50 protein-coding genes (1 of these 50 only partly in view) are annotated in these 55,796 nt (G+C 70.9%); 23 read left to right on the top strand and 27 right to left on the bottom strand.

What is annotated here, in order from left to right; genetic code table 11:
* Positions 1-19 precede the first annotated feature (19 nt).
* Positions 20-1,174 carry a peptidylprolyl isomerase gene (locus KBY90_RS04495; RefSeq protein ID WP_254967276.1) on the top strand — a complete coding sequence of 385 codons (1,155 nt, stop codon included), beginning with the start codon at positions 20-22 and terminating at the stop codon, positions 1,172-1,174.
* 25 nt (positions 1,175-1,199) lie between these two features.
* Entirely contained in the window at positions 1,200-2,267 is a 1,068-nt protein-coding gene (gene thiL / locus KBY90_RS04490; protein ID WP_254967275.1) for a thiamine-phosphate kinase, read from the top strand.
* On the opposite strand, the gene KBY90_RS04485 is transcribed toward thiL, so the two are convergent.
* A complete protein-coding gene (locus tag KBY90_RS04485) occupies positions 2,213-3,235 on the bottom strand; it encodes a type I glyceraldehyde-3-phosphate dehydrogenase (RefSeq protein WP_254967274.1) in 1,023 nt (340 codons plus the stop codon). The genes thiL and KBY90_RS04485 overlap by 55 nt on opposite strands.
* 266 nt (positions 3,236-3,501) lie before the next feature.
* Between KBY90_RS04485 and murC the strand changes: the two genes are divergently transcribed.
* Genes murC through KBY90_RS04470 form a run of 3 tightly spaced genes read left to right on the top strand, consistent with a single transcriptional unit; the run spans position 3,502 to position 6,243 of the window.
* Positions 3,502-4,938: a UDP-N-acetylmuramate--L-alanine ligase gene (murC, locus tag KBY90_RS04480; RefSeq protein WP_254967273.1), complete on the top strand. Its 1,437-nt coding sequence runs from the start codon at positions 3,502-3,504 to the stop codon at positions 4,936-4,938.
* A 7-nt stretch (positions 4,939-4,945) separates the two neighbouring features.
* Positions 4,946-5,863 (top strand): UDP-N-acetylmuramate dehydrogenase, encoded by a 918-nt coding sequence (gene murB / locus KBY90_RS04475; protein WP_254967272.1) that lies wholly within the window; start codon positions 4,946-4,948, stop codon positions 5,861-5,863.
* Between the two features lie 44 nt (positions 5,864-5,907).
* Entirely contained in the window at positions 5,908-6,243 is a 336-nt protein-coding gene (locus tag KBY90_RS04470; protein ID WP_254967271.1) for a YbaB/EbfC family nucleoid-associated protein, read from the top strand.
* A 24-nt stretch (positions 6,244-6,267) separates the two neighbouring features.
* Here the strand turns inward: KBY90_RS04470 and rsgA are convergent, their stop codons facing one another.
* From rsgA to grpE, 4 genes are read right to left on the bottom strand one after another with little or no spacing between them, the layout of a single operon-like run.
* A complete protein-coding gene (gene rsgA, locus KBY90_RS04465) occupies positions 6,268-7,347 on the bottom strand; it encodes a ribosome small subunit-dependent GTPase A (RefSeq protein WP_254967270.1) in 1,080 nt (359 codons plus the stop codon).
* Positions 7,337-7,606 carry a sulfurtransferase TusA family protein gene (locus tag KBY90_RS04460; RefSeq protein ID WP_254967269.1) on the bottom strand — a complete coding sequence of 90 codons (270 nt, stop codon included), beginning with the start codon at positions 7,604-7,606 and terminating at the stop codon, positions 7,337-7,339. The genes rsgA and KBY90_RS04460 overlap by 11 nt, the downstream gene beginning before the upstream one ends.
* 26 nt (positions 7,607-7,632) lie before the next feature.
* A complete protein-coding gene (gene dnaJ, locus KBY90_RS04455) occupies positions 7,633-8,757 on the bottom strand; it encodes a molecular chaperone DnaJ (RefSeq protein ID WP_254967268.1) in 1,125 nt (374 codons plus the stop codon).
* Between the two features lie 3 nt (positions 8,758-8,760).
* Positions 8,761-9,507: a nucleotide exchange factor GrpE gene (gene grpE / locus KBY90_RS04450; RefSeq protein WP_254967267.1), complete on the bottom strand. Its 747-nt coding sequence runs from the start codon at positions 9,505-9,507 to the stop codon at positions 8,761-8,763.
* Between the two features lie 86 nt (positions 9,508-9,593).
* Between grpE and KBY90_RS04445 the strand changes: the two genes are divergently transcribed.
* The 3 genes from KBY90_RS04445 to KBY90_RS04435 are packed head-to-tail and all read left to right on the top strand — an operon-like array spanning position 9,594 to position 13,783.
* Entirely contained in the window at positions 9,594-11,378 is a 1,785-nt protein-coding gene (locus KBY90_RS04445; protein ID WP_254967266.1) for a GspE/PulE family protein, read from the top strand.
* 22 nt (positions 11,379-11,400) lie between these two features.
* Positions 11,401-12,480 carry a type IV pilus twitching motility protein PilT gene (locus KBY90_RS04440; protein WP_254967265.1) on the top strand — a complete coding sequence of 360 codons (1,080 nt, stop codon included), beginning with the start codon at positions 11,401-11,403 and terminating at the stop codon, positions 12,478-12,480.
* 43 nt (positions 12,481-12,523) lie between these two features.
* Positions 12,524-13,783 carry a type II secretion system F family protein gene (locus KBY90_RS04435; protein WP_254967264.1) on the top strand — a complete coding sequence of 420 codons (1,260 nt, stop codon included), beginning with the start codon at positions 12,524-12,526 and terminating at the stop codon, positions 13,781-13,783.
* Here KBY90_RS04435 and KBY90_RS04430 read toward each other — a convergent pair.
* The gene (locus KBY90_RS04430) at positions 13,728-15,050 is read right to left on the bottom strand and encodes an NAD(P)/FAD-dependent oxidoreductase (protein ID WP_254967263.1); all 1,323 of its coding nucleotides are present in this window, start codon (positions 15,048-15,050) and stop codon (positions 13,728-13,730) included. The genes KBY90_RS04435 and KBY90_RS04430 overlap by 56 nt on opposite strands.
* Positions 15,051-15,069: 19 nt before the next feature.
* On the opposite strand from KBY90_RS04430, the gene dusA reads away from it, so the two are divergent.
* A complete protein-coding gene (gene dusA, locus KBY90_RS04425) occupies positions 15,070-16,125 on the top strand; it encodes a tRNA dihydrouridine(20/20a) synthase DusA (protein WP_254967262.1) in 1,056 nt (351 codons plus the stop codon).
* On the opposite strand, the gene KBY90_RS04420 is transcribed toward dusA, so the two are convergent.
* From KBY90_RS04420 to KBY90_RS04390, 7 genes are all read right to left on the bottom strand, one after another.
* Positions 16,104-16,625, bottom strand: a complete 522-nt coding sequence (locus KBY90_RS04420; RefSeq protein WP_254967261.1) for an RNA-binding protein — start codon at positions 16,623-16,625, stop codon at positions 16,104-16,106. The genes dusA and KBY90_RS04420 overlap by 22 nt on opposite strands.
* A gap of 63 nt (positions 16,626-16,688) precedes the next feature.
* Positions 16,689-18,101, bottom strand: coding sequence for an argininosuccinate lyase (gene argH, locus KBY90_RS04415; protein ID WP_254967260.1), 1,413 nt, complete (start codon positions 18,099-18,101; stop codon positions 16,689-16,691).
* Between the two features lie 31 nt (positions 18,102-18,132).
* On the bottom strand, positions 18,133-19,554 hold the full coding sequence (locus KBY90_RS04410; protein ID WP_254967371.1) for a PP2C family protein-serine/threonine phosphatase: 1,422 nt from the start codon (positions 19,552-19,554) through the stop codon (positions 18,133-18,135).
* Between the two features lie 50 nt (positions 19,555-19,604).
* Entirely contained in the window at positions 19,605-21,137 is a 1,533-nt protein-coding gene (gene ftsY / locus KBY90_RS04405; protein ID WP_254967259.1) for a signal recognition particle-docking protein FtsY, read from the bottom strand.
* On the bottom strand, positions 21,137-21,787 hold the full coding sequence (gene nusB, locus KBY90_RS04400) for a transcription antitermination factor NusB (protein WP_254967258.1): 651 nt from the start codon (positions 21,785-21,787) through the stop codon (positions 21,137-21,139). The genes ftsY and nusB overlap by 1 nt, the downstream gene beginning before the upstream one ends.
* Positions 21,787-22,515, bottom strand: a complete 729-nt coding sequence (locus tag KBY90_RS04395) for a DUF502 domain-containing protein (protein ID WP_254967257.1) — start codon at positions 22,513-22,515, stop codon at positions 21,787-21,789. Before KBY90_RS04395 ends, nusB begins: the two co-directional genes overlap by 1 nt.
* Before the next feature lie 126 nt (positions 22,516-22,641).
* Positions 22,642-23,316: an HpsJ family protein gene (locus tag KBY90_RS04390; protein ID WP_254967256.1), complete on the bottom strand. Its 675-nt coding sequence runs from the start codon at positions 23,314-23,316 to the stop codon at positions 22,642-22,644.
* A gap of 35 nt (positions 23,317-23,351) precedes the next feature.
* Between KBY90_RS04390 and queG the strand changes: the two genes are divergently transcribed.
* The 3 genes from queG (at position 23,352) to KBY90_RS04375 (ending at position 27,840) form a co-directional block, all read left to right on the top strand.
* Positions 23,352-24,311 (top strand): tRNA epoxyqueuosine(34) reductase QueG, encoded by a 960-nt coding sequence (queG, locus tag KBY90_RS04385; RefSeq protein ID WP_254967255.1) that lies wholly within the window; start codon positions 23,352-23,354, stop codon positions 24,309-24,311.
* A gap of 24 nt (positions 24,312-24,335) precedes the next feature.
* Positions 24,336-25,217 carry a tetratricopeptide repeat protein gene (locus tag KBY90_RS04380; RefSeq protein WP_254967254.1) on the top strand — a complete coding sequence of 294 codons (882 nt, stop codon included), beginning with the start codon at positions 24,336-24,338 and terminating at the stop codon, positions 25,215-25,217.
* Positions 25,218-25,314: 97 nt separating this feature from the next.
* Complete coding sequence (locus tag KBY90_RS04375; RefSeq protein WP_254967253.1) at positions 25,315-27,840, top strand: DNA topoisomerase (ATP-hydrolyzing) subunit A; 2,526 nt, start codon at positions 25,315-25,317, stop codon at positions 27,838-27,840.
* Here KBY90_RS04375 and purF read toward each other — a convergent pair.
* From purF to KBY90_RS04340, 7 genes are all read right to left on the bottom strand, one after another.
* On the bottom strand, positions 27,837-29,264 hold the full coding sequence (gene purF / locus KBY90_RS04370) for an amidophosphoribosyltransferase (protein WP_396122540.1): 1,428 nt from the start codon (positions 29,262-29,264) through the stop codon (positions 27,837-27,839). The two genes, KBY90_RS04375 and purF, sit on opposite strands and share 4 nt — an antisense overlap.
* Before the next feature lie 219 nt (positions 29,265-29,483).
* The gene (purL, locus tag KBY90_RS04365) at positions 29,484-31,868 is read right to left on the bottom strand and encodes a phosphoribosylformylglycinamidine synthase subunit PurL (protein ID WP_396122539.1); all 2,385 of its coding nucleotides are present in this window, start codon (positions 31,866-31,868) and stop codon (positions 29,484-29,486) included.
* Positions 31,869-31,933: 65 nt separating this feature from the next.
* Positions 31,934-32,758 carry an RNA methyltransferase gene (locus KBY90_RS04360; protein ID WP_254967250.1) on the bottom strand — a complete coding sequence of 275 codons (825 nt, stop codon included), beginning with the start codon at positions 32,756-32,758 and terminating at the stop codon, positions 31,934-31,936.
* Positions 32,759-32,763: 5 nt separating this feature from the next.
* On the bottom strand, positions 32,764-33,912 hold the full coding sequence (gene dnaN, locus KBY90_RS04355) for a DNA polymerase III subunit beta (protein ID WP_254967249.1): 1,149 nt from the start codon (positions 33,910-33,912) through the stop codon (positions 32,764-32,766).
* Between the two features lie 487 nt (positions 33,913-34,399).
* Positions 34,400-35,458, bottom strand: coding sequence for a threonine synthase (gene thrC / locus KBY90_RS04350; protein WP_254967370.1), 1,059 nt, complete (start codon positions 35,456-35,458; stop codon positions 34,400-34,402).
* 85 nt (positions 35,459-35,543) lie between these two features.
* Complete coding sequence (locus KBY90_RS04345) at positions 35,544-36,122, bottom strand: alpha/beta hydrolase (RefSeq protein WP_254967248.1); 579 nt, start codon at positions 36,120-36,122, stop codon at positions 35,544-35,546.
* Positions 36,123-36,142: 20 nt separating this feature from the next.
* A complete protein-coding gene (locus tag KBY90_RS04340) occupies positions 36,143-38,239 on the bottom strand; it encodes an AarF/ABC1/UbiB kinase family protein (RefSeq protein ID WP_254967247.1) in 2,097 nt (698 codons plus the stop codon).
* Positions 38,240-38,398: 159 nt separating this feature from the next.
* Here KBY90_RS04340 and recN point away from each other — a divergent pair, with 159 nt between their 5' ends.
* Positions 38,399-40,087 carry a DNA repair protein RecN gene (recN, locus tag KBY90_RS04335; RefSeq protein ID WP_254967246.1) on the top strand — a complete coding sequence of 563 codons (1,689 nt, stop codon included), beginning with the start codon at positions 38,399-38,401 and terminating at the stop codon, positions 40,085-40,087.
* Here recN and KBY90_RS04330 read toward each other — a convergent pair.
* A complete protein-coding gene (locus KBY90_RS04330; RefSeq protein ID WP_254967245.1) occupies positions 40,075-40,851 on the bottom strand; it encodes a polysaccharide deacetylase family protein in 777 nt (258 codons plus the stop codon). The genes recN and KBY90_RS04330 overlap by 13 nt on opposite strands.
* 92 nt (positions 40,852-40,943) lie before the next feature.
* Here KBY90_RS04330 and KBY90_RS04325 point away from each other — a divergent pair, with 92 nt between their 5' ends.
* On the top strand, positions 40,944-41,903 hold the full coding sequence (locus KBY90_RS04325; protein ID WP_254967244.1) for an oxidoreductase: 960 nt from the start codon (positions 40,944-40,946) through the stop codon (positions 41,901-41,903).
* Positions 41,904-41,953: 50 nt separating this feature from the next.
* Positions 41,954-42,538, top strand: a complete 585-nt coding sequence (locus tag KBY90_RS04320) for a hypothetical protein (protein WP_254967243.1) — start codon at positions 41,954-41,956, stop codon at positions 42,536-42,538.
* Positions 42,539-42,571: 33 nt separating this feature from the next.
* Here KBY90_RS04320 and KBY90_RS04315 read toward each other — a convergent pair whose 3' ends face one another.
* A complete protein-coding gene (locus KBY90_RS04315) occupies positions 42,572-42,766 on the bottom strand; it encodes a hypothetical protein (RefSeq protein ID WP_254967242.1) in 195 nt (64 codons plus the stop codon).
* Between the two features lie 35 nt (positions 42,767-42,801).
* Here KBY90_RS04315 and KBY90_RS04310 point away from each other — a divergent pair, with 35 nt between their 5' ends.
* Together KBY90_RS04310 and KBY90_RS04305 are read left to right on the top strand one after the other, a co-directional pair.
* Entirely contained in the window at positions 42,802-43,668 is an 867-nt protein-coding gene (locus KBY90_RS04310; protein ID WP_254967241.1) for a hypothetical protein, read from the top strand.
* Positions 43,669-43,720: 52 nt separating this feature from the next.
* On the top strand, positions 43,721-44,524 hold the full coding sequence (locus KBY90_RS04305) for an ABC transporter ATP-binding protein (protein ID WP_254967240.1): 804 nt from the start codon (positions 43,721-43,723) through the stop codon (positions 44,522-44,524).
* Between the two features lie 10 nt (positions 44,525-44,534).
* Here KBY90_RS04305 and KBY90_RS04300 read toward each other — a convergent pair whose 3' ends face one another.
* Together KBY90_RS04300 and KBY90_RS04295 are read right to left on the bottom strand one after the other, a co-directional pair.
* Positions 44,535-45,320, bottom strand: a complete 786-nt coding sequence (locus tag KBY90_RS04300) for a hypothetical protein (RefSeq protein WP_254967239.1) — start codon at positions 45,318-45,320, stop codon at positions 44,535-44,537.
* Between the two features lie 75 nt (positions 45,321-45,395).
* Positions 45,396-45,881, bottom strand: a complete 486-nt coding sequence (locus KBY90_RS04295; RefSeq protein WP_254967238.1) for a lysozyme inhibitor LprI family protein — start codon at positions 45,879-45,881, stop codon at positions 45,396-45,398.
* Between the two features lie 131 nt (positions 45,882-46,012).
* On the opposite strand from KBY90_RS04295, the gene psbA reads away from it, so the two are divergent.
* Together psbA and KBY90_RS04285 are read left to right on the top strand one after the other, a co-directional pair.
* Positions 46,013-47,092, top strand: coding sequence for a photosystem II q(b) protein (gene psbA / locus KBY90_RS04290; RefSeq protein WP_254967237.1), 1,080 nt, complete (start codon positions 46,013-46,015; stop codon positions 47,090-47,092).
* A 135-nt stretch (positions 47,093-47,227) separates the two neighbouring features.
* A complete protein-coding gene (locus tag KBY90_RS04285) occupies positions 47,228-47,884 on the top strand; it encodes a DUF3365 domain-containing protein (protein WP_254967236.1) in 657 nt (218 codons plus the stop codon).
* Here the strand turns inward: KBY90_RS04285 and KBY90_RS04280 are convergent.
* On the bottom strand, positions 47,869-48,510 hold the full coding sequence (locus tag KBY90_RS04280) for a methyltransferase domain-containing protein (protein ID WP_254967235.1): 642 nt from the start codon (positions 48,508-48,510) through the stop codon (positions 47,869-47,871). The two genes, KBY90_RS04285 and KBY90_RS04280, sit on opposite strands and share 16 nt — an antisense overlap.
* A 73-nt stretch (positions 48,511-48,583) precedes the next feature.
* Between KBY90_RS04280 and KBY90_RS04275 the strand changes: the two genes are divergently transcribed.
* On the top strand, positions 48,584-49,207 hold the full coding sequence (locus tag KBY90_RS04275; RefSeq protein WP_254967234.1) for a rhodanese-like domain-containing protein: 624 nt from the start codon (positions 48,584-48,586) through the stop codon (positions 49,205-49,207).
* Here KBY90_RS04275 and KBY90_RS15150 read toward each other — a convergent pair whose 3' ends face one another.
* Both KBY90_RS15150 and KBY90_RS04265 read right to left on the bottom strand, forming a co-directional pair.
* Positions 49,208-49,642 carry a DUF1830 domain-containing protein gene (locus KBY90_RS15150; RefSeq protein WP_396122525.1) on the bottom strand — a complete coding sequence of 145 codons (435 nt, stop codon included), beginning with the start codon at positions 49,640-49,642 and terminating at the stop codon, positions 49,208-49,210.
* Positions 49,643-49,772: 130 nt separating this feature from the next.
* A complete protein-coding gene (locus KBY90_RS04265; protein WP_254967369.1) occupies positions 49,773-50,657 on the bottom strand; it encodes a GNAT family N-acetyltransferase in 885 nt (294 codons plus the stop codon).
* A gap of 190 nt (positions 50,658-50,847) precedes the next feature.
* On the opposite strand from KBY90_RS04265, the gene uvrA reads away from it, so the two are divergent.
* The 3 genes from uvrA to KBY90_RS04250 form a co-directional block, all read left to right on the top strand.
* The gene (uvrA, locus tag KBY90_RS04260; protein WP_254967368.1) at positions 50,848-53,781 is read left to right on the top strand and encodes an excinuclease ABC subunit UvrA; all 2,934 of its coding nucleotides are present in this window, start codon (positions 50,848-50,850) and stop codon (positions 53,779-53,781) included.
* A 224-nt stretch (positions 53,782-54,005) separates the two neighbouring features.
* Complete coding sequence (locus tag KBY90_RS04255; RefSeq protein WP_254967233.1) at positions 54,006-54,383, top strand: hypothetical protein; 378 nt, start codon at positions 54,006-54,008, stop codon at positions 54,381-54,383.
* A 289-nt stretch (positions 54,384-54,672) separates the two neighbouring features.
* Positions 54,673-55,796, top strand: partial view of an HAD family hydrolase gene (locus KBY90_RS04250; RefSeq protein ID WP_254967232.1) — the 5' portion only. 1,045 nt of this gene lie beyond the right edge of the window; 1,124 of the gene's 2,169 nt are visible here — the first part of the coding sequence; its start codon is at positions 54,673-54,675; its stop codon lies beyond the right edge, outside the window.

Here is a 55,796-nt window from a genome sequence, read left to right as displayed (position 1 = left end):
CCAGAGAGGATCCATGGCCATGGCCCAGGGCCCATTCCGCCTCGCTCCATCCCGCCTGGCGCCCTTCCCACAGGTGCTCTGGCCCAAGGTGTTCTGGCCCGCCGGGTCCGTGGTGCGGATCTGCCGGGGGGCCCTGGCGCTGCTGCTCAGCCTGCTGCTGCTGGCCCCCGCCGCCAGCGCGGCGCTCCCCGAGGGCAACGCCGTGAAGGACCCGGCCGCGATCCTGCGCAACGCCCTGCCGGTGGACGCTCCGCGGCTGCAGGATCTGCAGCACCGCCTCGAGGACACCAGCGACGACCTGCGGGCCAAGCGCTGGACGGCCCTGGCCAACACGGTGCGGCGCAGCCAGTCGCTGCTGAGCAGCACCCGCAACGGCATCCTCGCTGACTTCCAGCCGGCCGACCAGGAACGGGCCGCAGGCCTGCTGGACAACCTGGAAAGCCAGCTGCAGGAGATGGCCGCCGCCGCCGGCAGCCAGCAGCGGGACGGGTTCCTGGACGCCCGCCGCAGCGCCCTCGCCAGCCTCGGCGAAGCCGAGGCCCTGCTGGTGGGCGACTTCCCCTTCGCCATTCCGGCCGAGTTTGACGGCCTGCCCCGCCTGCTGGGCCGCGCCACCGTGCGGATCTCCACCACCAAGGGCGACCTCACCGCCGTGGCGGACGGCTACAACGCCCCGCTGACTGCCGGAGCGTTCGTGGACCTGGTGCAGAGGGGCTTCTACGACGGCCTTCCCTTCGTCCGGGCCGAGGATTTCTACGTGCTCCAGACGGGCGACCCCAAGGGACCCGACCAGGGTTACGTGGATCCCCGGACCGGCCAGGAACGCACGGTGCCCCTGGAGATCCGGGTGCCCGGAGAGGCGGCGCCCTTCTACAACCAGACGTTCGAGGATCTGGGGCGTTACAAGGCCACCCCCATGCTGCCCTTCGCCACCTTCGGCACCCTGGGCTGGGCCCACTCCGACGAGCGGCTCGATGACGGTTCGTCGCAGTTCTTCTTCTTTCTCTACGAGCCGGAACTGACACCGGCGGGCCTGAATCTGGTGGATGGCCGCTACGCCGCCTTCGGCTACGTGGTGGATGGATTCGACGTGCTCGGAGAGCTCGGTGTCGATGACGCCATCGTCAAGGCGACGGTGATCGACGGAGCCGACAATCTCAAGCCCCACGGCTGAATGACCATGGAGATCACCCCGGCTGATGACACCGGCTGAGGGGCCCAGCCTCGCCGACCTGGGCGAGTGGGAGCTGATCGAACGGCTGGCCGCCTTCGCGCCGCCCGGACAGTTCAGCGATGACGCCGCCCTGGTGGATCTGCCCGGCCCACTGGTGGTGAACACCGATGTGCTGGTGGAGCAGGTGCACTTCAGTGACGCCAGCACCAGCGGCTTCGACGTGGGCTGGCGGGCGGCGGCCGCCAACCTGTCCGACCTGGCGGCGATGGGCTGCAGCAGCGTCTGCGGCCTCACCGTGGGCCTGGTGGCCCCGGGCAGCACGCCCTGGTCGTGGGTGGAGGCGGTCTACACCGGGCTGCGGGCCTGCCTCGATTCCCATGGCGGGCAGCTGCTCGGCGGAGACTGCAGCAGTGGCACGCTGCGGCTGCTGGCGGTCACCGCCCTGGGTGGCCTGGCGCGCACGACCGGCGGCGACCCGGCTCCGATCCGCCGCGGCGACGGCAAGCCCGGCGACCGGCTGGTGAGCACCGGCCCCCATGGCCTCAGCCGCCTCGGCCTGGCAGTGCTGCTGGGAGCGCTTCCCGAAGGCCTGGCCAGGGGTCTCGAACCGTCGCTGCTGGAGCGGGCGATCGCAGCCCACCAACGCCCTCGTCCTCGCCTCGATGCGGTGGCGGCACTGCACGCCAGCCGGCCCCGGAACAGCCTGTGGCGGGTGGGCGGCACCGACAGCAGCGATGGCCTGGCGGCCGCTGCCGAGGCGATCGCCCGGTCCAGCGGCTGCAGGGCCCTGCTGGACCGGCGGCGGCTGCCGCTCGATCCGGGCATGGCGGCGCTGCCTGAGGCACTCGACTGGTGCCTGGGAGGAGGAGAGGACTTCGAGCTGATCCTGGCCCTGGAAGCGGCCTGGGCAGAAGCCCTGGTGGCCCGGCTTCCCGGAGCTCAGATCATCGGCGAGCTGGCTGAACGCTCACAGGAGGGCCGCGCGATCGGCTGGCTGGGAGATGCGGAAGCCTTTCCAGCCAGCGCCGCAGGCTTCACTCACTTCCAGTTGCGAGCCACCACCTCGGCGAGATCGACGACGCGCTGGCTGTAGCCCCACTCGTTGTCGTACCAGGACACCACCTTCACCATGTTCTCGCCCATCACCAGGGTGAGATCGGAATCGACGATGGTGCTCTCGTCGGTGCCGGCGTGATCGCTGGAGACGAGCGGCAGATCGGAATACTTGATGATGCCCTTCATCGGCCCCTCGGCGGCGGCCTTGAGGGCGGCGTTCACCTCCTCGGCGCTGGTGCCCCGGCTCACCTCCAGCACCATGTCCACCACCGAGACGTTGGGGGTGGGAACGCGCAGGGCGATGCCGTTGAGCTTGCCCTTCACGGCCGGATAGACGAGCGCCACGGCCTTGGCGGCGCCGGTGCTGGTGGGCACGATGTTGATGGCGGCGGCGCGGGCTCGGCGCAGGTCGCGGTGGGAGGCATCGAGGATGCGCTGATCACCGGTGTAGCTGTGGGTGGTGGTCATCGTGCCCTTGACGATCCCGAAGGTCTGGTCGAGAACCTTGACCAGGGGCGCCATGCAGTTCGTGGTGCAGCTGGCGTTGGAGATGATCGACCAGTCCTCGTGGCGGTACTCGTGATCGTTCACGCCCACCACGAAGGTGCCGACACCGTCGCCCTTGCCCGGGGCCGTGATCAGCACCTTGGAGGCTCCGGCTTCGAGATGCTTGCCGGCACCGGCCTGGTCCACGAACACACCAGTGCTCTCGATCACCAGATCAACGCCCCATTCCTTCCAAGGAAGGTTGAGAGGATTGCGATCGGAGAAGCATTTGATGTGCTTGCCATTCACGACGATGGCATCGTCGGTGTAGGACACCTGCGCATCACGGATGCGGCCCAGCATCGAGTCGTACTGGAGCAGGTGGGAATTGGTCCTGGGATCGGAGGTGTCGTTCAGCCCCACCACCTCGATGCCGGTGTTGGCGCCCCGGCTCAGCCAGCAGCGCATGAAGTTGCGTCCGATCCGGCCGAATCCATTGATCGCAACTTTCAGAGTCATGGCAGGGGAGCGGCGGCAACCGCCGGCAGCAGGGAGATTTGGGTGCAGATCATACAGAAATAGGCCTCTCCAACCCCCACCGGCGGGCCTGCTCCTCCGCGCAGGCTGGCCCGGAGAGCGGCGAGGCGTAGCAAGTCGTCATGGCACACGGCAGGGGGAAGCCCTAAGTTCCTGCTGCGGCGGCCGCCCCCCAGCTGGGATCCACCGTGGTGGCGTCCTCGGTTCTGGCGTCATCGGAGTCCAGACCACCGGACCGGAGCCCACTCTTGATCCCCTCGCTCAGCCGCCACCAGCCCCTCCACTTCATCGGTGTCGGCGGGATCGGCATGTCGGCTCTGGCGGGAATCCTGGCGGAGCGGGGCCATCCGGTGAGCGGCTCCGATCACCGCGACGGGCCGGTTCTGGACAGGCTGCGCCGCCTGGGTGTGCGCGTGTTCCTGCAGCAGAGCGCGGCAACGGTGGCGGCGATCCGCAGCGGCACCTCCCACACCCCCCAGGTGGTGATCAGCTCGGCCGTGCCGGACAGCAATCCGGAGCTGATGGAGGCCCGCCGGGTGGGGCTGCCGATCTGGCACCGCTCCGACATCCTGGCGGCCCTGATCAACGCCCAGCCGTCGATCGCCGTGGCCGGCACCCACGGCAAGACCACCACCAGCACCCTGGTGGCCACCCTGCTGGCCTGCACCGACCGCGACCCCACCGCGGTGATCGGTGGCGTGGTGCCGGCCTTCGGCAGCAACGGACGCCATGGCACGGGCCGGTTGCTGGTGGCCGAGGCCGATGAATCCGACGGCTCGCTGGTGAAATTCCGGCCGGAGCTCGGTGTGCTCACCAACCTGGAGCTCGACCACACCGATCACTACAGCGATCTCGACGCCCTGATCGGCACCATGCAGCGCTTCGCCCGCGGCAGCCGCCGGCTGCTGGCCAACCGCGACTGTCCGATCCTGCGCGAGCACTTCGAGGCGGACCACTGGTGGTCCACCGAAACCTGCGAAGGGGTGGACTTCGCCGCCATCGCCATCGAGGAGCGGGGCGACGGCACCCTGCTCGCCTTCCATGAACAGGGCACGCTCCTGGGCCATCTGGAGCTGCCCCTGCCCGGCCGCCACAACCTCAGCAATGCCGCCGCTGCCCTGGCCGCCTGCCGGCTGGAAGGGGTGGAGTTCGGCGAACTGGCCGAGGCCGTCGCCAACCTCCGTCCTCCGGGACGGCGCTTCGATTTCCGCGGGGTCTGGAATGGTCGCCTGGTGGTGGACGACTACGCCCATCACCCCAGCGAGGTGGCCACCACCCTGGACACGGCGCGGCTGATGGTGAGCAGCGGGCGCAGCCCCCTGCCCCAGGCTCCGCGAAGGCTGCTGGCCGTGTTCCAGCCCCACCGCTACAGCCGCACGGCCCAGTTCCTCGAGGAGTTCGCCGCGGCCCTCACACGGGCCGACGCCGTGCAGCTCGCCCCCCTCTACGCCGCCGGTGAGGAGCCGATCGAGGGGGTGAGCAGCCAGTCGCTGGCCGAAGCGGTGCAGCGCCTGGCGCCATCCCTGCCGGTGACCGTGGCCGGCAGCATGGAGGAACTGGCTCGGAACATCAGCCGCTGCAGCGCCGCCGGCGATCTGGTGCTGGCCATGGGCGCCGGTGATGTGAACAGTCTCTGGGACCGGCTCAGCCAGCTGCCCAGCGATCTGCACGAACTCGTGGCCTAGGGCAGGCATGGCGCCGTCCATCAGCCCACCACTGAGCCTGCGTGAAGCGACGGGCCTGAGACCGGCGGTCGGTCTGCGGGAGTACACCACCTGGAAAGTGGGCGGACCGGCGCAGTGGTTCGCCGAACCGGCCGGCGCCGAGGAGCTGGACACACTGCTGGGCTGGAGCCACCAGGCCGGTGTGCCCCTGCACTGCATCGGTGCCGGCTCCAACCTGCTGATCGCCGACGCCGGCCTAGAGGGGCTCTGCCTCTGCCTGCGCCGCCTGCAGGGCAGCCGGCTCGATCCTCTGGAGGGCTGGGTGGAGGCGGAGGCCGGCGAGCCCATCCCCACCCTGGCCCGCAAGGCGGCCCGCGCCGGTCTCAGCGGCCTGGAGTGGGCCGTGGGCATCCCCGGCACCGTGGGTGGCGCGGCTGTGATGAATGCCGGCGCCCAGGGAGGCTGCACCGCGGAATGGCTGGAGTCGCTGGTGGTGATGGATCCGGCCCGGCCCGGAGCACCGTTCACGCTCATGGCCAGCGAGCTCGACTTCGGCTATCGGCAGAGCCGGCTGCAGCAGGAGTCCCTGGTGGTGCTCTCGGCGCGGTTTCGTCTCTCGGCCGGCCACGACCCGGCCGCGGTCAGCGCGCGCACCAGCGCCAACCTGCACAGCCGCACCAGCACCCAGCCCTACCAGCAGCCAAGCTGCGGCAGCGTGTTCCGCAACCCCGAGCCCCGCAAGGCCGGCCGGCTGATCGAGGAGCTGGGGCTCAAGGGGCTGAGCATCGGCGGCGCCCAGGTCTCGCCCGTGCATGCCAACTTCATCGTCAACACCGGCGACGCCAGTGCCCACGACATCGACGCCCTGATCACCGAGGTGCAGCGGCGGGTGGAGATCGCCCACGGCTTGAGACTCCACCCCGAGGTGAAGCGCCTGGGGTTCTGAGCCGTCCGGCCAGCGCTTAGCCTGCCGCAAACGCTCCCCCAGCCATGGCCGGCTTCGGACTTCCCAACTTCGGTCAGCTCACCGAAGCCTTCAAGAAGGCCCAGGAACTGCAGCAGAACGCCCAGAAACTGCAGGAGGAGCTGGATGCCATGGAGCTGGAGGGTCGCAGCGCCGACGGGCGTGCCAGCGTCTGGCTGTCGGGCAACCAGCAGCCCCTGAAGGTGCAGCTGGCCCCCGAGCTTGTGGCCGAGGGTGCGGGGGTCTGCGAAGCGGCTGTGCTGGAGGCCCTGCAGGCGGCCTATGACCTCTCCACCGGCACCATGAAGGGCCGCATGGAGGAACTCACCGGCGGGCTCAACCTGAACCTGCCCGGCGCCTGAAGCCCCTAGGCCGGCCATGCCGGCCTAGGGGGAAGAGGCGTCGTCGTCCCCGTGGTCGCGACGGGTCTCCAGCCCCGTCCGCTGACGGGTGCGGCGCCGGGAGGGTTGCCGCAGACGCGGGTCGATGCGGGGCTCGAGGCGATCCCCCCGCCGCCGGATGCCCGGCTGCTGGCTGCGGCCGGTGCCGGGCGGCTGCCGTTCCAGGCGGGCCTGGATCTGGTCCAGGCACTGGTTGTAGAGCGACTGACGCTCCCAGGGGTCAGACGCGGCACAACCCGGTTCCCCCTGGTGCAGGCAGTCGGCGAAGCGGCAGCGGCCCTGGCTCAGGCGCCGGCGCAGTTCAGGGAACAGGGGCGCCAGCGCCAGCGGATCCTCCGGCAGCTCGGGACGGTTGAACCCGGGCGTGTCCGCCACCAGGGCCCCGGGGGCGAGGGCGAACAGCTCCACGTGGCGGGTGGTGTGCCGCCCCCGCTGCAGCCGCCCCGACACGGCGCCGATGCGCAGGGCCAGACGGGGATCGAGGCGGTTGAGCAGACTGCTCTTGCCCACCCCGGACGGTCCGCAGAGCACCGAGATGCCGGGACGGGAGAGCAGACGGCGCAGCGGCTCCAGCCCCTGGCCGGTGTGCCCGGACACCGCCACCGCCCCGTAGCCCCAGCCCCGCAGCCGCACGCACCAGGCCTCCACCTCCCCAGGCGGCAGCAGATCGGCCTTGGAGAGCACCAGTTCCACAGGCCGGCCGGTGGCCTCGGCGGTGATCAGGAAGCGGGTGAGCTGGAGCGGGTCGGGCTCGGGTTCCGCCAGGGCCACCACCACCACCACCTGCGACACATTCGCGACCGCGGGTCTCGGCAGCAGACACTCGCGCTCCTCCACCTCCGCCACGGCGCCCCGGCCGGCGGCCCAGTCGATGCCGGCCAGCCGCACGCGATCCCCCACACAGATCGTCTGACCGCCCTTGGCCAGGCGGGTGCGGCGGGTGCAGAGCAGTCGGCCGCGGTCTCCGGGACCGGGACGCTCCAGCTCGACCCAGCAGTAGTTGGCCTGCAGGGCCACCACCAGACCGCTCCGGGGGGGAGGCTGGCAGGCGGGATCAGCCGTCATGGCGCCTGACGAGCAGGCGCACCCCGGCAGGATCAGCACCTTCCCGGGCCGGGGGGTCCGGCATCCTCTGCACGCGATGGCCGGCCTGGCGCAGGCCTTCGCTCACCGTCTGCTCCGGTTCGCCGGCGTCGAGATCCAGCTGCAGCCACTCACCCGGGCCGAGGGCTTCGAGGGCCAGCCGGGAGCGGATGAAATTGAGCGGACAGGGGGTGCCGCGCAGATCCAGGCAGGTGGCGGGGGTGGGGGGAGTCGATGCCATGGCAGCCGGGCAGAAGCCGGGGCGGATCAGTCGCGGTGGCCGAAGAGACCGCCGAACAGGCCGCTCTTGTGGGGATGCTTGTCTCCCTTGCGGGTGTGGTGGCCGGCCAGCTCCTCCAGCAGCTCGCGCTCATGGTCCGTGATCCGGGTGGGCAGCTGCACCTTCACCGTGAACTGGTGATTGCCCCGGGCCACCGGATTGCCGAGCCTGGGGATTCCCTTGCCCTGCAGGCTCAGCACGGCCCCCGGCTGGGTGCCCGCTGGAATCGTCAGCTGCTCGTGCCCGTCCACGGTCTCCACCTCGATCGTGTCGCCGAGGATCGCCTGCAGGTAGTTGAGGGTCACCTCCGACTGGACGTTGATGCCATCCCGGCGCAGGTGGGGGTGGGGCTGCACGCTGAGGAACACGTACAGATCGCCGGCCGGGCCTCCTCGCTGGCCGGCGTTGCCCTCGCTGGCCACCCGCAGCCGGGTGCCGGAATCGACGCCGGCGGGGATGTTGATGCGCAGCTTCTTGCGCACCTGCTGCAAGCCCTGGCCGCCGCAGGCGCCGCAGGGATCGGCGATCACCTCGCCGCTGCCCTCGCAGGTGGGGCAGGGGGCCACCTGGGTGAAGCTGCCGAAGGGGGTGCGGGTGGCGCGGCGCACCTGGCCGGCACCCCCGCAGGTGGGGCAGCCGGTGGGGCCGCTGCCGGCCTTGGCGCCACTGCCCTTGCAGGTGGAGCAGGTTTCCAGGTGGCGGATCTGCACCTCCTTCTCGATGCCTGAGACGGCCTCCTGAAACGTGATCGTCAGATCCAGGCGCAGGTCGTCGCCCTGGCGCGGGCCGCGGCGGCGGGGAGCGCCACCTGGTGCGCCGCCGAAGCCGCTGAAGAACGTCTCGAACAGGTCGGCGAAGCCGCCCATGTCACCCATGTCGGGCATGCCCGCGGCCCCCCCCAGGCCGGCTTCCCCGAACTGGTCGTAGCGGGCCCGGGTCTGGGGATCGCTGAGCACCTCGTAGGCGCGGCCGATCTCCTTGAAACGGTCCTCGGCACCGGGATCCTTGTTGATGTCCGGGTGGTACTGGCGCGCCAGGCGCCGGTAGGCCCGCTTGAGGGTGTCGGCATCGGCGTCACGGCTGACCCCCAGCAGGTCGTAGTAATCGGCCATGGGTCAGGCGTCGGAGGACGCGGCCCGGAGCTCGGCATCGGCCGGGACATCGGCGGCAGCCGGTGCGGACTCGGGCCCCGGGCCCATGGACACCTTCACCAGGGCATGGCGCAGCACCCGGCCCGAGAGCTGGTAGCCGCGCTGCAGCTCGGCGATGACCACATCCTCGGGATGCTCCTGGCTCTCCTCCCGCAGCACCGCCTCATGCAGGGTGGGATCGAAGGGTTCGCCCTCCACCCGCATCGGCGACACCCCCAGCTGCTTGAACACCTCGACCAGCTGCTTGTAGAGGCCCTGGTAGCTGCGGTGGAGGTTCTGGGCCTCCTCGTGCTGGGGATTGAGCTGCTGCCGGGCCCGCTCGAAGTTGTCCACCACGGGCAGGATCTCGCTGAGCGTGCTGCAGGTGATCTTCAGGCGCAGGTCCTCGTGGTCGCGGCTCTGACGCTTGCGGAAGTTGTCGAAATCAGCCGCCAGCCGCATGTACTGACTGTTGAGGTTGTCGTAGTCCGCCTTCAGGGCTGCCAGCTCGGCCTCCAGCCGGGCGGCGCGCTGGCCGGGATCGAGGTCGCCCCCGGCCTGGGCCTCTCCGCCGGCAGCGCCGGCATGGCCCTGGGTGGCTTCCGTCTCGGGAGGATGGCCGGGCTGGGAAGGCTCCGGGGCAGCAGAAGCCCCGGATGCATCCTCCGGAAGTGGGTGCTGCAGATCAGCTCCGGCGCCGGACTCGGGCCCCACCCCAGATTCTCCACTCATGGCTGACAAGCGCAGGCTTTGGTTCTAGACATGTTGGAACTCCAGGGTCGCCCCCCACAAGCGGGGGAAGCCCGCACCTTCGCCGCATGACCCTGACTCCGACACGGCCCGTCCCGGAAGCCGTCAACGCCGTGCAGCAGCGGCTGGAGATCGAACTGCTGCGCGGTGAACCGGTGCTCAGCGCCGAGCAGCTGCACCCTGAACTGCTCAGCAACACCGTTCTGCAGCTGGAACGCTGGCTGCAGCTGGGGGCCTGCCCCGCCGGGGAACCCGAAGCCGGACAGCTGCCGGTGGCGGTGCCGAGTCACTGGAGCGAGGAGCAGCGCGAGACGCTCTCGGCCGAGCTCAGCCGCAAGGGCTACCTGCCCCGCTTCCGGCTCGCCCTCACCCCCGACATCCAGGAGGCCCTGGGCCGCACCCTCGACATTCCCGCCGAGACCGTGCCGCTGCACTCGCTCACCGACGAGCTCGGTCTGCGCAGCGATGGCGAGGATCTCGAGGAGATCTCCGATCTGGAGGATCTTGAGGAAAGCCTGCAGAAGACCGCTGCCGACGCCAACGCCTCGCCGATCATCAATCTGGTGAACCGGCTGCTGCTGGAAGCACTCACGGTCGAGGCCAGTGACATCCACATCGAGCCGCAGGAGCATTCCCTTGAAGTGCGCTTCCGGCTGGATGGCGTGCTGCAGAAACGCTTCGAGGATCTGCCCAGGAACCTCACCCCGGCGGTCACATCCCGCATCAAGATCATGGCCGACCTGGACATCGCCGAGCGGCGCATGCCCCAGGACGGCCGCATCCGGCGCCGCTTCCGCGGCCGGCGCATGGACTTCCGGGTGAGCACCCTGCCCAGCCGCAACGGCGAGAAGGTGGTGATGCGGCTGCTGGACAGCGGTGCCACCGAACTGGGCCTGGACAAGCTGATCACCGATTCCCATGCCCGGCAGGCCCTGCGCGAGCTGGGCTCGAAGCCCTACGGCATGGTGCTGGTGACCGGGCCCACCGGCTCGGGCAAATCGACCACCCTCTATGCCCTGCTGGCGGAACGCAACGATCCCGGCATCAACATCACCACCGTCGAGGACCCGATCGAATACACCCTGCCCGGCATCACCCAGACCCAGGTGAACCGGGAGAAGGGTCTCGACTTCGCCAAGGCGCTGCGGGCGTTCATGCGCCAGGACCCGGATGTGCTGCTGGTGGGCGAGACCCGCGACCTGGAGACCGCCAAGACGGCCATGGAGGCGGCCCTCACCGGTCACCTGGTCATGACCACCCTGCACTGCAATGACGCCGCCAGCGCCATCGCCCGGCTGGACGAGATGGGGGTGGAGCCGTTCCTGGTGAGCGCCTCGCTGCTGGGGGTGATCTCCCAGCGGCTTGTGCGGAAGGTGTGCGAGGCCTGCCGCGTCGCCTACCACCCCAGCCCCGAGGAGCTGAGCCGCTTCGGGCTGATGGCCAGCCAGGAATCCGACGTCACCTTCTACCGGGCGAACACCACCCATGTGGGCGCGGAGGGGTGCTGTCCGGTCTGCAACGGCACGGGGTACAAGGGCCGGGTCGGTGTGTTCGAGATCCTGCGCAGCAACGATGAGCTCTCCGCCGCCATCGCCAAGCGTCAGAGCACGGACGTGATCCGCAGAATGGCGCTGGAAACGGGCATGAAGACCCTCCTGGGCTACGGGCTGCAGCTGGTGCGGGAAGGCCGCACCACCCTGGCCGAGGTGGAACGGATCCTGCTCACCGACTCCAGCCTGGAGAGCGAACGGCGGGCCCGGGCTCTCCATGCCCTCACCTGCAGGAGCTGCGGCGCCGGCCTGCGGGAGGAGTGGCTTGAATGTCCCTACTGCCTCACGAGCACGCAGCTCTGATCACCCCTTCCGGAGATTTCCCATGGCCGTGATGATCGAGGATCTGATGAGTCAGCTGGTTGCCGACGGCGGCAGCGACCTGCACATCAGCGCCGGTCTGCCTCCCTACGGGCGCTTCAACGGCCAGTTGCGGCCGATCCAGGACGAGCGGCTCGACAGCGACGCCTGCAACAAGCTGATCTTCTCCATGCTCAACAACTCCCAGCGCAAGCAGCTGGAGCAGGAGTGGGAGCTGGACTGTTCCTACGGCCTGCGGGGGGTGGCCCGCTTCCGGGTGAACGTGTTCCGGCAGCGCGGCACCTACGCGGCCAGCCTGCGGGCCCTGGGCAGTGAGATCCCCAGCATGCAGGCCCTCGGTCTGCCGCCGGTCGTGGAGGAAGTCAGCCGGCTGCCCAAGGGGCTGGTGCTGGTGACCGGTCCCACCGGCTCGGGCAAGACCACCACCCTGGCGGCCATCCTCGATCACATCAACAAGACCCGCGCCGAGCACATCATCACGATCGAGGATCCGATCGAGTTCACCTACCGCTCGGAGCGAAGCGTCGTGCACCAGCGGCAGGTGCATGACGACACCCGCAGCTTCGCCAATGCCCTGCGGGCGGCTCTGCGCGAGGATCCCGACGTGATCCTGGTGGGGGAACTGCGCGACCTGGAGACGATCCAGCTGGCGATCACCGCCGCCGAAACCGGCCACCTGGTCTTCGGCACCCTGCACACCAGCTCCGCCGCCCAGACGGTGGACCGCATGGTGGACGTGTTCCCGGCGGGGCAGCAGACCCAGATCCGCGTGCAGCTCAGCACCAGCCTGGCCGCGGTGTTCGCCCAGACCCTCTGCGTGCGCCACAATCCGGCTCCCGGCCAGCTGGGCCGGGTGATGGCCCAGGAGATCATGATCAACACCCCGGCCATCGCCAACCTGATCCGCGAGGGCAAGACCGCCCAGCTCTATTCCCAGATCCAGACGGGCGGACAGATGGCGATGCAGACCCTTGAGAAGGCGCTGGCCGATCTGGTGGTCGCCAACCAGGTGACCATGGACGAGGCCCTCGCCAAGACCACCAAACCGGAGGAACTCAAGCGGCTGATCAACCAGCTGGGCTGATCCCGGCTGATCCATCTGCGTCGCTCTCCGCCCTTCCCCGACCATGCCCACCTTCACCGCCAGCTACACCAACAGCCGCGGCAAGACGCAGGCCATCGACGTGGACGCCGGCGATCTGCTGCAGGCCAAGCGCCGCCTGCGCCAGCGCGGCATCCTGGTTAACGACATCAAGGTCAAGCCGCGCAGCTCCGCCAGCAGCCAGCGGGCCCAGGAAGAACTCAAGCGCAAGATGCGCTTCTCCGGCCTGCAGAGCCTGTTCGAGCGGCGGCCAGGCATCCGGCATCGGGCCGTGTTCGCCAGCAAGATGGGCGCGCTGGTGAGCACGGGTGTGCCCATCATCCGCAGCATCGACCTGATGGCCTCCCAGCAGAAGCTGCCGGTGTTCAAGCGGGCGCTGGAATCGGTGAGCCTTGAACTGAACCAGGGCAACAGCCTCGGCTCGGCGATGCGGGCCTGGCCGCACGTGTTCGATCGCCTCACGATCGCCATGGTGGAGGCCGGCGAGGCCGGCGGGGTGCTGGACGAGGCGCTGCGGCGCCTGGGCCAGCTGCTGGAGCAGAACGCCAAGCTGCAGAACAAGGTGAAGGGGGCCCTGGCCTACCCGATCGCGGTGCTGGTGATTGCGATTGCCGTGTTCTTCGGGATGATGCTGTTCATCATTCCCATTTTCGCCGATCTCTACTCCCAGCTCGGTGCGGAACTGCCGGCCTTCACCCTGTTCTTCGTCAACATCAGCAATCTCCTGCGATCCAGTGCCGCGATCTTCGTGGCCGCCGGCATCGCGCTGGCGATCTTCATCCTGGTACGGTTCTACCGAACCCACTACGGCAGGCGGCGCATCGACGCCCTGATGCTGAAGCTGCCTCTGTTCGGCGATCTGATCCAGAAGACGGCCACGGCCCGGTTCTGCCGCACCTTCAGCTCCCTCACCCGGGCAGGCGTGCCGATCCTGCTCTCGCTCGATGTGGTGCGGGAGATCACCGGCAACTCGATCATTGCCGACACCATTGCCAACAGCCGTGATGATGTGATGCAGGGCATCCCCCTGAGCGTGGCCCTGGGGCGCACCAAGGCCTTTCCGGAGCTGGCGCTCAGCATGCTCGCCATCCGTGAGGAGACCGGTGAAATGGACACCATGCTTTCCAAGGTGGCCGACTTCTACGAAGATGAGGTGGAGAATGCCACCAAGGCCCTGACCTCGCTGCTTGAACCCATGATGATCATTTTTGTGGGGGGCATCGTCGGCGTCATCCTGGTTGCGATGTATCTGCCGATGTTCTCGATCTTCGACCAGATCCGCTGATTGTCGGTCCTCCGGCAGATTCGCTGATCGCCTGACCGGCGATCCAGCCGGAGGTCCAGCAGTGCTGGAAGTTGAAGCCTCCGGTGATGCCATCCACATCCAGCAGTTCCCCCACGAGATACAGGCCGCTGCAGATGCGGCTCTCCATCGTCGCCAGGTTCACCTCCCCGAGCGAAACACCACCGGCGGTGACGAACTCCTCGCCGAAGGGACCGCGGCCGCTGACCGTGTAGCGGGAGTCGCGCAGGGCGGCGATCAACCCGCCCTGCTGCTGCCGCGTGAGTTCGGCCCAGCGCCGCTCCGGCTCCACGCCCGCCCCGGCGACCAGATGCTGCCAGAGACGGCGGCTGAGGTCCGGCCAGGGCCGGGCGTTGCCCAGCTGGCGGCGGGGCTGGGCGCTGCGGGCCTGCTGGAAGAGTTCCTCGAGATCGGCCTGGCTGCGACCGCCACTCCAGTCGACCCGCAGCCGGGCGCGGTAACGGCACCCATGCAGCTGGCGGGCGGCGAAGGCGGTGAGCCGCAGGGTGGCCGGACCGCTCAGGCCCCAATGGGTGATCAGCACCGGCCCCCGCTGGCGCTGGATTCCGCCATCGGGCAGCTCCAGAGTGAGGCCCACCGGATCCATCGCCACTCCGGCCAGGGCCAGCAGGGGCTCACCGGCCAGGGCCAGGGTGAACAACGACGGCACCGGCGGCACCAGGCTGTGGCCCAGGGATGCCGCCACGCGGCGCCCGCTGGGGTGGCTGCCGGTGGCCAGCACCAGTCGACGAGCGCTGACCGCACCTGACTGGCCGCTCAGCTGCTGGCCCCGCAGCTGCAGGGCAAAACCGTCCGCAGCCAGGACCGCGCTCTGCAGGGCCAGACCCGTGTGCAGCGTCACCCCGGCCGTGGCGGCTGCCCGGCGCAGCGTGTCCACCACCGAGCTGGAGCGGTTGGAGCGGGGGAACAGGCGGCCGTCGGCTTCCTCCACCAGCTCCAGGCCGTGCTCGTGGAACCAGGCCAGCGCATCCCCCGCCGCGAAGCGGGAGAAGGGACCTCGCAGGGCGCGGCTGCCGCGGGGATAGTGGGCCACCAGTTCGCGGGGGTCCCAGCAGGCGTGGGTGACATTGCAGCGGCCGCCGCCGCTGATGCGCACCTTGTGCAGGGGTTCCGGCGTGGCCTCGAGCAGGTGCACCCCGCCCACGCCGGCCTCCGCGGCGCTGATGGCGGCCATGAAACCGGCCGGGCCACCACCGGCCACCAGCACGGACAACCGTTCAGGAACCATGGCTGGGCAGCATGGGGCGATGGAGCAAACGATCGGCCACAGCCGGCAGGTGACCAGCTACCGCTTCAGTGTGGCGCCGATGATGGACTGCACCGATCGGCACTTCCGGGTGCTGATGCGGCAGATCACCCGCCACAGCCTGCTCTACACGGAGATGGTGGTGGCCCGGGCCCTCCACCATGCCCGCCTGGAGCCGGGGGCGGAGCGTCCCGGCGGCCGGCTGGAGCGGCTGCTGGGCTTCGACCCCTGCGAGCAGCCCCTTGCCCTGCAGCTGGGCGGGGACGATCCAGCGCTGCTGGCCGAAGCCGCCCGGCTGGCGGCGGACTGGGGCTACGACGAGATCAACCTCAATGTGGGCTGTCCCAGCGAGAAGGTGCAGCAGGGGCGGTTCGGCGCCTGCCTGATGGCCGATCCACAGCAGGTGGCCCGCTGCGTGGAGGCCATGGCCAGCGCGACGCGCCTGCCGGTGACCGTCAAGCACCGCATCGGCATCGACGACCGCGACTCCTACGCCGAGCTCCTGGCCTTCGTGGACGCCGTGGCGGCCGCCGGAGCGCAGCGCTTCAGCGTGCATGCGCGCAAGGCCTGGCTGCAGGGCCTGGACCCGAAGCAGAACCGCACCATCCCGCCGCTGCGCCACGACTGGGTGCACCGCCTGAAGGGCGACCGGCCGCAGCTGACGATCGAGATCAACGGCGGCCTCCAGACCGTGGAGGACTGCCTCCACCATCTGCGTCAGGTGGATGGGGCGATGGTGGGACGGGCGGCCTACGACCACCCCATGCGCTGGGCCGGGGTGGATCAGCGCATCCACAGGGATCCCGGCGGCGGCGAGCCGGCCACCCCCGCGACGGTGGTGCGGGGCCTGATCCCCTATGCCGAGCGCTGGTGCAGCCGCGGGGAGCGGCTGTGGCCGATCGCCCGCCATCTGGTGAAGCTGGTGCAGGGCGTGCCCGGTGCGCGGCCTTGGCGCCAGCAGCTCACCGCGGCCGCCGGGTCACGCCAGGCCGGGCCCGAGGTGCTGGAGGGTGCCGCCCGCCAGCTGGAGGACGCTCAGTCCTCGGCGCCGGGGTAGCCGCCCTCGCTGTCCCGGAAACCACCGTCGAAGCCACCGCCGGCACCGCCGCTGCGGCGGCGGCGGGTGCGGCCGGCCTCGAAACCGGCTTCGGGAGCGCTGCCGCCATAGCTGCGGTCTTCCCAACCCCGGGCGCCCGAGCCGCGGGGGCCACCGGCACCATGACCGCCGCCACCGGGGACGCTGTCATAGCCACCGCCACCGCCGTAACCGCCACCACCGCCGCCGTAACCACCGGGGGAGCGGCGAGGGGCGCTGCCACGGGGTTCGGCCCGGTTGATGCGCAGCGGACGGCCCATCAGCTCAGCACCCTGAAGCGCCTCGATGGCACGGGCTTCCATCTCCGGATCGGCCATCTCCACGAAGGCGAAGCCACGCTTGCGGCCGGTGTCCCGCTCAAGGGGCAGCGAACAGTTGACCACGTCCCCGAAGGGAGAAAAGAGCTCCACCACATCCTCCTGCTCAGCGCGGAAGGGCAGATTGCCGACAAAGATGCTCACGTCCAGGGGGTCAGGCGGGGGAAAGGAACCCAGGCCCATCAATCGCCCAGCCTAGGGGCAGATTCAGGCGTGGCTCACGGCCGCCGGACCCAGCCGCTGCCGCACCGCCGTCAGCTGCGCCCGCACCTGCTCGAAGCCGGTGCCGCCCTCGCTGCGGCGGGCCGCCACCACCTGACGCGGCTCGATGGCGGCGAAGATGTCGGCCTCGAAGGCGGGATGCAGCTGCTGCCAGCGCTCCAGGGGCAGCTGGCGGAGCAGGATTCCCTCGCTGAGGCAGGTCTTCACCAGGCCGCCCACCAACTGGTAGGCCTCGCGGAAGGGCACCCCCCGGGTCACCAGGTAGTCGGCCACGTCGGTGGCGTTGGCGAAGTCGGAGCCCACCGCCACCTCCAGCCGCTGGGGCCGGAACTCCAGCCCCTCCTCGAACAGGATCGCCATCGCCTCCAGGCAATCCAGCACCGTGCTCACCCCGTCGAACAGGGCTTCCTTGTCTTCCTGAAAGTCCTTGTTGTAGGCCAGCGGCAGGCCCTTGATCATCGTCAGCAGGCCCATCAGGTGGCCGAACACCCGGCCGCTCTTGCCCCGCACCAGTTCGGGCACATCGGGGTTCTTCTTCTGGGGCATCAGGCTGCTGCCGGTGGCGCAGCGATCACTGAGGGCGACGAAGCCGAACTCCTCACTCGCCCAGAGAATCACCTCCTCACTGAGGCGGCTGAGGTGGGCCAGCACCAGGGAGCCCGCCGCCATGAACTCGACGGCGAAGTCGCGGTCGCTGACCGCATCGAGACTGTTGGCGTAGATCGCCTCGAAGCCCAGCTCGGCAGCGGTGGCGCGGCGATCGATCGGCACCGGCGTGCCGGCCAGGGCCGCCGCCCCCAGGGGGCAGATGTTGACCCGTCGGCGCACATCGGCCAGGCGCTGGCGGTCGCGCTCGGCCATCTCGATGTAGGCCAGCAGGTGGTGGGCCAGGCAGAGGGGCTGGGCCCGCTGCAGGTGGGTGTAGCCGGGGATCAGGGTGTCGGCATGGCGCTCGGCCTGCTCCAGCAGGGCCCGCTGGAAGCGCAGCAGGGCGCCATCGATGACGTCGATCCGGCGCCGCAGCCACAGGCGGATGTCGGTGCCCACCTGGTCGTTGCGGGAGCGGCCGGTGTGCAGCTTCTTGCCCAGGGGGCCCAGCAGTTCGATCAGCCGCCGCTCCACGGCGAAGTGCACGTCCTCGGCCTCCAGGCCGGGGTTGAAGCGGCCCTCGGCCGCCTCGGCGCGCACCTGCTCCAGGCCATCGATGAGCTGCTCGGCCTCGGCCGCACTGATCACGCCACAGCCGCCCAGCATGCGGGCGTGGGCGATCGAGCCGTCCAGGTCCTCCTGCAGCAGGGCGATGTCGAACCCGATCGAGGCGTTGAAGCGCTCGATCGCCGGATGCAGGCCCTGCTCGAAGCGATTGCTCCAGGCGGATGCGGAGGAATCGACGGCCATGGAGGGGCGCAGCGACAGAGCGGACCGGGGCTCAGCTTGCCACTCGGCCGCCGGGCCCGCCCTGGGGCAGGGAGGGCAGCATCACCTCCTCCTGCACCTTGAACACCAGCATGGAGGCGTCGTCCTCCAGCTCCCGCTCCGGCCCCACGAAGCGATCGAGGCGCGCGAACAGCTGATCGAGGATGGCCTGGGCCCCGCTGCCGGAGCGGCTGGCCACCTGGAGGCTGCGGCACAGCCGGTCCTCCTCGTAGCGCTCACCGCTGAATCCCCGGGCCTCGGTGACGCCATCGGTGTAGAAGAGCACCACGTCCCCGGGTTCGAGGACGATCGACTCCATGCCGTAATCGGTCTCGCTCTGCAGGCCGATCAGCAGCCCAGGGGCATCCAGGCGTTGAACCCGGTTGAGGCGCCGCCGCCAGAGCAGGGGTGGATTGTGGGCGGCGTTGCTGTAGCGGAGCAGCCGGGTGAGCGGATCGAAGTCGGCGTAGAAGAGCGTCACGAACCGGTGCGACTGGGAGAGGTCCTCCTGGGCCAGCTGGTTGAGATCGTGGAGGATGCGGTCCGGGGCATGGCCGCTGAGGGCACCGGCCCGCAGCATCCCCCGCAGCAGGGTCATCAGCAGCCCCGCGGGCACCCCCTTGCCCATCACATCGCCCACCGCCACCGCCCAGCGGCCGCGCTCCCGGCGACGCCCCTGCAGGCGGGGCCGGGTGGGGATGAAGTCGTAGTAATCGCCCCCCACCTCGAAGGCCGGGCGGCAGCGTGCCGCCAGGTCCACGCCCTCGATCACCGGACAGCGGTCCGGCACCAGCTGGGCCTGGATCTCGGCGCCGATGCTCAGCTGCCGGTCCACGCGCTCGTGGCGGCGCATGTCCTGCTGCAGCACCTCGTTCTCCAGGGCGAGGGCGGTGAGATCGGCCACCAGCTGCACGTGGCGCCGGTGCACCTCGCTCCAGCAGAAGTCCTCCCGCTCGCTGAACACATACAGCCGCCCGCGCTGGCGCCCCCGGGCCACCACGGAGGTGGCGAACACCTCTGCCCGGCCCAGCAGCCGCGACACGCGCTGATCCAGCCGGGCGGCCTGCTCCACACCGGTGCCGTCGTCGTCACGGTCGCCGCCCGGCAGCTCGCTGTCGGGCACAGCGGTGAGCCGGCGCACGAGCTCGGCGGCGCGCTGCAGCGGCGAGGCATGCACCTGATCGCGCCAGAGGCGACCGTCCTCGCGGAAGGGCACCAGCAGCGCGCCATCGGCCTCCACCAGTCGCGCCGCCACCAGCGGCACCAGCTCCAGCAGCCGGCTGAGGTTGGTGAAGCTGCGCAGCACGAAACCGAGCGAAGCCAGCAGCTCCTGGTTGCGGCGCTGCTCGCGGCTGAGGCTGTCGAGCAGCTGCCGCAGGGAGGCGCCGGGGGAGAGCGGCGGTTCCTGGGGCACAGCTGGCGGCGTCTGGCTCACCGCGCTGCCGCGGGGGAGTCGCAAGATAGCCGTGACGGGCACGCTTGACCTCAGCCCGCCAGCAGGGCCTCAACGAATTCGAAGCTGTTGAAGGGTCGCAGGTCGCGGATGCCCTCGCCGGCGCCGATGAAGCGGATCGGCAGATCCGCCTCGGAGGCCACCGCCAGGGCGACCCCGCCGCGGGCGCTGCCGTCGAGCTTGGTGATCACCACCCCGGTGAGGCCGGCGGCGCTGGCGAAGGCCATCGCCTGCCGCAGGCCGTTCTGGCCCTGGCTGGCATCGAGCACCAGCAGGGATTCCACGGCCGCGTCGGGGGCCAGCCTGTCGACGATGCGGCGCACCTTGGCGAGCTCCTCCATCAGGTTGTGCTTGGTCTGCAGGCGGCCGGCCGTGTCCACGAGCACCAGCTCCGTGCCCTTGGCCTGGGCGGCACCGATGGCGTCGTAGACGACCGCCGCCGGGTCGGCATTGGCGGTGGGGTTGGCGATCACCGGCACGTGGCTGCGTTCCCCCCAGACCTCCACCTGCTGCACGGCGGCGGCACGGAAGGTGTCGGCGGCGGCGATCAGGCAGCTGTAGCCGCTGCGCACGGCCAGGTTGGCGAGCTTGCCCAGGGTGGTGGTCTTGCCCACGCCGTTCACCCCCACCATCAGCCAGACGTTGAGGCGGTCGCGCCGGGGAGCGAGCAGGGGCACGCCGCTGGCCTCGATCGGGCCGTCGAGAATGGCGCGCAGCTGGTCCTTGAGGAAACGCACGCCCTCGGCGGGGTCCACCACCTCCTGGTTGAGGCGCTGGCGCAGGGCATCGAGCACCCGATCGGTGGCGATGACGCCCACATCCGCCCGCAGCAGAGCCGTCTCAAGGTCCTCCAGCAGCTCGGGGGTGAGGGGATCGTCGCCGAGGCGCTCGAGCAGCTGGGTGACGAAACCGCGGCGGGTCTTCTCCAGCCCCTGCCGCAGCCTCCCCAGCCAGTCGATCTCCTCCAGGGACACCTGATCGACCCGCCGGCCCTGGGCGGCCAGCACCTCCGCCGACCAGGTGAAGGCGTCGTCGAAGTCGCCCAGCCGGGGCTCGGCCGCATCGGCGTCCACCGGCTGGACCGCGGCATCGGCCGGGGGCGCGGGTTCAGCGGCCGCCGGGGCGGTGAGCGCCTGCTGGCGCTCGGCCCGGCGGGCGGCCGCCTGCTCCAGCAGGGAGGCGCCTGCCGCAGGGGGTGGGGTGGCCGCCGGAGCCTCCTGGCCGGCGGTGGGGGTGGGGGGTGCCGGTTCGGGCTCGGCCTCGGGTTCGGGCTGGGGCTCGGGCTGCAGCGGCGCGGCCTGCTGCTGCGCCTGATGCTCGGCCTTGAGCCGGGCGTAGGCCTGGCGGGCCCAGGCCAGGGCGTCCTCGGAAGGCTGGCTGGCCGCGCTGTCGGCAGCGGCCACGGGCGCTGCAGGAGCCGCCTCGGGTGGTGGCGACTCGACTGCTGGCGCCGGTGCCGGCTCCGGTGCTGGCGGCTCGGGGGCGGTTGCGGGTTCCTGCGCTGCAGCCGGCTCGGCGGGAGCGGACTGGGGGAGGACGGTGCGTCTGAACCAGTCGAAGACCATCAGGCTCGGCTCCCGGCAGCGGTGGTGAACCGGCGCAGGACGCCGTTGATCATGCGCCGGCCCTGTTCGTCGCTGTAGCGGTTGGCCAGCTCCACGGCCTCGCTGCAGGCCACGGCGGCAGGGGTGCCGAACGCGTCCAGGTCCACCACCGCCAGGCGCAGGATGTCACGGTCGATGCGGGGCAGCCGGCCCAGGCGCCAGCCCTCCATCACGGCGTCGAGCCGCCGGTCGATGCCGTCACGGTCGCGCAGCACCGCCCGGGTGCGCTCGACGGCCCCGCGCCGCACCTCCTCCTGGTCGGCCAGCAGCAGCAGGCGGGGAAGCTCGAGACTGGCGGAGAGGCGGTTGAGCGCCTGCTCAGCGGCCGCCAGGCCCTGCTGGAGGTGCTGGCGCACCCGCGGCAGCTGGTCGGCGCCCTGCTCCTGGAGCTCACTGTCGAGCAGCTGCTGCTGGGCGGTCTGCAGATCGGCGGCGGAGCTGTCCAGGGCTTCGCGCACGTGCTGGGTGAGGGTGAGCAGCGCCTGCTGGAGCAGGTCTTCGAAAGGGGGCTCAGGCGCAGCCGGGCCGCGGTCGCCGCCCGTGGAGCCGCGGTCATTGGTCTGACCCAGCATCAGCAGGGCCAGTTCACGGGAGAGACTGCGGCTGGGCATCAGGACATCTGCGGGGCCCGGAGCTGGGCCAGAAGGCTGGAGAAACTGCGGTTGGAGGGGGCTTCGCGCTCGTCGGGGCTGACGATGCCCGCGGAGATGATGGTGCGGAAGGCATCCTCCACCGTCAGGTCGAGGTCCTTCACGGAACGCTCCGGCACCACCGTGTACCAGCCGGTGGTGGGATTCGGTGCGGTGGGAATGAACACGCTCAGCATCGGTTCGCTGAAGCCGCTCTGCAGGCTGGTGCCGAGGGGACCGGTGACGAAACCGAGGGCATAGAGGCCCTCGCGCGGGTACTCCACCAGCACGACCCGGCGAAAGCGGCTGGCATTGCCCTGCAGGAAGGTTTCCAGCAGCTGCTTGAGGGTCTTGTAGACCGACCCGGCCAGGGGAATGCGCAGCAGGGTGCCCTCACCGAATTCGAGCAACCATCGCCCGACGATGTTGCGGGCCATCAGGCCGATCAGCAGGATCCCCAGCAGCGGCACCAGCAGACCCACACCCAGATTGATCAGCTCCTGGAGGAGCGGATTGAGGGTGTTGAAGGGATTGAACTGCTTGGGAATCGTGGTGAGGAACGCCAGCACGAAGCGGCTGACCGTAGTGGCCAGCCAGATGGTGGTGGCCAGGGGGATGACCACCAGCAGACCGGCGATCAGGTCGTTCTTGAGGTCCTGCTGGAGCCGGTCCGCCAGCGGCTGGTCAGGTCTGGGACTGGATTGAACCAAGGCAAAACCCCGCGTTCCGGCCGTCTGCTGAGACAGGCAACTTAGCCAGGCGTGGGGCCCGCCCGTCCTGCCGGGCAGAGGGAGGGGCAGCTGGGTGAGAGATGCCGACGCCGCTCACTCAGCTGCTCACACCAGGGCCACAACGGCCACCAGCACGAAGGCGACCGCAAGGGCGACGGCACGGCCGGTGACGCCGAAACGGCGCTGCTGCAACCCCAGATTGCGGGCGAAGCGGGCCTGGGCCACCTGCTTCTCGGCCTGCTCCAGCTGAGGCCTGATCTGGCTGTCGATGAACTCGCGGGCCCGCTTCTTCTTCTCCGCGTCGGTGGCCTGGGGAGGAATGCGGCCCTCCTTCTCGGCCTCGGCGATCAGCTGGTCCACGAAGGCCGGATCCTCCACCTGCTGCTTCTGCATCTCCAGCTGCATCGCCTGCTGGGCGATCGCGGCCTCCTGCTGCTGCGCTTCCTGGGCCAGGGCGGCCTCGCTGTTCAGGGACAGCGGCACGGCCACCACCATCGCGATCGCCAGCAGGGCGGCGAGCACACCCGCCAGCCAGCGCAGGGGGGTACGGGAGGAGGGGCCCTCGAGCCGCTGGGCCACCAGCATCAGCAGCAGACCCACCAGGGCCATGGGACCCTCGCCCACGAGCCGGTCCAGGAACACCTGGCGGAAGGGTTCCAGATCCCAGTTCCAGTTCACCAGCAACGGGGTGAGCTGAAGCCCCATCAGCACCACGAGGGTGAGACCCAGCCAACGCAGGAGCTGGGCGATGCGGCCCGATGAGGCGGTACTCGGAGTCAAGCGCTACAGACTGGAGAAGTTGCGCAAGTGTACGGGTGACGGCCGGCTCTGCCACGGCGCTGGCGGCTCAGCTGCGGGAACGGGCCCGGGCCCTGGGCTTCGATCCGGTGGGGATCGCCGCCGTCCCCGGAGGTGAACGGATGCAGCTGCGCACGGCCGCCCTGGAGCGCTGGCTGCGGGCAGGGCATCAGGCCGGGATGGGCTGGATGGCCGATCCGCGCCGGCGGGCAGTGGAGAGCCTGCTGCCCGGGGTGCGCAGCCTGCTGGCGGTGGGACTGAACCATCACGTGGCCGCGGCCAGGGCCCCGGGCGCCCTGAAGGTGGCGCGTTACGGCTGGGGCCGCGATTACCACCGGGTGATCGAGGGGCGTCTGCGGCAGCTGGGCCGCTGGCTGGAGCAGGAGGTGGAGGGGGTGCGCTGGCGCGCCTGCGTGGACAGCGCCCCACTGATGGACAAGGCCTGGGCCGAGGAGGCCGGGCTGGGCTGGATCGGCAAGCACGGCAACCTGATCCACCGGCGGCGGGGATCCTGGCTGCTGCTGGGACATCTGCTCACCACCCTGGAACTGCCGCCGGATGCGCCGGCCCAGTCCCTCTGCGGCAGCTGCAGCCGCTGCATCCCCGCCTGCCCCACCGGCGCCATCCGCGAACCCTTCGTGGTGGACAGCCGCCGCTGCATCGCCTACCACACGATCGAGAACCGGGATCCGCAGCTGCCCGAACCCATCGGCGCCGCCCTGCACGGCTGGGTCGCCGGCTGCGACCTCTGCCAGGAGGCCTGCCCCTGGAACCACCAGCCCCTGGAGAGCAGCCTGGAGGCGGATCTGCAGCCACGGCCCTGGTGGCTGAATCTGCAGGCCGGAGAAGCCCTCGGCTGGAGCGACGCCGAATGGGACAGCCGGATGCGGGCCTCGGCCCTGCGACGCATCCGCCCGTGGATGTGGCGGCGCAACATCCGTGCGGCGCTGGCGGGACAACCTCAAGCCGATCCCTAGGCTGAGTGGAATTGCCTGTTGCCGATGCCGTCGCACTGGCGGCGCACCCTGCTGCGCATCCTCCCGCTGCTGGCGCTCGGGATGGGCCTTGGCGGCATTCAACCGGCACGGGCCCTGGTGCCCTACGTGTACGTCCCCCAGCGCCAGGAACTGGAAGGTGCGGCGCTGGGCATCGCCCAGGCGGCGGCCCGGCTGCTGCAGCTGGGTCAGGCGGAGGATGCGGCGCGACTGGCGGCGCTCACCGTGCAGATGCTGCCGGCCGACCCCCGCGGCTGGGTGCTGCTGGCCGAGGCCCAGCTGCGCAGCGAGCAGACCGCCGCGGCGGTGCTGTCGCTGGATCGCGCCCGGGAACTCGATCCCGAGAACGCCGGCATCTGGTTCGCCCAGGGATCCCTGGCCCTGCGTGACGGTCGGCCCGCTGAAGCCCTGCAACTGCTGCGCCAGGGCCTGCGGCGCGATCCCCGCAATGCCAGCGCCTTCTTCGACGTGGGCAACGCCCACATCCTGCTGGACCAGCCCACCGAGGCCTACACCGCCTTCGAGCGGGCCGCCGAGCTGCGGCGCGACTTCTGGGAAGCGATCAACAACCAGGCGCTGGTGCTGTTCGAGCAGGGCAAGGCGGACCGGGCGATCGAGCGCTGGCGCCGGGTGCTGCAGATCCGTCCCGAGGCGGCGGAACCCAATCTGGCCCTGGCCTCAGCCCTGTTCGAGCGGGGCCCGCAAGGCCGGCAGGAGGCGCTGGAGCGGGCCGCCCGGGCCCTGGACTCCGAACCGAACTACGTGCTCGAGAGCTATCAGAAGGAGCAGCTGTGGGGTCCGAGGCTGCGCAGCACCACCCGGCGCCTGCTGGAGATTCCCGAGCTGCGCGCCGATGTGGACCGGGCCCAGGCCAACGCCAGCTTCTGAACCCATCCACCCAGGCTCAGGCCGGGACGGCCCCTGTCCGGACCGGAGGGCATCGGTAGGCTGAGCGCCACATTGCGCCCTCAGACCGCAGCACCGGATGGCCGAGGAGCGACCAGGAGAGCAACCCGAACAACCGCGGGTTCAGCCGATCGCCCTGCACCAGGAGATGCAGCGCTCCTACCTCGAGTACGCCATGAGCGTGATCGTGGGGCGGGCCCTGCCGGATGTGCGCGACGGCCTCAAGCCGGTGCAGCGGCGCATCCTGTTCGCGATGCACGAGCTGGGGCTCACCCCGGACCGGCCCTACCGCAAGTGCGCCCGCGTCGTGGGCGACGTGCTCGGCAAGTACCACCCCCACGGCGATCAGGCGGTGTACGACGCCCTGGTGCGCCTGGTGCAGACCTTCGCCAGCCGCCACCCGCTGCTGGATGGCCACGGCAACTTCGGCTCGGTCGACGACGACCCGCCGGCGGCCATGCGCTACACGGAAACGCGGCTGGCCCCGATCGCCAACGAGGCGCTGCTGGATGAGATCGGCGACGACACCGTCGATTTCGCCCCCAACTTCGACGGTTCCCAGCAGGAGCCGACGGTGCTGCCGGCCCAGCTGCCCTTCCTGCTGCTCAACGGCTGCACGGGCATCGCCGTGGGCATGGCCACCAGCATCCCGCCCCACAACCTGCGCGAGGTGGTGGATGCCCTGATCGCCCTGATCCGCAAACCCGCTCTCTCCGACGAGAAGTTGCTGGAGCTGGTGCCAGGGCCCGACTTCCCCACGGGGGGCGAGGTGCTCACCGGCAGCGGCGTGCGCGACACCTATCTCACGGGCCGCGGCAGCATCCCGATGCGGGGCGTGGCCCACACCGAGGAGGTGCAGCCGGGCAAGGGCCGCCACCGCCGCAGCGCCGTGGTGATCACCGAGCTGCCCTACCAGCTCAGCAAGGCGGGCTGGATCGAGAAGCTGGCCGAGCAGGTGAACGACGGCAAGATCGGCGGCATCGCCGACATCCGCGACGAATCCGACCGCGAGGGCATGCGCATCGTGGTGGAGCTGCGGCGCGACGCCAAGGCGGAAACGGTGCTGGGCGAACTGCAGCGGCGCACCGCCCTGCAGAGCAACTTCGGCGCCATCCTGCTCACCCTGGTGAACGGGCAGCCGCTGCAGCTGAGCCTGCGCCAGCTGCTGCAGGAGTTCCTCGACTACCGCGAACACACCCTGATCCGGCGCACCCGCCACGCCCTCAGGAAGGCGGAGGACCGGCTCGAGGTGGTGGAAGGCCTCAACAGGGCACTGGGCGATGTGCGCCGCGTGATCGAGATGATCCAGGAGGCCCGCGATGCGGCCAGCGCCCGCGCCAGTCTGCAGGTGCACCTGGATCTGAGCGAGCGCCAGGCCGATGCCGTGCTGGCGATGCCGCTGCGCCGCCTCACCGGCCTGGAGCAGGAAAGCCTGCGCCAGGAGGCGGAGGATCTTCGCCAGGAGCGCAGCCGCCTGCGCCATCTGCTCGACGATCGCGGTGCCCTGCTGGACGCCATGGTGGCCGAGTTCAAGGCCCTGAAGAAGCGCTACGCCACGCCACGCCGCACCCGGCTGGTGGAAGGCGGAGATGCCCTGGTTGCGCAGCGGGCGGCGGCCGTGCGTCCCAGTGCCGGCCTGCAGCGCCAGCAGGCCGTTGCCGCCCTGGCCGCCGACAGCCGGCTGCTGGTGCAGGCCGATGGCCAGGTGAAGATCGTGGCCCCCCAGCAGCTGGGGCGCCTGCACCTCGATGAGCCCGTCGAGCGGGGCGACCATCCCGCCCCCGCGCGGCTGATCCTGCCGGTGAGCGGCCAGCCGGCCCTGCTGGCCTTCACCGATGCCGGCCGGGTGGCCCTGCTGCGCTGGGAATTCGCCGGCCAGCAGCCCGGCCGCCTGGAGCGCTTCCTGCCCGACGGCATGGCCGGCGAGCAGGTGGTGCAGCTGCTGCCCCTGCCCGGCGGCGAGGCGGCGGCGGGGGCGAGCATCGGCCTGCTGAGCAGCGATGGCCGCTTCAAGCGACTGCCGCTGGAGGACTTTCAGGAGCTCTCAGGCCGGGCCGCCTCGGTGCTCAGGCTCAAGGAGGGCGTGAGCCTGCGGCGGGTGGTGCTCTGCCGCGATGGCCAGGAGCTGGTGGTGGGCAGCAGCACGGGGCGGCTGCTGAGGCTGACGGTGAACGACACCAACCTGCCGCTGCTGGGCCGGGCCGCCCAGGGACCGGTGCTGCTGCGGCTGCTGCCGGGCGAGAGCGTGGTGGGCGCGGCGGGCGCGGCGGGCGCCGGGAGCACGGTGCTGCTGGCCAGCCGACTGGGTTGGATCAAGCGACTGGCGGTGGACGGGTTGCGCCTGTGCCAGCGCGGGGATCTGGGGCAGATCGGCCTGCGCTTCAGCCAGCGCCAGGATCAGTTGATCGACCTCTGCGGCGGCGACACGCCCCTGGTGGGGGCGCTGCTCGACAGCGGCCGCAATGCCCGCTTGCAGCCGCAGGATCTGGAGGTCGAGGATGCCACCGGCAGCGGCGTGAGCCTGGGCCTGGCGGAGCAGGAGGAGCTGTCGGACCTGGTGCCACTGGTCGGACAACAGGGGGTCGGACAGGGAGCGGCCAGCTAGGGCGCGGCGGCGGCCACCAGCCTGCGGCGGGCGGCCAGTCCGGCGGGCTCCAGCATCAGCTTGCTGGAGCGCACCGATTCGTCCATCTCGATCGGATAGGCACCGTCGAAGCAGGCGGTGCAGAAGTGGCCGGAATGGGCCTGGGCGGCCTCCACCATGCCCTCCTTGCTGAGATAGGCCAGGGAGTCGACGCCCAGGTGGGCGGCGATCTCCTCCAGGGTGAGCCGGGCGGCGATCAGCTGGTCCTGGGTGTCGGTGTCGATGCCGTAGAAGCAGGGGTGGGTGACGGGCGGCGAACTGATGCGCATGTGCACCTCGGTGGCGCCGGCATCGCGCAGGGCGGCCACCAGCTTGCGGCTGGTGGTGCCGCGCACGATCGAGTCGTCGATCACCACCACCCGCTTGCCGGCCAGCACGTCGGGCAGGGGGTTGAGCTTCACGCGGATGCCCGCCTCGCGCATCGCCTGGGTGGGCTGGATGAAGGTGCGGCCCACGTAGCGGTTCTTGATCAGCCCGTCGCCGAAGGGGATGCCGCTCACCTGGGAGTAGCCGATCGCCGCCGGGATGCCGGAGTCGGGCACACCGATGACGATGTCGGCGTCCACGGGGGTCTCCCGGGCCAGCACCTCGCCGATCCGCACCCGGTAGCTGTAGAGCGACTCGCCGAAGAAACGGCTGTCGGGGCGGGCGAAGTAGATCATCTCGAAGACGCACAGCTTGGCCGGCTCCTCGATCCAGCGGCTGCGCAGGGGGGTGGGATCGCCCTGGCGGAAATGGATGATCTCACCGGGCTGGACGTCGTCGTCGAAGCCGGCGCCGATGATGTCGAGCCCGCAGGTCTCACTGCTCACCACCCACTGGGCCTGGTGGGTCTCGCCCAGGTGGCCGAACACCAGCGGCCGGATGCCGTGACCGTCGCGCAGGGCAAACAGACCATCCGGCGTGCCGATCACCAGGCTGAAGGCGCCGCGGCAGCGGCCGGCGGCCTGGCGAATCGCCCCATCCCAGTCGAGGCCTCCATCCACCGCCTGCTGGACGGCAAAGGCGATCAGCTCGGAGTCGGTGGTGGAGGTGAGTTCGCTGGCGAGATCCGCCAGGTCGTGCCGGAGTTCGGCCGCGTTCACCAGATTGCCGTTGTGGGCCAGGGCGAACGGGCCCAGGCGCGTGTTGAGCAGCACCGGCTGGGCGTTGCACACCTTGCTGCTGCCGGTGGTGGAATAGCGGTTGTGGCCGATGGCGAGGAAGCCGGGCAGACGCTCGAGCACGTCCTGGTCGAACACCTGGCTCACCAGGCCCATGTCCTTGTGCAGGCGCACCTGCCGGTCCTCGCCGAAGACGGCGATGCCGGCCGACTCCTGGCCGCGGTGCTGCAGGGCGTAGAGCCCGAAGTAGGCCAGGTTGGCCACGGGCTGCTGGTCCGCCATGACGGCGTAGACGCCGCAGGCCTCCTCCGGCTTGTCGGGCCGCTCGGAGGTGAGGGAGGGCTCGAGCTGGGCGGTGTGCTGGGGCGGCTGGACGGAGCGCTCGGGGGGAACCACCAGCACAGGCCTCACGATGCACGCCGAAGTTGCATTCTGCATCAGCACCTCGACAACTGGGTGCTGCCCACCTGCTGCGCCGGGAGCTGCCGCCGCGGGCAGGGATCAGGCGGTGGGAGGCAGATCCGGGCCGAGGCGTCGGGGGATGGCCTGCTCGAAACTGCGGCGCAGGTCGGCCACCGGCAGATCGATCAGGGTCTGGTCGCCCTGGCGCAGGCGCAGGCGCGGCTGCTCCAGAACGCTGCCCAGGCACTCCGCGGGCACCGGCGCCGCGCCAGCGGATGCGCTGGACTCCAGGGCGGCGCGCCAGGCCTGGTGCCGCTCCGCCGGCACGCTCACCAGGATGCGTGCGCCTCCCTCGGCGAACAGCAGCCGATCGAGCCGCCCCCGGGCCGCCGCTGGCAGGGCGAGATCGGCGCCGAGGGACGCCTGGGCGGGGGAGGCGATGCAGGCCTCGGCGAGGGCCACCGCCAGGCCGCCGTCGCTGAGGTCGTGGGCGGAAGCCACCAGCCCGGCGGCGATGGCCTGGCGCAGAAAGGCCTGCACCGTCTTCTCCAGGACAAGATCGATCTCCGGGGGCCGGCCGGTGAGGGCACCGTGGATGCGCTCGAGGTAGCTGCTGCCGGCCAGCGTGACGCGTGCATCAGCGGTCTCGCTCAGCGGCACCCCCAGCAGCCAGATGGCATCGCCGGCCTCCCGCCAGGCCTGGCCGCGCACCTGGGCCAGATCGTGCACCAGGCCCACCATGCCCACCACCGGCGTGGGGTGGATCGGCTGCATGGTGCCGTCGGGGAGGCGGGTCTCGTTGTAGAGGGAGACGTTGCCGCCCGTGACCGGGGTGTCGAGGGCCGAGCAGGCGGCCGAGAGGCCGCGGCAGGCCTGGGCCAGCTGCCAGTAGCCGGTGGGGGTTTCGGGGGAGGGGAAGTTGAGGTTGTCGGTGACGGCCAGGGGCTCGGCACCCACGCAGCTGAGGTTGCGGGCCGCCTCGGCCACCGCCGCCATGCCGCCGCGCTCGGGGTCGAGGGCCACCCAGCGGTTGGGGCAGTCGACCACCGCCGCCACCCCGCGGGTGGCCGGGGCCATGGCGCCCTCGCCCTGCTGAGGGCGCAGGCGCACCACGGCCGCATCGGCGCCGCCGGGGGGCACCACGGTGTTGGCCTGCACCTGATGGTCGTACTGGCGGTACACCCAGCGCTTGGAGGCGATGGTGGGGTCGTCAAGCAGGGCCAGCAGGGCGTCGTTCCATGAGGTGGCTGTGCCGCCCGCCGGGGTGATCCCCGCCGCGCTCGCCGCCGGCAACTGGTCTTCGCTCCAGCGCCAGTGGGCCTGGATCTCGGCCGGGGGTTCGCTCAGCAACTCGTGGTGATTGATCGGCGTGTCGTCGGCCAGGGCGCTGGCGGGCACCTCAGCGGCGACCTCACCCTTCTGGAGCACGCGCACGATGTTGTCTTCGAGCACGCGGCCCACCACGGCGGCCTGCAGGCCCCAGCGGGTGAAGCGCTCCATCAGCGCCTGCTCGCGGCCGGGCTTGACCACGAACAGCATCCGCTCCTGGGATTCGCTGAGCAGAAACTCGTAGGGGGTCATGCCGGCCTCACGGGCGGGCACGCGATCGAGATCCAGCTCGATGCCCAGCCCGCCTTTGGCGGCCATCTCCGAGCAGCTGCAGGTGAGGCCGGCGGCGCCCATGTCCTGAGCGGCCACCACATCGCCGCTCTGGAACGCCTCCAGACAGGCCTCGATCAGGCCCTTCTCCAGGAAGGGATCGCCCACCTGCACAGCGGGGCGGTCGTCGAGGGAGGCCTCGGTGAGCTCAGCGCTGGCAAAGCTGGCGCCGCCCATGCCATCGCGGCCGGTGGTGCTGCCCACGTACACCACCGGATAGCCCACGCCCTCGGCGCCGGAGCAGACGATCTGCTCGGTTTCCATCAGCCCCAGGGCCATGGCGTTCACCAGCGGGTTGCCGGAGTAGCTGGCGTCGAACGCCACCTCACCGCCCACGGTGGGCACGCCCACGCAGTTGCCGTAGTGGGCGATGCCGGCCACCACGCCCTCCATCAGACCCACGTTGCGCTCGTCCTCCAGGGGACCAAAGCGAAGGGCATTGAGCAGGGCGATCGGCCGGGCGCCCATGGTGAAGATGTCGCGCAGGATGCCGCCCACGCCCGTGGCTGCCCCCTGGAACGGCTCCACCGCCGAGGGGTGGTTGTGGCTCTCGATCTTGAAAGCCAGGCGCTGGCCCTCGCCCAGGTCCACCACGCCGGCGTTCTCCCCGGGGCCCACCAGGATTCGCGGGCCGGTGGTGGGGAAGCCCTGCAGCAGCGGCCGCGAGTTGCGGTAGCAGCAATGCTCCGACCACATCACCCCGAACATGCCCAGCTCGGCGCGGTTGGGGGCGCGGCCCAGGCGGCGGCAGATCTCGTCGTAGTCGGCCTGGCTGAGGTTCTCTTTCCTGAGCGCCTCGGCGACGGAGTAGTCGGGAGCAGCCACCACGGCCTGCGGGTCGGTTGGATCCAGTGTGGCGGAGCGTGTTACGGCCACCGGCAGCGAGGCGCTCAGATCCAGGGGTCGCCGTCGTCGTCGTCACCGTCGTACGAGCCGCCGCGGGGCAGTGGATCCTGGCGGGGACGGCGGGATCTGCGGGGATGGTCCGGAGGCGGTTCGGCGGTTTCCCAGTCCCAGTCCTCCTCGTCCCAGGGTTCCGGCCCGGGGGGCGCGTCGTCCGACTGCCGCCAGTCCACCGGCTCCTCCTCGACGCCATCGGAGTCGTCCCAGGGCGGCTCCTCCAGCCAGCCCTCCACGCGCGACTCCAGGCGTTCACCGGCCTGCTGCACCTGCTCCCGCCAGCGCCTTGAGCGCCGCAGCAGGTCCTGGCGCACGCTGGCGCGGGCCAGGGGCAGATCGTCGAGGCCCGAGAGCGCCGTGGACACCAGCCCCGGCTGCTGATCGACGATGCGGTCGGGGCTGAGCCGCCAGCGGCTGCTGCCGGGCAGGCGCGGATCGCTGCGGCTCACCAGGTAGTGGCGGATGGCGCCGCTGCGCAGGTCGATGGCGGCATCGGCCACGGTGCCGATCGGCTGGCGGTCGCGATCGAGCAGGGCGGCATCGATCAGGGTGGGCAGGCGCTCGAGCGTGGCCTGATCGGTGTCGGCCGGCTCGCCCTTCACGAGGGCCTCCAGCTCCAGCAGGCCCGCGAGCTGGTTGAGACGCCACACCAGCCGGCGAGTGCCGAACATCGAGGGGCGGCTGGCCCAGCCCAGCACCCGATGGACCGGCGGATGCATCCACACCGCCACGCCGGTGCCCCGCTCAAGACCCTCCTGGTCGCGCACGCGGCGCTTCAGCAGATCGCTGAGCAGCAGCTGCTCGGGAAGGGCCAAGGCGTTCAGACGCGGATCTGAACCGGCATCACCAGATAGGTGAAGTCGGACTCATCCAGCGGACGCAGCACGGCGGGGGTGGTGGGGGCGTTGCACTGCAGCACCACCTGATCGGCGGCCATCACCTTGAGTCCGTCGAGCAGGTAGCGCACATTGAAGGCGATCTGGATCGGTTCTCCCTCGATCCCGGCGGCCACGGCCTCCGAACCCCGGCCCACGTCCTGGGCATCGGCCTGCACCTGCAGCTGGCCGCTGCCGGCCATGGTGCTGAGCTTGACCACGTTGTTGTGCTGGTCGGCGAGCACCGCCACCCGCTCCAGGGCCGCCACCAGGGCGCGGCGATCGACGCTGATGCTGCGGCTGAAGCTCTCGGGGATGAGCTGGCGGTAGCTGGGATAGGTGCCGTCGAGACTGCGGCTGGTGAGCACCTGGTCAGCCCAGAGGAACACCACCTGGCCCCGCTCGCAGAAGAGGCTCAGGGGCTCGCTGGACTGGCGGCCGGAGAGCAGCCGCTCCAGTTCCCGCAGGGAGCGCGCGGGCACGGTGACGGCGAAGGGCTCCCCATCGGCGGCGGCGGGGGGCGTCTCCCCTCCCTGCACCAGACGCAGCACCGCCAGCCGGTGTCCATCGGTGGCCGCGCATTCCAGGGCGTCGTCCTCCAGGCGCAGGTGCACCCCGGTGAGCAGCTGCTTGGCCTCGTCGCCGCTGCTGGCGAACAGGGTGCCCCGCAGTCCCTTGACCAGGGCCTCGACCTCAAGGCGGATGGGCTGACCGGTCTGCACTAGGGGCAGATCGGGGAAGTCCTCGGCGGGCAGGCCCCGCATCTGGTAGGAGCCGGAGAGGCTGGTGAGCTCCACCTGCTCGCCGCCCTCGGGGCAGTGCAGACCGATGGGGCTGTCCGCGGCAAGGCGCGAGACGATCTCCCCGAACAGACGGGCCGGCAGGGTGATGGCGCCGCTGGCTTCCACCTCGGCGCTGAGGCTGGTCTGGATGCCGAGGCTGAGGTCGAAGCCAGTGAGGCTGAGCCGGCCGGTGCCGGCGTCAGCGGTGAGCAGCACATTGGCCAGCACCGGGTGGGTGGGGCGGGCGGCCACGGCCCGGCTCACCAGCTGAAGGCTGGCGCTGAGTTCCGACTGGGAGCAGACCAGCTTCATGGCGGGGGCGGTGAGGCCGGAAGGGCACCGGTGCGCGGATGGGCCACCACGCTTCCACAGGGCGGCGGAATCCGCAACGCCGGTGATCCGCCCGCCTGCCACCCGTCTATGGATCAGATGAAGAGAACAACCAAACCATTGAGCCAGCAGCAGTAGAGGCTGTGGGAATCGGGGAAAACCGGGCAGATCGCCCCAGGGATGCCCTGCTGCCAGGCGTCAGGGCTGCGGAATGGAGGCGAGGAAATGGGGAGAACGGCCCGTTTTCCACCGTTTCCCGCCCCGGTGGAAAAGTCCGGGCCTCCGCGAGGTCCCGCTCGCTCCCCGCTCTCCCCGCGATCGCCTGCTGTTTTGGTCCCCTTCTCCGCAGTCACTTTGTGCACCGGTCCATGCCGGCAGGTCCTGCGGACGCGTCCCCGGCGGCCCATGAAAAAGCCCCCGGCGCTGGGCCAGGGGCGTGGTGGTGAAGCGTTCCGCCGATCCGGTGGGTTCAGAACCCCATCACTTCGGCGACCTTGGCGGTGTCGGCCTCCAGGCCGGTGTGGAAGCGGGCTTCGTTGTGCTCGATGGCGGTGGCGGGGTCCTTGAGGCCGTTCCCGGTGAGCACGCACACCACCGTGGCCCCCGCCGGCACCTCCTCCCGGCGCTTGAGCAGGCCGGCCACCGAGGCGGCGCTGGCCGGCTCGCAGAACACCCCCTCCTGGCTGCCGAGCAGCTTGTAGGCCTCGATGATCTCGGCGTCGGTGACGGCCGTGAAGTCACCGCCGCTCTCGCTGCGCACTGCCAGGGCCTTGTCCCGGTTGACGGGGTTGCCGATGCGGATGGCGGTGGCGATCGTGTCGGGCTGCTCCACCGTGTGGCCCAGCACCAGCGGTGCCGAACCGGCGGCCTGGAAGCCCATCATGCGCGGCACGCTGCGGCAGTGACCGGCGTCGCGGTACTCGTTGAAGCCCATCCAGTAGGCGCTGATGTTGCCGGCGTTGCCCACGGGGATGCACAGCCAGTCGGGGGCTTCACCGAGGGCATCGACCACCTCGAAGGCCGCGGTCTTCTGGCCCTGCAGCCGGTAGGGGTTCACCGAGTTCACCAGGGTGACCGGATACTGCTCGGCCACCTCCTGCACGATGGCCAGGGCCCGGTCGAAGTTGCCCTGGATGGCGATCACCTCGGCGCCGTAGAGCAGGGCCTGGGCCAGCTTCCCCTGGGCCACGTAGCCGTCGGGGATGAGCACGAAGGCGCGCATGCCGCCGCGCCGGGCGTAGGCCGCCGCGGCGGCCGAGGTGTTGCCGGTGCTGGCGCAGATCACCGCCTCCGAGCCCGCCTCCCGGGCCTTGGAGATGGCCATGGTCATGCCCCGGTCCTTGAAGGAGCCGGTGGGGTTCAGGCCGTCGTACTTGAGGAACACCTTCACCCGATTGCCCACCCGCTCGGCGATCGCCGGTGCCGGAATCAGCGGGGTGGCACCCTCCCGCAGGGTGATCACCGGTGTGCGCTCGCTCACCGGCAGCCAGCGGCGGTAGGCCTCGATCAGTCCGGGCCAGTCCTGCATGGTGGCCTGGGCGTTGCCGGGCCCCAAGCCCAGACGCCGCAGGGATGGGAGCAGGGGCAAGGAGGGGTGGACGGCTGGCCTGAATCTAGTTCTCGGCTCCGGTGGTCCCGCGCAGGCCGTCGAGGGGGGATTCGGAGAAGAAGCGCACCAGCTCGGTCACCGAACTCGCCCGTTGCACCAGGGCCAGCAGGTTGGGGATGTTCACCTCCAGTTCCTGAGTGGGATAGGCCTTGAGGAAGGAGACGGCCGAGAGCTCGCCATTGCCGTTCGCCAGCCCCATCACGATCGCCGAGCGCAGGGCCGGAACTCCGGCGCCTGGAGCCTTGAGGGGGTGGAAGATCTGCGCCATCCGCTCCAGCAGGGCCTCGCCGATGCGGGTGTTGAGCAGGCGGCTCACCAGGGTCACCGGCAGGCTGAGCGACTGGTTCAGCAGCGCCGACACGTCCTCCGGGCTCTGATTGCTGAAGCGCAGCACATCAGAGAGCAGCCCCCGGGCCTCCCCGGTCTCCGCCAGCAGAGCCAGGTCGCGCACGGGGATGGAGCGGCGGAAGGCGCCGCTCACGAACACGAGGTTCTCGGCGGCCTGGGCGGCCGGCCCGGTGAGGGTCAGGCCCAGGCCGAGAAGACAGGCCAGCAGGCGCTGGCGACAGCGGAGTGAGGTCATGGCGCAACCCTAGGGAGATTTCAGGCGCTGGCCACCACCGGAGCGGGGCGCAGGGAGGGATCCACGAGCACGTCGCGCAGCAGCCGCACCACACCGCGCTCGGCCAGGCCGCGCGCCACGTCCAGGCCCATCCGGCGCAGCTCCCGTTCCCCCAGCAGCCGGGGCAGGCGCTTCACCAGCAGCCGGGGTTCGAATCCGGGCAGGGCCCGCAGGATCGCCGCCAGCTGCCGGATCGGTTCGAGGCTCATCAGCACCTCGGCGGCGTCCTGGGGCTGGCGCCGGCGCAGCCCGGGGGGCTGCAGCCGTTCCGGCAGGCGCTTGCCCAGGCGCAGGGTGGTCTGCCAGGCCAGGGCATCCACCCGGCTGATCACGGCCTCCACCAGCTGGTGGCGCAACAGGCCGCCGTTGGCCGAGAAGAGGAAATCCAGCACCTGATCGAGCAGGCCGTCGAGATCCAGCTGGGATCCCTGGGCGGCGCTGGCGATGAGGTTGTCGAGCCGCTGCCAGCGGAACACCTCGCCGTCGAAGAGCATCTCCTTCAGGCTGCGGCGCAGGCTGGGATCGGGGTCTTCCATCAGCCGGCGGGCGAAGTAGGGATAGGCGGCGCCGAGGATCTTGAAGTTGGGATCCACGCTCAGGGCAATGCCCTCCAGGGTCACCAGGGAGCGGATGATCAGGGCGTAGTAGGGCGGCACCTGGAACGGGAAGCGGTACATCACGCCGCTCAGGTCGTCGGTGACGGCCTTGAAGTCCATGCGGCTGACCCCCATCTCCAGCGCCTGGCCGAACACCTGTTCGAACGCCGGCACGATCGGCTCGAGGTTCACGTCCTCGGCCAGGAACCCGAGCTGCACGAAATCCTTGCTGAGCTTGCCGAAGTTGCGGTTCACCAGGTGCACCACCGCCTGGATCAGACCGGTGCGCGCCTCCCGGCTCACCTCGCTCATCATCCCGAAATCCAGATAGGCCAGCCGGCCGTCCGCCAGGGACAGGAGGTTGCCGGGGTGGGGGTCGGCGTGGAAGAACCCATGCTCCAGCAGCTGCTCCAGGCTGCAGTTCACGCCCACCTGCACCAGCTCGTCGGGGTCGATGCCCTGGGCCCGCACCGCCTCCAGGTTGGTGAGCTTGACCCCATCGATCCACTCCATCGTCAGCACCCGCCGGCTGGTGGCCTCGCGGTGGATGCGGGGCACGGCGATGCGGGGGTTGTGGGCATGCAGCCGGGCGAAGCGCTCGGCGTTGGCGGCCTCGTTGAGGTAGTCCATCTCCTCGAACACCCGGGTGCCGAGTTCGTCGATCAGGGCCACCAGGTCGCTGCGGATCAGGCGCACGTTGCGGTTCAGCCAGGCGGCGAGGTTGCGCACGATGTAGAGATCGAGGGTGATCTGCTCGCGCAGCCCTGGCCGCTGCACCTTCACCGCCACCCGCTCACCGCTGTGCAGCACGCCGCGGTGCACCTGACCCAGGGACGCGGCCGAGATCGGCTCGCGTTCCAGTTCGGTGAAGACCGCCTCCACCGGCGCGCCGAGGTCCTCCTCGATGCAGGCCATGGCCAGCACGGGATCGAAACCCGGCAGCTGATCCTGCAGCTGGGCCAGTTCCTCCAGCAGCACCGGCGGCACGATGTCCGGCCGGGTGGAGAGGGCCTGGCCGGCCTTGATGAAGGCCGGCCCCAGGGAGGCCACGAGGTCGGCGGCCTCCCTGGCGCGGGCGCGGGCCAGCCTGGGGTTGCGCAGCCGTTTGGTCAGCCAGTCGAAGCCCACCCCCAGCAGGTAGAGGCTGATCGGCACCAGGGTCTGCCACAGGCGCCGCAGCAGCCGTTCCGGGTGGCCCGCATAGATGCGGGTGATCGCCGCCGGGTCGTAGTGGAGCAGCCCGGAGGCCTCGATGAAGTCGGCCAGCTCGCCAGCGGCCGGCGCCGCCGTTGTGGGGAGTGCCTCCGTGGCTGCCGCTGTGGCTGCCGCCGGTTGCACCGCCGCGCGCATGGCGGCCGCGGCCGCTTCCAGGGCGGTGACCTCCTCGGCCACGGTCACGCGGTCCAGGTCCTCCGGCGGCTGCCCGGCGGGGCCGCTGCTGGAGGCGCGGTCGGAGGTGGAGGCGGGAGGGCTGCTCACCATGGCGTTCGGGGTCGCAGGGGAGTGGGACGGGGCCTGGGTGGCGGCGGGGTGTGGGCTCAGGCGGGAGGCCGCGCCTGATCTCCCCTGGAGATCCCCCTTCTAAACGACGGAAACTGCCGCTACGGTCGCTGCGAACACCTGTTCTATCCCGCGGCGGCCGTGCTCACCGGACTGCGCCTGGAGAACATCGCCCTGATCGAGCGGCTGGAGCTCGATTTTCAGGGGGGCCTAACGGTGCTCACCGGCGAGACCGGTGCCGGCAAGTCGATCCTGCTCGATGCCCTCGACGTGCTGCTCGGCGGGGCCCAGGCCGGCGGCGGCGCGCGCCTGCTGCGCCAGGGCTGCAGCCAGGCCCGCATCGAGGCCGGTTTCGCCCTCAGCCCACCGCTGCGGGCCTGGCTGGCGCAGCAGGAACTGGAGAGCGACGACGACGAACTGCTGCTCAGCCGCGAGTGGCGGCTTGGCGATGGCCGCCTCAGCAGCCGCCACCGCCTCAACGGGGTGGCCGTGAACCGGGGCCAGATCCAGGAGCTGCGTCCCCTGCTGCTCGATCTCACCATGCAGGGGCAGACCCATCAGCTGGCCCGCCCGGGCGAGCAGCGCCGCTGGCTCGACCGCTTCGGTGGCGAGAGCGTGCAGTGCCGTCTGGCGCCGGCGGTGGAGGCCTGGCGCGCCTGGGTCCGGGCCCGTGACGCCCTCGACCGGGCCACGGCCCGCTGGCAGGAGCTGGAGCACGAGCGGCAGCGGCAGGAGCAGCTGCTGGCCGATCTGGAGACGGCCGCGCTCGACGATCCGCTGGAGCGGCTGCACCTGCAGCAGGAGCAGGACCGGCTCTCCCACGGCGTGCGCCTGCAGGAAGGCGTGATGACCCTGCTGGGCCGCTTGCAGGAGGGGGCCGAGGCCGCCCCGTCGGTGCTCGACCACCTGGCCGCCTGTGACCAGGAGCTGCAGCTGATGAGCGGTCTGGATGGCTCGCTGGAGCCCCTGCGAGAGCGGCTCGCCGGCGTGCTGGCCGAGCTGCAGGATCTGACCCGTGCGTTCGACCGCTACGGCGGCGGGCTGGAGAGTGATCCCGAGAGCCTCGATCAGCTCCAGCAGCGGATCGCCGACCTGCGCGCCCTGGAGCGCCGCCACGGCCTGGAGCTGGCCGAGTTGATCGCCCTGCGCGACCGGCTGCGGGAGCAGCTTGCCCCGGGGGGTGCCGCCGCCGAGCTGGAGCAGCTGGCCAGCGAGGAGGCCGGCGCCCGCGGCCGCCGTGATCAGGCCCAGGCCGCCCTCAGTGCCGCCCGGACCACCGCGGCGGCGGCGCTGCAGGAGCAGCTGATGGAGGCGCTGCGGCCCATGGCCCTGGCCCACGTGCGCTTCGCGGTGGCCATCGAACCCTGTGAGCCTGGCGAGCAGGGGGCCGACGTCGTGCGCTTCCTGTTCTCCGCCAACCCCGGCCAGCCCCTGGCGCCGCTGGCGGAGGTGGCCTCCGGCGGCGAGATGAGCCGCTTTCTGCTGGCCTTGAAAACCTGCCTGGCCGCCGCCGATCCCGATGTCACCCTGCTCTTCGACGAGATCGATGCCGGCGTCAGCGGCCGGGTGAGCGGCGCCATGGCGGCGCTGCTGCAGCGCCTGGCCCGCCGGCGCCAGGTGTTCTGCGTCACCCACCAGCCCCTGGTGGCCGCGGCGGCTGACCACCACTTCAAGGTGAGCAAGGCGGTGGAGGGCGGCATCACCCACACCCGGGTGTCCCACCTGCGGGACACCCGGGCCCGCCAGGCGGAACTGGCGGAGCTGGCCGGCGGCGACGCGGCCGCGGTGCACACCTACGCCGCCAGCCTGCTGGAGCGTCAGACCGTCTGAGGGCATCTGACCTGATCCGGCCCCAACCGATCGGCATCCATCCGTTCATCGATCAGGTCGTCGAGAGTGACGAAGCGGTAACCGCGCCTGCGCAGCTCCGGCACCACCGTGCGCAGGGTGGCCAGGGTGGCTGCGATCGTGTCGGGCCGGTCATGGAGCACCAGGATCGCCCCCGGGTGCACGTTGGCCAGCAGAAAGCGCCGCAGGAACCACAGGGGCGGGTGGCTGGTGTCGAACGGGAACACCGACCCCAGCACCAGGCGGTAGCCCTCGGCGTGGAGGGTCTTGAGCATGGCGCCGTGAAACCAGCCACGCCCCGGCCGGAACCAGCGCAGCGTCAGGGTCCGGGGAGCGGCCGCCCGGCGGAGGGCAGCGGCGGTGCGGCGCAGCTGATCCAGGAAGGCCTCGGGGGGCAGGCGTGCCGAGGTGCTGTCGTCGGCCATGTGGTTGCCGATCTGGTGGCCCTCCGCCAGCGCCTGGGCCACGAAACCCTCGCCGCCCCGGCTCAGGTGTCCTCCGATCAGAAACAGGGTGGCCGGCACGTCCAGCCCGCGCAGCAGTGCGAGCAGCTCCAGGCTGCCGGCACCGCTGGGGCCGTCATCGAGGGTGAGGGCCACCAGCTTCCGCCCGTCCAGGCCCCGGCCCCGCCCGCGAATCACCACCCGTGGTGCCAGCGCTGCCAGCAACCGGCGCACCAGCCAGCACAGTGCCGGGCTCAGCAGCAGCGCCAGCCCCCAGCACAGGTTGCGGATCAGCCGGCGCATGGACGCTCCCTCCAACGCAATCAACCCGGCGCAAGCAAGGCCCTTCATACACCGTTACATTTGAGGTCCATCCGGATCCCGCCTCGGTCGTCATGCCCTGGACCGCCGCCGACATCCCCGACCAGTCGGGCCGCCTGGCCCTGATCACCGGTGCCAGCAGCGGCCTGGGTCTGGAGACCGCCCGGGCCCTGGTGGCCCGGGGCGCCACGGTGATCCTCGGCTGCCGCTCCCGCGCCAGAGCCGAGCGGGCACGCCAGGAGCTGCTGCCCGCCGCCGCCAACGGGGGAGCGCTCGATCTGCTCGATCTCGATCTGGCCGACCTGGCCTCGGTGGTCCGCGCCGCCCGGCAGCTGGCCGACCGCTATGGCCGTCTCGACCTGCTGATCAACAACGCCGGCGTGATGGGGCTGCCCCGGGCCCTCACCCGCGACGGTTTCGAGCTGCAGTTCGGCATCAACCACCTCGGCCACTTCGCCCTCACGCGCGCCCTGCTGCCGCTGCTGCGCGGCCAGAGCGATGCCCGCGTGGTCACCGTGACCTCCGGTGCCCAGTACTTCGGGCGCATCGACTACGACGACCTCCAGGGTGAGCGCCGCTACGACCGCTGGAAGGCCTATGGCCAGAGCAAGCTGGCCAACGTGATGTTCGCCGCCGAGCTGCAGCGGCGGCTGGATGCCGAGGACGCCGGCGTGCGCTCCCTGGCGGCCCATCCCGGCGTGGCCCGCACCAACCTGCAGCCCGCCTCGGTGGCCGCCAGCGGCTCCTGGATCGAACCCCTCGCCTACCGGCTGATGGCGCCGCTGTTCCAGAGCGCGGCCATGGGCGCCCTGCCCCAGCTCCATGCCGCCACCGCTCCCCAGGCCCAGCCCGGCGGGCACTACGCACCCGATCGGTTCGGAGGCATGCGCGGCTGGCCCACCCAGGCGCCCATGGCACCCGCCGCCAGCGATCCCTCCCAGCGGCAGCGCCTCTGGCAGGTGAGTGAGCAGCTCTGCGGGGAGGCTCTGGAACGGGTGTCGGCGCATCGCGACGACGCCTCGCTGGTGGCCTGAGGGCTCTGGCAAGCTCAGGGCCATCCCCCTCGATCTGGAGCCGGCCTGTGATGCCGAAGCTGCCCTTGCGCCTGCTCCCGACGGCCCCGGGCCCCGCCCGCCGTGCCGCCCTGGTCGGGGTGGCGGTTTTCGCTGGGGGCGTCCTGGGCGCCGGTCTGCAGCTGCGCGCCTCTGCCCAGGATCTGTTCATCTATCCGGCCGGTGGTCAGAGCGCCGAGCAGCAGCGGCGGGACACCCTGGACTGCCGCCTGTGGGCGATCGACCAGACCGGCTTCGATCCCACCGCTCCGGTGCCGGACAGCCGGACCCAGATCCCCGCGGAGCCCCGGGCCAGGAACCAGGCTTCGTCCGGCTTGGTCCGCTCCACGGCGCGTGGTGCCGTGGTGGGGACGGCCGCGGGAGCGATCATGGGCAACACCGGCCGCGGTGCTGTGGCCGGCACCGCCGGTGGTGCGATCGTCGGTGCCGGACGGCAGGTGGATCAGCGCCGTGACCAGCAGCAGGCCTCCCGCGACCTGGAGCGCCAGCAGCAGATTCTCGAGGCTGAGCGGCAGCAGTTGCAGCACTACCGGCGGCAGGCCTTCAACCGTGCCGTGACCGCCTGCATGGAGGGCCGGGGTTACACCGTCAGCTGAGCGGGGTCCAGCGAAGCGCCCCGGCGATGCGGGTCACCGCCCCAGGAGAAACCGCAGCAGCGACAGCAGGATGATCAGGCCGATGCCGGTGTTCCATACCAGGGCCTGACGCCGGCTGAGCCGCTCCAGCCAGACCGGCCAGCGGCCCTGGTTGCGCTCCACCATCCAGGTGGCTAGCAGCAGCAGCGCCAGCGGGATAACCAGCGCCAGGTAGAGCTCCGTGCCCATTCGTCCTCTCTGGCGCCAGGTTCTCCGGAGGGATCATGCCTGGAGCAGCCCGGGAGTCCACCCCCATTGCCGCCATGACGGGTCACGACCGCCAGTGGGCGCTCAACCGCCGCAATTTCGAGGGCCGCTGGTGCGGCACCAGCCACTGGTACCTGCGCCCGCAGGACAGTGCGGCCGGTGCCGCGCCGCTCGATCTGGAGCGGCCCAGCCGCACGATCGATGACACCTGCTACGCCATCAGCTTCAGCGACGACGACAACGGCCTCTGGGATGGCCGTGGACTGCTGCTGGCCCCCGGCGGCCAGCGCCGGCTGCCGCTCTCCCGGGCCACCTACAACCGCGGCGGCCTGTGCTGGCAGTTCCCCGGGGCCGGCGGCCAGTCGAGCCTGGCGGTGGATCCGGCCCAGCCGCGCTTCGGCCATGAGGTGAACCTCTTTCACCGCCGCTCGCGCTCCATGCTGGTGCTGCTCTACGCCCCGCTGGACACCGGCGAGGGGCTGTGCTGGAGGCTCGACGCCGTGGCGGCGGTGGCCTTCCGCTGCACCCTCACGAGCCCCGGGGACCCGGCGCGACCAGCCGTCAGGGACTGGCGCGCCCTGCTGGCGGAGCAGGAGGGCTGGCCGGGGCGCATGGAGCGGCTCGAGCCCCACCGCCCGCCCGCCGAAGCCCCGCCGGCGGAGCCCTGTGGGGCCTTCCGCGCTGCCGACTTCGCCCTGCACGCCGGCACTGCCGGCTTTGCCGACGGCCTGGTGTGTTCCGTGCCCGAGGAGCTGCCGGCCGGTGCCTTCGTGCTGCAGGTGGGTTGCCGCCTCGAGGCCGACCGCTTCCACCAGATCAGCCTGCGCTTCGGCGCCGATCAGCGGCTGGAGGCCTGGGAACTGCGGCGTTTCCAGCGGCCGTGAGACCCCGGCTCCCGCAGCGGCGCGGCTCCTCTCCCTCCCTACGGTGCCTGCCATGCCGACGTCCGCCGACCCCACTCCCTACCTCGAGCTGCAGGCCGTGGAGGCCTGGCTCGGGCCCCGGCCGGTGTTCACCGACCTCTGCCTGCGCCTGCATCGGGGCGAGCACACCGTGATCCTGGGTCCCAACGGCTCGGGCAAGAGTTCGCTGGTGAAGCTGCTCGGCCGCGAGCTCTATCCGGTGGTGAAGCCGGGCTCGTGGCTGCGGATCTTCGGCAGCACCTCGGTGAACCTCTGGGAGCTGCGCGGCCGCATCGGCCTGGTGTCGCCGGATCTGCAGGCCCACTACCGGCCCCAGGTGAGGGCCGCCGATGTGGTGCTCTCGGGCTTCTTCGGCTCGGTGGGCATCGGCCGCAGCCAGCAGCCCACGGCCGCCATGGCGGCGCGGGTGGCGGAGCTGATGGAGCAGCTGGGGTTGGCGGAGCTGGCCGGGCGGCCCTTCGGCCAGCTCTCCGACGGTCAGCGCCGCCGGCTGCTGCTGGCCCGGGCCCTGGTGCACCAACCGGAGGTGCTGGTGCTCGATGAGCCCACCAACGGCCTCGATCTGCGGGCCCGGCACCAGCTGCTGGGTCTGCTGCGGGAGCTGGCGCGGGGGGGCACCACCCTGCTGCTGGTGACCCACCAGATCGAGGCGATCATCCCGGAGATCCGCCGCGCCGTGCTGCTGCGCGCGGGCCGGGTGGTCGGTGACGGGCCGGTGGAGGAGCTGCTGCGGGACGGCCCCCTGAGCGACCTGTTTGCCACGCCGCTGCGGGTGTGCAGCGCCAACGGCTACCGCCAGGTGCTGCCGGCGGACTGAGGGGCAGCCCTCAGGGTCCGAACGTGACGGTGCGCTCCTGCAGATCGGTCCAGTAGTTGAGGCGAATGCGCTGGGAGGCGCCGCCGCCGGTCGGGAAATGGAAGGTCTTCTGGGTGCCGTCCCAGCTGGTCTGCTCCGCCGTCACGGCGCGGCCGTCGCGGATCTGCAGCGCGTTGATCAGCGCCGGCAGGGGGCCCGTCACCGTCACGCCCATTGCCGCGGGCGCGGCGCCCGCGGCCGGCTGCACCTGAAACGGTCCCAGCGCCTGCGGCGGACTGGCGGGTGTGAGGCTGAGCTCGCCGCTCTCGCGCCGGGAACCGGTGAACACCACCACCGATCCGCGCAGGGAGCGTTCGTCCACCCGGCCGAACAGGTCCTCTCCGGACTGCACCGAGAAGAGCAGATGGAGGCCGTCGTCGGTGGCTTCGGGGAAGGGTCCGAGCTGCACCGGCGAGTTGCCCGTGCGGGTGAGGCTGAGATCGCTGCCATCCCTGCCCCGCAGGGAGGTGAGCTGCAGCGAGCCCTCCTTCACGCCGGTGAGGTCGCGGCCCTGCACCAGGTAGACGATCTCGAAGCCGGTGTCATGGCCCAGGGGCTTCTTCTCGAACGGGATCGTTCCCGGCAGGGGGGCGCTGGCGCGGAACTGCACCGCTCGGGCAGTCAAGGGCGTCGCCTGCTGCTGGGCCTGGACCCTGCCGAGGAGCCCGGGCGCGGCGAACCCGAGGCCGATCGGCATCGCCAGGCCCAGGAACGCTGCGGCCAGACCGGTGACGACATGGCTCCCGCGGGAGAGCATCAGACCGCTGTTCACTCCGCCCTCAATCTGGCAGCGGGGGGCCCGCGAGCCCGCAGCCGAAACCGGCCCGCCTCGTCATTGTGTGCGCTCCTCCTCCAGCAGGCGCTGCAGGTCGGCGAGCGCCCGGGCACGGGCCCTCACCAGCTCAAGCCGGTCGCTGGCGTGGAGCACCCGGTAGAGGGATCCGTCCAGGAGCCCGTAGGCCGCCTGAAGCCAGCGGAACTGGGCCTCACGCCAGCTCTGCCAGTGCCGCTGCGACGTCTCCAGGAGCGCCCGCTCCTCTGGCGGCAGCCTGCGCGACAGCGCCGACAGCGTGCGCTCCAGGTCCCGCTCCCAGGCCAGGGCCCCCTCGGCCAGGCAGGCGAGCATCCCAGCCGTGCCGAGGGCCTGCTCCAGACAGGCGGCGGTCTGCTCGTCGATGGCCGCCCGGGGGTCGGCCCGGACCGGCGCCGGTGCCAGCCCTGCCGCCACCGCCACCCCCGTCGCCAGCGCCAGGGCCAGCAGGGCGGGAGCGGCCGGCGCGCGGCTCCGTGGGCAGGCCGAGCGGGACCAACGACCCATCGCGACCATCCCGGCGGCTGGGACCATCCTGGCTGCGCCTTGACCCATTGATGTTCAATGCTACCGTTATATGTGAGCAGAGTCGAACTCCTGCTCCACTCCTCCCTTCACCCCATCCGTTCTCATCCCCCATGGCATCCACGTCCCTGGCTCCCAGGCGGAGCCACCCCTGGGAGTCCTTCAAGGACTGGATCACCAGCACCGAAAACCGCCTCTACATCGGCTGGTTCGGGGTGCTGATGATCCCCACCCTGCTCACCGCCGCGATCTGCTTCGTGATCGCCTTCATCGCCGCACCGCCGGTGGACATCGACGGCATCCGCGAACCGGTGACCGGCAGTCTGCTCTACGGCAACAACATCATCACCGCGGCAGTGGTGCCCAGCTCCAACGCCATCGGCCTGCACTTCTATCCCATCTGGGAGGCCAGCAGCCTCGATGAATGGCTCTACAACGGAGGCCCCTACCAGCTGATCGTCTTCCACTTCCTGATCGGCATCTATGCCTACATGGGCCGGGAATGGGAGCTCTCCTACCGCCTCGGCATGCGTCCCTGGATCGCCGTGGCCTACAGCGCCCCGGTCGCCGCCGCCACCGCCGTGCTGCTGGTGTACGCCATCGGCCAGGGCAGCTTCTCCGACCCCATGCCCCTGGGCATCTCCGGCACCTTCAACTTCATGCTCGTGCTCCAGGCCGAGCACAACGTGCTCATGCACCCCTTTCACATGCTCGGCGTGGCCGGGGTGTTCGGCGGCGCCCTGTTCTCCGCCATGCACGGTTCACTGGTGACCAGCTCGCTGGTGCGGGAGACCACCGAAACCGAGAGCCAGAACCGCGGCTACAAGTTCGGCCAGGAGGAGGAGACCTACAACATCGTGGCCGCCCACGGCTATTTCGGTCGCCTGATCTTCCAGTACGCCTCCTTCAACAACAGCCGCAGCCTGCACTTCTTCCTCGCCGCGTGGCCGGTGGTGGGCATCTGGTTCGCCGCCCTGGCGGTGGTGAGCTTCTCCTTCAACGTCAACGGCTTCAACTTCAACCACTCGATCCTCGACAACCAGGGCCGCGTGGTGGACACCTGGGCCGATGTGCTCAACCGGGCCGGCCTGGGCATCGAGGCGATGCACGAGCGCAACGTGCACAACTTCCCCCTCGACCTGGCGGCGGTGCCGTCCGAGCCCATGGCCCTGCGTGCTCCGGCGATCGGTTAGCGGGACTTTGACCCCCGCCCAGCCGTGCCTTTCGGGGCCTGGAGGAATCCGGGCCCTTCTTCCCGATCGTTTCCATCCCGGTTTCCACCCCAGCCTGAGGAAGCGCCCCGCCCCGCTCCACCCCCCGGCCCTGCCATGACCGCTCCGCTCTCCTGCGTCCACCCCGCCCGCCCGTCCCGCTCCCGTCGCCTGGCCGCCCTGCTCCTGGGCGGCCTGCTGGGGGTGCTGCTGCTGGTCTGGCAGCCCGCGCCGGCCAGGGCCGCCGCCGGCGAAGCCCCGGTGGATCCCGCCACCCTGGCCCGCGCGGTGGATCAGATGGAGCAGCTCGACCGCCTGCGCATCTCCCTGGCCTCCACCCTCGAGGGCAGCAGCGAGGAGCCCACGCTGGACACCATGCGCCAGGTGTGCAGGCCCGTGGGCCAGCGGGCCGTGGCCATCGGCCGGGAGAACGGCTGGACCGTGCGCCAGGTGGCCAGCCGATACCGCAACCCCGACCATGCCCCTGCCGGTGCCCAGGAAACCGGCGTGATCGATCTGTTCAGCCGCCATCCCGAGGTCACCGGGCTGTGGGAACCGGCCACGGCCGATCAGGGCGCCGGCGTGAACTATTACCGCCGCATCGACGTGCAGGCCAGCTGTCTGGCCTGCCACGGCAGCAGGGAGAGCCGGCCCGCCTTCGTGAAGGAGCGCTACGCCGACGACAGGGCCTTCGATTTCAAGCCCGGCGACCTGCGCGGCATGTACGCCGTGTTCATCCCCGAGCTGCAGGAGGCCCTTCAGCAGGCCGGCTGACGCCAGAGGCCCAGCCATTCGTCACCCCGCCCGGCGATGGAGCCTCGGGCCGGCTCCCAGAGTTCCTCCTCCAATCCGGCCTGCCGCCACAGCTGAGCGAGCTCCCGGGGATCACTGCCCCAGGGGGGGCCGCTGGCCCGGCCGTGGCACCAGAACAGACCCAGCAGCCAGCCACCCGGCCGCAGCAGGTGCACCACCGTGGCCCTGTAGGCGCTGCGCAGCGGAGGATCGATGGCGCAGAAGCAGGTGTGCTCCAGCACGCCCGCCAGGCTGCCGGGCCCCAGTCCGGCGGCCTCCAGTGCCGCCCGGTCGAACAGGTCGGCCTGCAGCCAGCGCAGGCCGGGGCGGTCGGGGCCGTGCAGCCGGCGCGCTTCGCGCAGGGCCTCGCCGCTGAAATCCAGGCCCAGCACGGAGAAGCCCAGCTCGGCCAGCAGGGCAGCCTCATGGCCGCGGCCGCAGCCGGGCACCAGCACCGGGCCTCCAGGTTCGGGAGCGCGGGGATCGTGGCGCAGGAATGCGGCCAGGGGCGGAGCGGGCTGGCCCAGTTCCCAGCCGTCGCCGCCCTCGCGGTAGCGCTGGTCCCAGCGCCCGGGAGCCGACGGTCCGGCCTCAGGATGCGCGCTCATCGGCGAAGCGTGCCACAAGCAGGCCGACAGGCCTTGTGCCATAAGCATGGAACCAGCTGGTGACTGACGAGCCATGACCTCCCCGGTTGTTCACGTGACGGGGCCCACGAACGCCTGTCTGGCCGGTGGAGAACGTCGCCTTCTCCCTGCCGCCAAGGCGCTGCTGCGCTCCGCCGCCATCGCCCTGGCCCTGGTGGCGGTGGTGGGCTGTGGTCCCCGGCTGCCGCGGCAGGCCTCCGATCAGCAGCTGGCCGCTGAGGTGGAGCGCCGCTACGCCGCCTTCCGCCGGCGCCTGTTCCCCGCCGTGCCGGACATCAGCGTGGCTGACTGGCTCAGCGCCGGGCGGCCCGCCGGCTCCGGACGCCAGCGGCTGCTGGTGGATGTGCGCGACGCCCATGAGCAGGCGGTGTCGATGCTGCCCGGGGCAATCAGCCGCCAGGCCTTCGAGCGCGACCGGGAGCGCTACCGCGACCATCTGATCGTGCCCTACTGCACCATTGGCCTGCGCAGCGGTCTCTACGCCCAGGAGTTGATCGACCAGGGCTTCGCGGCCCGCAACCTGGCTGGCAGCGTTCTGGCCTGGGCCCATGCCGGTCAGCCCTTCGAGGCCGGCGGCCGATCCACCCGGCGGGTGCACGTGTACGGCGCCGACTGGAACCTGCTGCCCCGCGGCTACGAGCCCGTGCTGGAGCGCTGATCAGGCCTGCCCCGGCAGCCAGCGGCGCAGGAGCTGTTCCTGCTGCACCAGCCGGGCACGGTTCTCCTCGCTGGGATCGCAGGCGTAGCGCTGCTGCAGATCGTTGAGCAGGTGACGCATGCCCACCTGCTCCAGGGGGTGGCGGGCAACCGGCACCGGCTCCAGCTGCAGATCCTCCAGGCACACCTCCTCGAGCAGTTCCCAGCCGCTGCCGGTGGCGCCATGGATGCGGACCTCGCCGTCGGGCGGGGCATGGAAGGTGAGCAGTTCGAAGGGGAACACCACCCGCTCCAGGAAGAACTGTTCCGGGCCGCTGCAGCGCAGCACCACCATCACGTCCCTGGCGTTGCGGTAGCCGTAGGCGGGATGGCTGGAGCGCTCGGACGTCGCGTCCGGGGAGGTCGCGTCCGGGATGGAAGGCTGCCGGCGCGTCATGACGGGATCGGGCGAGGGGCCGGAACGTCGATCCTGCGGCTGTCGTCCCGGCGAAACCGTGTTCCACGGCACCGCCGCGGGCGAATGAGTGTTCCTACCTCCCCCGTCCCGGCAGAGACGCCGCGCCGGCTCAGCCCAGCTCCAGGCAGGCCAGCCCGTAGACGTCGGTAAGGGGCACCGCCGGAGCGCTGCCGCGGTACATGCGCAGGGTGCGCGAGAGCGGCCGGAAGCCCAGGTCCTCCAGCAGGGTCGCGGCGTGGGGATTGCCCGCCGGGGCATCGATCAGCACCACCCCTGGATGGCGCCGGATCAGCCCTGTGAGCAGCTGCCTGGCCAGGCCGGGGCTGTCCGCCAGCAGCGGGCCGATGCGCCAGCCCTCACCGCCCCGCAGCAGACAGGGACGGATCCGGCCGAAGCCGCGGCACTGCCCGCTCCCGTCCACCAGGGCCAGCACCGTTCCGGCTGGATGGGTCAGCCAGTCGGCCAGGAAATGGGGCCGGGGGCTCGGTTCGCGCTGGGCGTCGTAGGCCTGCACCGCCGGTGCCGGCACCGCCGCCCCCTGCAGCAGCCGGGCCGGCCCGTGCAGCACTGGTGCGGTGTCGCCGCCGGCACGGCCATCGCTGATCAGCTGCCAGCGGGTGGTGGTGGTGGCCGGCTCGAACCCCCAGCCCGCGTAGTCGTCCACCCGCTCCGGCGCCGCCTCGAGGCCGATGCAGGCCAGGTCGGCCAGGTGCTCGAGGGCATGCCGCCAGAGCTGTAGGCCGTAGCCGCGGCCGCGGTGCTCGGGCTTCACCAGGAACAGGCCCAGGAAGCCGTAGGCGGCGTTGTAGCGGACGCCGGCGATGCACCCCACCGGCTCCTGGCCCAGGCGGCCCACCCACAGTCCCTGGCGGTCGGTGTGCCGGTAGATGGCCACGTCGCCCGCCCCCGGCGCGAAGTTCTCCGCCCGGGCCCAGGCCGTCACCAGCGGGATGTCGCTGCGGCCGAGCGGGTGGATCTTCAGCCCCGAAGCCATCGTCAGCTGCATCGATCGCCAGCACCATGCCTAGGTCGGAACCAGGGCGACGTCATCGCCCAGGCTCGGCTCTCTCCCACCGACCACCGCTTCTAGACTTGCCCGTTCCGCAGGCCGCCCCATGCCCCCTGCCAAGAGCTCAGCGCCTGCCCGGGGGCGGCGGACTTCAGGCGATGCGCAGGCCCAGGAGATGGCGGCGCTGCGCACCCTCAACGGCGGCTCCCTGGAGGACGTGATCCGGGTGCGGGGCGCCCGCCAGCACAACCTCAAGAACGTCGATCTCACGATCCCGCGCAACCGCCTGGTGGTGTTCACCGGCGTGAGCGGCAGCGGCAAGAGCTCGCTGGCCTTCGACACGATCTTCGCCGAGGGCCAGCGCCGCTACGTCGAGAGCCTCTCGGCCTACGCGCGCCAGTTTCTGGGCCAGGTGGACAAGCCCGACGTGGATGCGATCGAGGGGCTGTCGCCGGCGATCTCGATCGACCAGAAATCCACCAGTCACAACCCCCGTTCCACCGTGGGCACGGTGACGGAGATCCAGGACTACCTGCGTCTGCTGTTCGGCCGCGCCGGTGAGCCCCACTGCCCGGAGTGCGACCGCTCGATCCGGCCCCAGTCGATCGACGAGATGGTGGACCAGATCCTCCGGCTGCCCGAGGGCACCCGCTACCAGCTGCTGGCGCCGGTGGTGCGCGGCAAGAAGGGCACCCACGTGAAGCTGCTCGGCGGCCTGGTGGCCGAGGGTTTCGCCCGGGTGCGCATCAACGGCGAGGTGCGCGAGCTGGCCGACAACATCGAGCTCGACAAGAACCACAGCCACCACATCGAGGTGGTGGTGGACCGGCTGGTGGCCCGGGAGGGCATCCAGGAGCGGCTCACCGATTCCCTGCGCACGGCCCTCAAGCGCGGCGATGGCCTGGCCCTGGTGGAGGTGGTGCCCAAGGCCGACGCGGAGCTGCCGGAGGGGGTGGAGCAGGAGCGGCTCTATTCGGAGAACTTCGCCTGCCCGGTGCATGGGGCGGTGATGGAGGAGCTCTCACCGCGCCTGTTTTCGTTCAACAGTCCCTACGGCGCCTGCGCCGACTGCCACGGCATCGGCCACCTGCGCAAGTTCACCGAGGAGCGGGTGATTCCCGATCCCAGCCTGCCGGTGTATGCCGCCGTGGCTCCCTGGGCGGAGAAGGACAACTCCTACTACTTCTCCCTGCTCTACTCGGTGGGTGAGGCCTTCGGCTTCGAGATCAAGACCCCCTGGAACCAGCTCACGGCGGAGCAGCAGGACGTGCTGCTCAACGGCTCCCGCGAACCGATCGCCATCCAGGCCGACAGCCGCTATCGCAAGGCGCAGACCTACGTGCGGCCCTTCGAGGGGATCCTGCCGATCCTGGAGCGCCAGCTGCGCGACGCCAGCGGTGAGTCGGTGCGCCAGAAGCTGGAGAAGTATCTGGAACTGGTGCCCTGCGCCAGCTGCCACGGGCTGCGACTCAAGCCCGAGGCCCTGGCGGTGCGGGTGGGGCCTTACCGCATCCATGAGCTCACCAGCAGCAGCGTGGGCGAGAGCCTGCGGCGGATCGAACAGCTGATGGGGGTGGGCGAGAGCGAGGGGGCCGAACCCCTGCTCAGCGCCCGCCAGATCCAGATCGGCGAGCTGGTGCTGCGCGAGATCCGCATGCGCCTGCGCTTCCTTCTGGATGTCGGTCTCGACTACCTGAGCCTTGATCGCCCGGCGATGACGCTCTCCGGCGGCGAAGCCCAGCGCATCCGCCTGGCCACCCAGATCGGCGCCGGCCTCACGGGGGTGCTCTACGTGCTGGATGAGCCGAGCATCGGCCTGCACCAGCGCGACAACGACCGCCTGCTCAACACCCTGATCAAGCTGCGCGACCTGGGCAACACCCTGATCGTGGTGGAGCACGACGAGGACACGATCCGCGCCGCCGACCACATCGTGGACATCGGCCCCGGCGCCGGCGTGCACGGCGGCCACATCGTGGCCGAGGGCGATCTGCAGGCCCTGCTTGCCGCGGACGACTCCCTCACCGGTGCCTACCTGAGCGGCCGGCGCACCATCCCCACCCCGGCCGAGCGGCGCAGCAGCGGTTCGCGCAGGCTCACCCTGGTGAACTGCCAGCGCAACAATCTCGCCGGCTTCGACGTGGAGATTCCCCTGGGCCGGCTGGTGTGCGTGACCGGGGTGAGCGGCAGCGGCAAGAGCACGCTGGTGAACGAGCTGCTGCACCCCGCTCTGGAGCACCAGCTGGGCCTGAAGGTGCCCTTCCCCACCGGCCTGGGGGAGCTGCGCGGCATCAAGGCGATCGACAAGGTGATCGTGATCGACCAGTCGCCGATCGGCCGCACGCCCCGCTCCAACCCGGCCACCTACACCGGCGCCTTCGATCCGATCCGCCAGGTGTTCGCCGCCACGGTGGAGGCCAAGGCGCGCGGCTACCAGGTGGGCCAGTTCAGCTTCAACGTCAAGGGCGGCCGCTGCGAGGCCTGCAGCGGCCAGGGGGTGAACGTGATCGAGATGAACTTCCTGCCCGATGTGTATGTGCAGTGCGACGTCTGCAAGGGCGCCCGCTACAACCGCGAGACCCTGCAGGTGAAGTACAAGGGCCACACCATCGCCGATGTGCTGGAGATGACGGTGGAGCAGGCCGCCGAGGTGTTCTCCGCCATTCCCCAGGCGGCCGACCGCCTGCGCACCCTGGTGGACGTGGGCCTGGGCTACGTGAGGCTGGGCCAGCCCGCGCCCACCCTCTCGGGCGGTGAGGCCCAGCGGGTGAAACTGGCCACGGAGCTCTCCCGCCGCGCCACCGGCAAGACCCTCTATCTGATCGACGAGCCCACCACCGGCCTGAGCTTCTACGACGTCCACAAGCTGATGGACGTGATGCAGCGGCTGGTGGACAAGGGCAACTCGATCCTGGTGATCGAGCACAACCTCGATGTGATCCGCTGCTCCGACTGGATCATCGACCTCGGCCCCGAAGGGGGCGACAAGGGCGGCCAGATCGTGACCTGCGGCACGCCGGAGGAGGTGGCAGCGCACCCCACCAGTCACACCGGGCGCTACCTGGCCCAGGTGCTGGCGCAGCATCCGCCCCTCTCCCTGGCGGCCTGAACCGCCACCAGCATCACCCAGTCCTGGTGTGCTGCTCAGGGTGAGCACTCCAGCGCTGGTGGCCGCGCTTAACCTGGCCCCAGGCGGCTGTCCAGCCCCGCCCTCCTCCGGATCGTCCGATGCCCGTCGGTTCCCCCGCGCGTCCCCTGCGGTCTCCGTCCGCCCCACGGCCCCCTGCCGCCGCTTCACCGGCCGCGCGGGCGGCAGCCGAGCCCGCCGCCCGTGTGCCCGCTGCCGGACCCCTTCTCTCCCGGCTGCGCCGGCTGGCTGACCTGCTGGTGCTGGAGCCGGTCGCCGCCCCGGAGCCTGGTCCCTTCGTGCACACCGCCGCCGTGCACACCACGGCTGATCTGGCGGCCTCCCTGGCCGGCATCACCGAGCTCAGCCGGGAGCAGGGCTTCAGCCGCGACCCGGAGACCCACTACGGCGATGGCGGCTGCAGCGCCTCGTATCACGTGGATCATCGCGATCTGCCGGTGTCGTTGAGCGTGAACTGCAACCCCCTGCGCCAGACGGTGGCCATCGCCGTCAGCGGGCTCGACTGCGATGACGCCTACCGCTGCTTCCGGGCCCTGGAGCGGGCTCTCTTCGGCGCCTGCTGACGGCCGAGCCTCCGGCACCCTGGGCCCCTGATCCCGGGCCCGGGCTGCCCCCTGGCACTGGTGCCCTGATGTGAGCATCCGTGAACAGGGCGACGTCGGCGTGGGCGATGTCGCCTGGGGCTGGAATCCCCTTGGCAACTGGGGGATTCACGTTTCCCGATCTGGGCCCGGTTCGGTGATGCCGCCGCCGGCGGCAGGACGGCTGCTGCGATCACGGCTACAAAGGAAGGATCCGTCTCCCTCCGCAGCCCGATCCCCTGAACGGAATCCCGCCTCTCCGGCAGCACCCATGGACAGCTCCCCCCAGGCAGGCCTCTACGTTCTGCATCTCCATCTGCACGGACTGTTCCGATCCCGTGACCTGGAGCTGGGGCGTGATCCCGACACCGGTGGCCAGACCACCTACGTCCTGGAACTGGCCCGTGCCCTGGCCGGCAGGCCGGAGGTGGAACGGGTGGACGTGGTCACTCGGCTGATCCGCGACCGGCGCGTGTCCGCCGACTACGCCAGACAGGAGGAGCGGATCGGCCCCGGCGCCACCATCCTGCGCATCCCCTTCGGTCCGCCGCGCTACGTGCGCAAGGAGCTGCTCTGGCCCCATCTCGATGAGCTGGCCGATGCCCTCGCCGAGCGCCTGCTCGCCCAGCCCCGGCGGCCCGACTGGATCCATGCCCACTACGCCGACGCCGGCTACGTGGGTGCCCTGCTGCAGCGCCGGCTGGGGATCTCCCTGGTGTTCACCGGCCATTCCCTCGGTCGCGAGAAGCGGCGCCGGCTGCTGGCCGCGGGCCTGGAGGCGGTGCAGATCGACGGCCAGTACGCCATGGCCCAGCGCATCGACGCGGAGGAACTGGCCCTGGCCCATGCCGCCCTGGTGGTGACCAGCACGCCCCAGGAAGGCGAGCAGCAGTACGCCCGCTATGGCCGCTTCCGCGCTGAGCGCGCCCGGGTGATTCCCCCGGGAGTGGACAGCCGTCAGTTCTTCCCGCCCCAGAACGGCGAGCGGGAAACGGCCGTGCAGGCCCTGATGGAACCCTTCCTGCGCGATCCGGCCAAGCCCCCGGTGCTGGCCATCTGCCGGGCCGACCGCCGCAAGAACATCCCGGCCCTGGTGGAGGTGTTCGGCCGCTCCGAGCATCTGCGGCGTCACCACAACCTGGTGCTGGTGCTCGGCTGCCGGGACGACCCCAGACAGCTCGACCGGCAGCAGCGTGAGGTGTTCCAGCAGGTGTTCGAGCTGGTGGACCGCTTCGATCTCTATGGGCACATCGCCTATCCCAAGCAGCACCAGCGCAGTCAGATTCCCGAGATCTACCGCTGGGCGGCGCGCCTGGGCGGGGTGTTCGTGAACCCTGCGCTCACCGAGCCCTTCGGGCTCACCCTTCTTGAGGCCGCCGCCAGCGGCCTGCCGGT

This window comes from Cyanobium sp. CH-040, from assembly GCF_024346135.1.
Lineage (GTDB): Bacteria > Cyanobacteriota > Cyanobacteriia > PCC-6307 > Cyanobiaceae > NIES-981.
Note: the sequence above shows the minus strand (reverse complement) of the source record. Positions and strands in the feature narration are given on the sequence as shown.

Excerpts from the sequence above, each read along its gene's own strand:
- KBY90_RS04445 (WP_254967266.1), top strand. The coding sequence starts at position 9,594 with ATGACCCTGACTCCGACACGGCCCGTCCCGGAAGCCGTCAACGCCGTG.
- KBY90_RS04380 (WP_254967254.1), top strand. The coding sequence starts at position 24,336 with ATGCCGTCGCACTGGCGGCGCACCCTGCTGCGCATCCTCCCGCTGCTG.
- uvrA (WP_254967368.1), top strand. The coding sequence starts at position 50,848 with ATGGCGGCGCTGCGCACCCTCAACGGCGGCTCCCTGGAGGACGTGATC.
- nusB (WP_254967258.1), bottom strand. The coding sequence starts at position 21,787 with ATGCCCAGCCGCAGTCTCTCCCGTGAACTGGCCCTGCTGATGCTGGGT.
- KBY90_RS04470 (WP_254967271.1), top strand. The coding sequence starts at position 5,908 with ATGGCCGGCTTCGGACTTCCCAACTTCGGTCAGCTCACCGAAGCCTTC.
- KBY90_RS04340 (WP_254967247.1), bottom strand. The coding sequence starts at position 38,239 with ATGGTGAGCAGCCCTCCCGCCTCCACCTCCGACCGCGCCTCCAGCAGC.
- KBY90_RS04315 (WP_254967242.1), bottom strand. The coding sequence starts at position 42,766 with ATGGGCACGGAGCTCTACCTGGCGCTGGTTATCCCGCTGGCGCTGCTG.
- ftsY (WP_254967259.1), bottom strand. The coding sequence starts at position 21,137 with ATGGTCTTCGACTGGTTCAGACGCACCGTCCTCCCCCAGTCCGCTCCC.
- KBY90_RS04295 (WP_254967238.1), bottom strand. The coding sequence starts at position 45,881 with ATGGGTCGTTGGTCCCGCTCGGCCTGCCCACGGAGCCGCGCGCCGGCC.
- KBY90_RS04300 (WP_254967239.1), bottom strand. The coding sequence starts at position 45,320 with ATGCTCTCCCGCGGGAGCCATGTCGTCACCGGTCTGGCCGCAGCGTTC.
- KBY90_RS04440 (WP_254967265.1), top strand. The coding sequence starts at position 11,401 with ATGGCCGTGATGATCGAGGATCTGATGAGTCAGCTGGTTGCCGACGGC.
- KBY90_RS04275 (WP_254967234.1), top strand. The coding sequence starts at position 48,584 with ATGACCTCCCCGGTTGTTCACGTGACGGGGCCCACGAACGCCTGTCTG.
- KBY90_RS04435 (WP_254967264.1), top strand. The coding sequence starts at position 12,524 with ATGCCCACCTTCACCGCCAGCTACACCAACAGCCGCGGCAAGACGCAG.
- dnaJ (WP_254967268.1), bottom strand. The coding sequence starts at position 8,757 with ATGGCCGATTACTACGACCTGCTGGGGGTCAGCCGTGACGCCGATGCC.
- KBY90_RS04485 (WP_254967274.1), bottom strand. The coding sequence starts at position 3,235 with ATGACTCTGAAAGTTGCGATCAATGGATTCGGCCGGATCGGACGCAAC.
- KBY90_RS04285 (WP_254967236.1), top strand. The coding sequence starts at position 47,228 with ATGACCGCTCCGCTCTCCTGCGTCCACCCCGCCCGCCCGTCCCGCTCC.
- KBY90_RS04265 (WP_254967369.1), bottom strand. The coding sequence starts at position 50,657 with ATGGCTTCGGGGCTGAAGATCCACCCGCTCGGCCGCAGCGACATCCCG.
- psbA (WP_254967237.1), top strand. The coding sequence starts at position 46,013 with ATGGCATCCACGTCCCTGGCTCCCAGGCGGAGCCACCCCTGGGAGTCC.
- KBY90_RS04345 (WP_254967248.1), bottom strand. The coding sequence starts at position 36,122 with ATGACCTCACTCCGCTGTCGCCAGCGCCTGCTGGCCTGTCTTCTCGGC.
- KBY90_RS04430 (WP_254967263.1), bottom strand. The coding sequence starts at position 15,050 with ATGGTTCCTGAACGGTTGTCCGTGCTGGTGGCCGGTGGTGGCCCGGCC.
- grpE (WP_254967267.1), bottom strand. The coding sequence starts at position 9,507 with ATGAGTGGAGAATCTGGGGTGGGGCCCGAGTCCGGCGCCGGAGCTGAT.
- rsgA (WP_254967270.1), bottom strand. The coding sequence starts at position 7,347 with ATGACGGCTGATCCCGCCTGCCAGCCTCCCCCCCGGAGCGGTCTGGTG.
- murB (WP_254967272.1), top strand. The coding sequence starts at position 4,946 with ATGGCGCCGTCCATCAGCCCACCACTGAGCCTGCGTGAAGCGACGGGC.
- thrC (WP_254967370.1), bottom strand. The coding sequence starts at position 35,458 with ATGCAGGACTGGCCCGGACTGATCGAGGCCTACCGCCGCTGGCTGCCG.
- argH (WP_254967260.1), bottom strand. The coding sequence starts at position 18,101 with ATGGCCGTCGATTCCTCCGCATCCGCCTGGAGCAATCGCTTCGAGCAG.
- KBY90_RS04375 (WP_254967253.1), top strand. The coding sequence starts at position 25,315 with ATGGCCGAGGAGCGACCAGGAGAGCAACCCGAACAACCGCGGGTTCAG.
- dusA (WP_254967262.1), top strand. The coding sequence starts at position 15,070 with ATGGAGCAAACGATCGGCCACAGCCGGCAGGTGACCAGCTACCGCTTC.
- purF (WP_396122540.1), bottom strand. The coding sequence starts at position 29,264 with ATGGCGGACCAGCAGCCCGTGGCCAACCTGGCCTACTTCGGGCTCTAC.
- KBY90_RS04280 (WP_254967235.1), bottom strand. The coding sequence starts at position 48,510 with ATGAGCGCGCATCCTGAGGCCGGACCGTCGGCTCCCGGGCGCTGGGAC.
- KBY90_RS04310 (WP_254967241.1), top strand. The coding sequence starts at position 42,802 with ATGCCTGGAGCAGCCCGGGAGTCCACCCCCATTGCCGCCATGACGGGT.
- KBY90_RS04325 (WP_254967244.1), top strand. The coding sequence starts at position 40,944 with ATGCCCTGGACCGCCGCCGACATCCCCGACCAGTCGGGCCGCCTGGCC.
- KBY90_RS04330 (WP_254967245.1), bottom strand. The coding sequence starts at position 40,851 with ATGCGCCGGCTGATCCGCAACCTGTGCTGGGGGCTGGCGCTGCTGCTG.
- KBY90_RS04320 (WP_254967243.1), top strand. The coding sequence starts at position 41,954 with ATGCCGAAGCTGCCCTTGCGCCTGCTCCCGACGGCCCCGGGCCCCGCC.
- KBY90_RS04460 (WP_254967269.1), bottom strand. The coding sequence starts at position 7,606 with ATGGCATCGACTCCCCCCACCCCCGCCACCTGCCTGGATCTGCGCGGC.
- KBY90_RS04305 (WP_254967240.1), top strand. The coding sequence starts at position 43,721 with ATGCCGACGTCCGCCGACCCCACTCCCTACCTCGAGCTGCAGGCCGTG.
- thiL (WP_254967275.1), top strand. The coding sequence starts at position 1,200 with ATGACACCGGCTGAGGGGCCCAGCCTCGCCGACCTGGGCGAGTGGGAG.
- dnaN (WP_254967249.1), bottom strand. The coding sequence starts at position 33,912 with ATGAAGCTGGTCTGCTCCCAGTCGGAACTCAGCGCCAGCCTTCAGCTG.
- KBY90_RS04495 (WP_254967276.1), top strand. The coding sequence starts at position 20 with ATGGCCCAGGGCCCATTCCGCCTCGCTCCATCCCGCCTGGCGCCCTTC.
- KBY90_RS15150 (WP_396122525.1), bottom strand. The coding sequence starts at position 49,642 with ATGACGCGCCGGCAGCCTTCCATCCCGGACGCGACCTCCCCGGACGCG.